The sequence below is a fragment of the Amycolatopsis roodepoortensis genome, from assembly GCF_014873915.1.
GTDB lineage: Bacteria > Actinomycetota > Actinomycetes > Mycobacteriales > Pseudonocardiaceae > Amycolatopsis > Amycolatopsis roodepoortensis.
Genome location: NZ_JADBEJ010000001.1, coordinates 396,150 through 451,663, shown reverse-complemented (window position 1 = coordinate 451,663; position 55,514 = coordinate 396,150). Strand labels below are relative to the sequence as shown.

The window sequence follows — 55,514 nt, the reverse complement described above, 5'->3', positions numbered from 1 at the left end:
TGGACATGGAATGCCCGGTGGAGGCGGTGTCGGAGCTGGCACAGCCGGTGAGCACGGCGAAGGAGGCCAGGGCGGCGAGCGCGGCCCCGGCCAGTTTCCTGCTGGTCATGGTTCTTCCTCGAAAATCGGTTGTGGTCAGGACGGGACGAACCCGCCTGTCACACCCGCAACACGCAGAGAAGCGACAATCTTTCAGGCACCGGTCTCCAGCGCGGCGGATCACGGCCCGACGCCGAACCGCCCCGCGGACGCGACTTCCAGGTCGTCACCGTCCGTCCATTCCGGACGAGCAGCCAGGAGACGATCAGGAGCACGGCCGCGGCGAGCACCGCGAGGCACAGGTGCAGTCCACTGTGTCCACCGTCCTCGTCGTGCGAAGACGTGTCCGCGCAACACGGATCAGCCATCGCGACGGCGGAGTGCCCCGCGTCGTGCCCGGATTCGGCGACGACGTGGTGCATGCCGACCAGACCCAGCGCCACCACGCACAACAACAGCCACCGCAGGGCGGCCGGGTACGCGGACTGGGTCACGGCTCCACCGTAGCCGGATTCAGCGCGCCGCCGGACGGTGGGGTTTCCCCGCCGAATGCAGTGCCGGGATGTCACGATCGATGTGGTCTGCGTGGAACAGGGCCTGCGCGAGCAGGCCGCGGACGTGGTCGTTGGCCGCCGAGTAGTAGACGAACGTCCCCTCGCGACGCCCCTTGACCAGTCCGGCGAGCCGCAGTTTCGCGAGATGCTGGCTGACCGCCGTCGGCGCCGCTCCCGCCAGTTCCGCGAGGCAGGCGACCGAAGACTCACCTTGGAGCAACGCCCAGAGGACCTTGACCCGCGTCGGGTCCGCGAGCAGCCGGAACGTCTCCGCGGCCAGGTGGACCTGCTCCTCGGTGGGCATCTCGAAATCCGGGACCGACTCGTGCATGCCAGGAGGATAGCCGCTATCCTTCTGCCTGCGTACCTGCATGACTGCGCAGGTATTGTGACAGGAAGGTGGAAGATGCCCGGGCATGGACACAGTCACGGCCACAGTCACGGCCACCAGTCCGCGAAGAGCCGTCTCCGGCATCTGCTGACTCCGCACAGCCACGACAGCGCCGACCGCGTCGACTCCGCGCTGGAGACCAGCAAACGCGGCGTCCGGACGCTGATCTGGTCCTTCGCCGCCCTGTTCGTCACCGCCGTCGCCCAGCTCGCGCTCGTGCTGATCACCGGTTCGGTGGCCCTCCTCGGCGACACGATCCACAACTTCGCCGACGCGCTGACCGCCGTGCCGCTCGGCATCGCCTTCCTGCTCGGCCGCCGTGCCGCCACCCGCCGCTACACCTACGGCCTCGGCCGCGCCGAGGACCTGGCCGGGGTGATCGTCGTCCTGCTGATCGCCGCCTCGGCCTTCCTGGCGGGCTACGAGTCCGTCACCCGGCTGCTCGATCCACGACCGGTCCAGCATCTGTGGGTGGTCGCGGCGGCGGGTGTCATCGGCTTCGCGGGCAACGAACTCGTGGCCAGGTACCGGATCACCGTCGGCCGCGAGATCGGGTCGGCCGCGCTGGTCGCCGACGGGCTGCACGCCCGCACGGACGGCTTCACGTCGCTCGCCGTCGTGCTGGGCGCCGTCGGGGTGGGGCTCGGGTTCCCGATGGCCGACCCGATCATCGGCCTCGCCATCACCGTCGCCATCCTGTTCGTCCTGCGCGACGCGGCCAAGGAGGTCTTCCGCCGCCTGATGGACGCCGTCGACCCGGCCGACGTCGATCGCGCCGAACGCGCGGCCGCCGAGGTGCCCGGCGTGCTCGGCACGCGGGACCTGCGGATGCGCTGGATCGGGCACAGCCTGCGCGCGGAACTGGCGGTGTCGGTCGAGGCCGGGCTGAGCGTCACCGAGGCACACCACCTGGCCCATCGTGTCGAGGCGCGGCTGCGCGAGGTCCTCCCGCGGCTCGCGGAGGCGGTCGTGCACACCGAACCGGCGCACGCCCATGAGATCGTCAGCGGGTGACACTGTCCGACGACGACATCCGCGCCGTCCGCGCGCACGCGCAACTGCTGAGCGCGCCGGCCGAGGACGTGCTCGCCGTGGTCGGCTCCGTCGCCGCGGTCCAGGCGCAGTCGACGCCCGCCGCCCGCCTCGCGATCCGGGCCCGTAGCCGGGGTCTGACCGCTTCGGACGTCGACGCTTCCCGCGCCGTGACGCGCACCTGGCTGATGCGCAAGACGCTCCATCTCGTCCCGACGGTGGATCTCCGCTGGCTGAACCGGCTGTTCGGCCCCCGCAACGTCCAGGCGGGACAGGGTCGGCGCAGGCAGTTGGACCTCACCGACGAGCTCTGCGAGCGCGCGCTCGGGAAGTTCCAGGATCTCTTGCAAGGCAAGGCACTCACTCGACAGGAGATCCTGGACGGCTTGGCCGCCGAGGGCATCGCGCTCGACGCGAGGTCTCAGGCACCGGCGCATCTCCTGGCGTACGCGGCCAATCGCGGACTGCTGTGCCGAGGCCAGGACGTCAGCACGGAGCCGACGTACGTGCTCCTCGACGAATGGGTCACCGAGAGCCGAACGCCGGACGAACCGCACACGGAACTCGCCCACCGGTACCTGACCGCCTATGGCGTCGCGACCGCCGACGACTTCAGCGCCTGGTCCGGGCTCCCGATCGGCCTCTGCCGCAAGGCTTTCACCGCGCTGGACCCCGTTCCCGTCGGCGAGGCCTTCGCCCTCTCGGAGACCGATCTGTCCGCTCCCCCGTGTCCTCCGCGCCTGCTCGGCGCCTTCGATACGTACCTGCTGGGCTACCGTGACCGCGATCTGCTCCTGGATCCCGCCGAGACGAAACGCGTCAACTCCGGCGGCGGGATGATCGCGCCGACCGTGCTGATCGACGGACGGATCGCCGGAACCTGGCACACCAAGCGGACCGCGAAGCTGACGAAGGTCGTCGTGGAACCCTTCGCCACGCTGCCGCGGTCCGCCATCGCCGGACTGGAGTCCGAAGTGGACGATTACGGCCGCTTCCTCGGGCAACCGGCCGTCCTCGTCACTTGAGGGGCCGGAAGAACTCCCGCACGTCCTCGACGAGGATCTCGGGCTCTTCCAACGCCGCGAAGTGCCCGCCGCGATCGACGTCGGTCCATCGCACGATCGTGTGGGCGTCCTCCGAATACCGCCGGATCCCGACGTCGTGCGCGAAGACCAGCGCCGCCGTCGGCACGCCGGAGTTCTTCTCGACGGCACCCCAGGTTTCCGCCTGCGCGTAGCCGACGTACGCGGACGAAGCCGCCGTGCCGGTGAGCCAGGTGAACATCACGTTGGTCAGCAACCGGTCCTTGCCGATGATCTCTTCGGGCAACGTCGGGCGCGGATGCGTCCACTCACGGAATTTGTCCATGATCCAGGCCAGCTGCGCGACCGGGGAGTCCACGAGTCCGTAGCCGAGGGTCTGCGGCCGCGTCGACTGGATCGCGATGTAGCCGAACTCCTCCTGCATGAAGGCCTCGATCCGCTTGACGCGATCGCGTTCGACGTCGGTGAGCGACGCGAACTCCTCCTCCGGCATGGACATCGGCGGCATCGGGGTCAGCCCGCCGTTGACGTGCACGCCGATCACCTTGTCCGGTGCGACCCTGGCCACCTCCGGTGACACGGAAGCGCCGAGGTCGCCACCCTGCACGCCGTAGCGCTCGTAGCCGAGACGGCGCATCAGCTCCGCCCATGCCCGGCCGATCCGCGGCATGGTCCAGCCGGAATCCGAGACAGGGCCCGAAAAACCGAAGCCGGGCAGCGACGGGATCACGAGGTGGAACGCGTCCGCCGGGTCGCCGCCGTACGCTTTCGGATCCGTGAGCGGGCCGATGACGTCGAGGAACTCCACCACCGAACCCGGCCAGCCGTGCGTGAGGATCAGCGGCGTCGCGCCGGCTTCGGGCGAGCGGACGTGCAGGAAGTGGATCCGCTGGCCGTCGATGACCGTGGTGAACTGCGGATGGCGGTTGATCTCGCGTTCGGCGGCACGCCAGTCGTAGCCGTCGCGCCAGTATTCGGCGAGTCCGCGGAGCCACGCCACCGGCACGCCGGTGTCCCAGCCGTCGCCGGGGAGCGGAGCGGGCCAGCGCGCGCTGTCGAGCTTCGCGTGCAGTTCGTCCAGCTGCTCCTGCGGGATGTCGAGGCGGAAGGGGCGGATCTCGGTGTTTTCCATGAAGCCCACGTTACGAGTCATTGCGGACAGGTTCGGTCCTTGATTCAGCGGGCATTTTGGGTACGGGAAGATGCGCTCGTGACGGACAAGTACTTGGCCTACGGCAGGCTCATCCGCGATGGGAAGATCCTGTTCATCCGGCGGCGGCCGGGCGCCTTCCTCGGCGGCCGCTGGGAGATGCCGGGCGGCACCGTCGAGCCGGGCGAGCGGCCCGACGAGACCGTGGTCCGCGAGTTCGCCGAGGAGACCGGGCTGATCGTCCGCGTGACCGGCGAACGCGGCACCCACAGCTGGGACGACGTCGCGGGCAAGCCGATGCGGATCCACGCCACGGTGTACGCGCTCTCCGAAGAGACCGCGGACGAAGTGGTGCTCGACCCCGGCGAACACGACGCCTTCACCTGGTACACCCGCGAAGAAGCCGCGGCGCTCGATCTCGCCGATCACTTCCGGCGAGCGCTCGAAGGCTGATCCCGGGCCAGTCCTGCTCGAGGCTTCAGCCGACGGTCTCGACTTCACGGCGACGCTCGGGATGGACAGCACCGTCACCTACAACGGCCTCTCCATCGATCTGCTCGGACTGAGCGACGGCGCCGCCGTCCTTCGGATCATGCCGCTGTGAGCTCCGCTCCGCCCAGCGGACGACCGGACCGGTGAGCGTGCCCGCCACCAGGAACAATCCGCCCAGCACCACCCAGCCCGCCGCGCCGCCGACGAGGATCAGCCCGGTCAGCAAGACCGGGCCGAGCATGCGGGCGATCGCCGCCCCAGCGCCGAAAAGGCCTTGGTACTGGCCCTGTTTGCCCTCGGGAGCGAGACCGAAGCCGATCTCCCACGAGCCCGCCGCCTGCGCCATCTCCCCCACCACCTGCAGCGCGGCCCCCAGAAGCAGGACCAGCGCCGCCGCCCACGCGGATTCACCCATGGCGGAGAACGAGAACACCAGGCAAGAAAAGCAGAGCAGCAGTCCCGCGTACCGGGCGTAGCGGGAGGCGCTGCGCAGACCGGTCACGCCGCGCGCCACGCGGACCTGGAAGACCACCACGCTCGCCGTGTTGAGCACGAGCATCGCGGAGACCAGCCAGCTCGGGGCCGCGGTCCTGGTCGAGATCCACAGCGGCAGGACCAGGCTGAACAGCGGCATGTAGAGCAACATGACCATGTTCAGCAGCGCCAGCAACGCGTACGGGCGATCACGGAGGACGGCTACGGACGGCTCGTCCTCACGCGCCGGTACCGGAGCCACCGAAGGCACCTTGCGGAGCACAAGCGCCGCGGCGACGAAAGCCAGCGCGTCGAGGACGAAGACGGTCAGGAAGGCCTCCCGCGTCCCGAGCGCCAGCGCGATACCGCCGAGCGCCGCGCCGATCGCGATCCCCGCGTTGGAAAGCGCCTGCAACCGGGCGCGGAACGTCGTGCGCTCGGCGGGGTCGATCAGGCCGGCGAGCAACGCCTGCCTCGCCGCGCCGAGACCGCATTGAAAGCAGGCGTAGACACAGGCCGCGATCACGAACGTGACGACGGAGCCGACGAAGAGGAACGCCGTCACCGACGCGGCCGTTCCCAGCGCCAGGAGGACGGCCGTTCCCTTGGGGCCGCGACGGTCCGCCACGTGTCCGAGAGCGATCCCGGCCACCGAGCCGACCGCCCAGCCCGCGGTGAGGCCGAGGCCCACCTGCGCGGGCGAAAGCCCCACGACGAGCGTGAAGTAGAGGGCCGAGCTGACGTAGTAGGCGCCGTCGCCGACGGAGCTGATCAGCTGGGCCGAGGTCAGTCTCTTCATACGACTCAAGCTAGGTGCCGGATTGGCCACTTCCCAGTTCCAATATCAACCGTTCTCGTTGGGCCAATATAGGCTCGCCCCGTGCCGTTCCACATCAGCCTCGACGGACACACCGACCTGGCCGCGCGGATCTACCGCCAGCTCCGCGACGGCATCCTCGACGGGCGCCTGCGCGCCGGGGAGCGCCTGCCGCCGACCAGGGAACTGGCCCGCGAGCTCGACGTCTCGCGCAACACCGTCGCGGTCGCCTACGAACGGCTCACCGCGGAAGGGTTCCTCAGCGGCCACGTCGGACGCGGGACGTTCGTCAGCGCGGAGCCCGTCGCGAGGGCGGAACGCGCCGCGCCCGCGGGCTCCGGAGTGCGGCCGGTCGCCCGCTGGCGTTCGCTTCCGGCCCTCCCCGGCGAAGACCGGTCCGCTCCCGCGTTCGACTTCCGCGTCGGCGCCCCGGATCCGGCCCTGTTCCCCTTGCGGACCTGGCGGCGGCTGGTCGGCCAGGCCTTGCGGCCGTCGCTGCCGCCACCGTCGGGGTATGCCGACCCCGCCGGGCTCGAAGCACTGCGGGTGGCGATCGCCCGTCATATCGGCGCCGCCCGATCGGTACGGGCCGGCGGCGAGGACCTGGTGGTCACCCAGGGAGCGCAGCAGGCTCTCGACCTGATCGGCCGGGTCCTGATCGAGCCCGGCACGCGGGTCGCCGTCGAGGATCCCGGCTATCCCCCGGCCGAACGGCTCTTCGCCGCCCACGGTGCCCGGATCACCAAGGTCCCGGTGGACGCCGAAGGCCTCGACGTCGCCGCGCTCGCCAAGGGCACCCGGCTGATCTACACGACGCCGTCGCACCAGTTCCCGCTCGGCACGCCGATGTCACTCGCCAGGAGGGCGGCGTTGCTGGCGTGGGCGGAGCGGAACGACGCGGTGATCGTCGAGGACGACTACGACAGCGAGTACCGGTTCTCGGACCGGCCGCTCGAACCGCTCCAAAGCCTGGACCGCCACGGCAGGGTGATCTACGTCGGGTCGTTCTCGAAGACACTGCTTCCCATGCTGCGCCTCGGTTTCCTCGTCGCCCCCGCTTCGCTGCGCCCGGCGTTGCGGCAGGCGAAGCAGCTCACGGACTGGCACGGGGATCTCGTGACACAAGCCGCGTTGGCGAGCTTCATCGACGAGGGCCTGCTCGCGCGTCACGTGCGCAAGGCGACCCGCGAGTATTCGGTGCGACGGGAGCGGATCCTGGCGTTCGTCCGCGACGAACCGGGTGATCTGCTGGAAGTCGTGCCTTCCAGTGCCGGGCTCCACCTATGCGCACTGTTGCGTCCACATGCGACGGTCACTGTGGACGGTCTGGTGGCGGAAGCGTCCCGGGCGGGGGTGGCCGTCGAAAGCCTGGCCGCCTATGGGGGAACGCGCGCCGGGCTGGTGATCGGCTACGGACTGGTCGGTTCGGACCGCGTCGACGAGGGGCTCGCGCTGCTCGGGGAAAGTATCTCGGCCGCTCGCGGGGTCACGAAAGGGTAGTTCAGGGCACTTTTCGCCTTGAACCACCCTTTCGTGACATCCGGCCGCCGCGGGACGCCGGAAACTGTCGTACCCCGGTGGTCTCCTCTTCACAGGCGACAGCGGGCCCGGCCGGGTCCGCGCGCGGACCCGAGGAGGAAAGTCCCATGGCCGGAGAAACGGTGCTCACGGTGATCGGCAACCTGACGACCGATCCGGAGCTGAAGTTCACCCCGTCCGGAGCGGCGGTCGCGAACTTCACGGTCGCGTCGACACCACGCGTCCTGGACCGCGCGAGCGGGGAATGGCGCGACGGAGACCCGCTGTTCCTGCGCTGCGCGCTGTGGAAGCAGGCCGCGGAGAACCTGGCCGAATCCCTCACCAGAGGGACGAGGGTCATCGTGCAAGGCAGGCTGAAACAGCGATCCTTCGAAACCAAGGAAGGCGAGAAACGCACGGTGGTGGAGCTCGACGTCGACGAGATCGGCCCGTCGCTGCGGTATGCCACGGCGAAGGTGAACAAAGCGGGCCGGAGCTCGGGCGGCACACCGTCGGACGGGGCCTGGGAGCGAACGCCGGTATCCGCCGGAAGCCCGGAGCCGCCCTTCTGACCGGGCGGTTTCCCTCTCGGGAGGGAGCGATCTCCCTCCCGGGCGCCATGCGGTCGCGAGCCTCCGGCTCGGATGCTGGAGGTCGTGAACACGACCACGACGATCACGGAACTCGGCCTGGACCCGGCCATCGAGCGGCACGCGGAGTTCGCCGCCGGACTCCGCGCCGGGCTCGCCCGGGTCGAAGAGAACCTTCAGGAGGTGTTGCGCAGCCCCGGTCATCCGGAGCTCACCGAAGCCGCCACCCATCTCGTCCGCGCGGGCGGGAAGAGGCTGCGTCCGTTGATGGCGCTGGCCGCGGCGGCGTTCGGCGACGGGCGAGGCGACGCGATCTCGGCGGCCACCCTCGTCGAGCTCGTTCACGTCGCGACGCTGTACCACGACGACGTGATGGACGAGGCGCCGATGCGGCACGGGGTCACCAGCGCGAACTCGTTGTGGGGCAACAAGAAGGCCGTCCTGATCGGAGACTACGTGCTCGCCTGCGCGGCACGGGTCGGCGCCGGGCTCGGCGACTACGCGTTGCGGTCGCAGGCGAAGACGTTCGGCAGGCTCGTGCGCGGCCAGTTCCTCGAGACGACCGGACCGTTCGAGGACTGTGGCCGTCACGCGCCGTACGAGCACCACATCCAGGTGATGGCCGACAAATCCGCGTCGCTGATCGCGATGGCGGGCAGGCTCGGCGCGCAGGTGTCGGGCGCGGATGAGCGGACCATCGAAACGTTGGGCCAGTACGGCGAACTGATCGGGGTGGCGTTTCAGATCTCCGACGACGTCCTCGACATCTCCGCGTCCACCACCGACCTCGGCAAATCCGCGGGCACCGATCTCCGCGAAGGCGTCGTCACCTTGCCGATGCTCCACGCGCTCGACGACGAGGGGCCCGGCGCCGCTCGGCTACGCGAGATCATCGGCCACGGACCGGTCACCGATCCGGTGGTCCGCCAGGAGGCGCTCGGGCTCCTGCGCGAATCCGCCGGTGTCGTGCGCGCGCTCGCCGAAGCCCACGGCTACGCCGCCAAGGCGAGGGACCTCGCGCTCGGCCTCCCCGACCGGCCCGCCAGGGCGCTGCTCGTCGGCCTTTCGGCGTTCGTGGTCGACCGCGGCGAGTAGGCCCACCGCACCCGTGACCAGGGTTAGAGTGGCGGAATGAGCACCGAAACCCTGGGAAACGTCGAAGGCCGTGACATCGGTTCCGGAGTCTCGATCATCCGCGAGCGGACCGACGTCGACGGGTCCGGACCGAGGCTGCACCAGCACCCGTACCGCGAGACGTTCGTCGTCATCCGCGGCCGGGCGAAGTTCACCATCGGGGACACCGAACGCGAAGGAGGAACAGGCGACATCCTGGTCGTGCCCGCGGACACCCCGCACAAGTTCGCCGTGATCGGGCCGGAAGTCTACGAAGCCGTCCACATCCACGAAAGCGACCATTTCATCACCGAATGGCTCGAGTGATTCTGTCGGGCGCAAGAAAACCCTTTCCCGGCTAGAATCCCGACGACGTGCTCGTGGACGGCGGGCACCCGAGGCGACGGGAACCGGGGACTGTGACCGACGTGGCGGACCGCAGCGGTGACGAAACCCGCCAGGAGGACAGGTTCGGCCAACGGCGCGCGCAGCTGGCGATGTCGGCGCTGGTCACCTTGTCCGAGCTGGGCTACGCGCGGACGAGCCTGCGGGAGATCGCGCAGAACTCCGAGTTCTCGCACGGCGTACTGCACTATTACTTCCGGGACAAGGCCGAGCTGATCACCTACTGCGTCAAGCAGTACAAGGCCGAATGCGTCACCCGGTACGACCGGATAGCCGAGGCCGCCCAAACGGCCGAAGAACTGAGAACGGCCTTCGGTGCCGCGACGGCGGCCACGCTGCGCGAAAACGCGCGCCTGCACCGGCTCTGGTACGACCTGCGCAACCAGAGCCTGTTCGAGAAGCTGTTCCAGGCCGACGTCCTCGCCATCGACGAGACACTCGAACTGATGATCTGGCGGGTCGTCTCCCGGTACGCGGAACTACTGGGCAAGCCGACGGACTTCTCCCCGTCGACGACGTATGCGCTCTTCGACGGCCTGTTCCAGCAAGGGTTGCTGAAGCACCTCGCCGGCCGGGAGGACGCGGCGAGGTGCCTTCAGGATTCGGTGGAACAGGTACTGGCCCGGCTCTTCACCACTTGATCGTCGGGTACCAGATGACGCCCGTACGGCCCAGCACGCGCAGGTCCCAGTACAGCAGCGTGAACGTGCCGGCGACCAGCAACGCGGCACCGGTCACCACGGCGATCCTGGTGGGCTTCGCGAGCATCCACCGCTGCAGCCGCCCGCCCGTGCCGTGCGTGAGCAGCAGGAACAACAGCGCCATCACCAGGATGTTGCCGACCGATTGGAGGGCGAACGCGGCGGCGCCGTAGAACACGTTGTGGCTTTCGGCCGCGCTCCGGAACATCATCCGGAACAGCGGGAACGGCCTGCCGATCAGGAAACCGCCGATGAGCGCGCCCATCAGCACGAGCGGCGCGGGCGGGAACCGGCGGGTGAGCCCGGCGATCGGGTTGCGGACGATACCGACGGAAGCCAGGCCCAGCACGATGAACACGATCCCGATCACGCCGTAGACGATCATCGACTGGATGTTCCGCGGGGAGAGCCCACCGGCGGACGAGGCCGTCGAGAACTGCGGCATCCTGGTGCCGACGAGCGCGACGATGACGCCGTACACCACGGAAACCGTCAGCATTCCCGCGGCGATCCAGCCGAGCGGCTTCAGGGTGTCCGTGAACTTCGGCCGCCCGGTGGCTCCCCCGCCGACAAGCGGGGCGACGGCGCCGAAAGCGGCGATGTTGCACGCGGTGAACGTTCCGGCCAGGCCGGAAACGAACGCGAAGAACGTCCCGGCCAGCACACCGCCGATCGGGGTCGCCTTGGCGTCGTGGCCCAGCAGCGTGTTGGCGACGCTGTCCCCGATCACACTGTCCACAAAGGGCGCCGACCAGATCACGGTCAGCGCGAATCCCGCGAGGACGGACCAGAGGACCACTCGCCATCGGTGTTCCGGATACGGTCCGGAACCGAGAAAGCTCGCCTGCGGTGAAACGGGTACGCGTTCGGTCACGGACATTCGGTGCCTCCAGCGGCTGATGACTTCCCCCTGATCACCATCGTTGTTCCGCCACCGGGAGGAAGCCACCTCCAAAGTGCCGATCTGTCGTTGGTCCGACCGGCTCCGGGCAGTCCGGATTCACCGGTCCGGCGGGTGTCGCCGGAGGACCCGTTCCGCTAGGTGGCCGGATAACCCCGAAAAGGTGAAAGCTGGGGAATCCCGTGGGATCATCGGCTGACGCGTACGGCAGCACGGCCACCCCGATCCGGCCTTGACCGGCCACTGACCCTGCGGAGGGCGATGGACTTCGACGAGGTCGCGGACGAGCTCTACGGCGGCGATCCGGCCGAGTTCGTCTCGGTGCGCAACCAGCGGGCGAAAGAGGCCAAAGCCGCGGGGGATCCCGCCTTGGCCGAGCGTATCCGCGCCCTGCGGAAGCCCACGCTGGCGGCCTCGATCCTCAACCGCCGGGCGGATTCTCCCGAGCTGGCGGAGCTGGCAGGCCTCGGTGACGATCTGCGCAAGGCGCATTCGGCGCTGGCCGGCGCCGAACTGCGCAAACTCGCCCGGCGGCGGCAGGAGCTGGTGAACCGGATCCTGCGCGACGAGCCTTCGATGAGCGAGCCGGTCGCCCGCGAAGTCGAAGCCACCCTCGAAGCCGTCGTGGCCGACCCCGAGGTCGCGGCCCTCGCACTGGCTGGGCGGCTGAGCAGCGGGGCGGACAGCACCGGCGACCAGTGGCTGACCAGCGGGTTCGTCCCGCAACCGAAGCGGAAACCCGCACCGGATCGTGAAAAACCCGCCACCGTGTCGCATTTGGACGATCGGCGGAAGGCGAAGCAGAAGGCCGCCGAGAAGGCCGAAGAGGAGCGGATCGCCAAATCCCGCGAAGAGGCCGAACGCGAGCAGAAGCGGGTGGCGGAGTTCAACCGGCTCCGGCGCGAGGCCGCCGAGCTCGCGAAGGCCTGCAAACAGGCCGAGATCGACGTGTCCCGCGCCGAACGCCGGGCGGAGAAGGCGACGGAGAAGGCGAACGAGCTCCGGCGGCGGCTCGCCGACGCCGAACTCGAGGAAGAGACGGCGAACAGTGAAACCACGGCCGCGCAGACCGTCTTGGACGATCTGCGCGCCGAAGCCGAGAGGATCGACGAAGCCCTGAACGAGTTCTAAGCAGGCTGCCGGTCACGGACCCGGGTGGCGGTCACCCGGCGTCCGTACGGTGTCTTGCCGCCCGGTTTGTACACCGACAGCACGGTCATGGTCACGTACATCGTCGTGGACACGATGATCGGATAGAACCCGTCCACGCGACGCCCCGCCTCCACGAAGAGACCGTCCATAGTGGACTCGGCCGCGGCGGCCAGCTCCCGGATGCCCGGCAGCAGCGAGAACAGCGTCAGCCCGGCGGCGATCAGGGTCAGGACCAGTTTGATCGCGACCCACTTGTACCGGACCAGGCCCCATTTCGTGCCGAGACTGAGCACGATCCCGCTGACCAGCGCGGTCATGCTGACCGGCAGCAGGAGATAGCCGCCGATCTGGTCCATCATCAAGATGGCCGCGTGCTGGCGGCGGGGGTCGTCGGTGAACACGGAGGTGAAGGTCAGGACCGCGTTCACCATGGTGATCCCGAGCCAGCCGAGTGAGGAGACGACATGGACGACGAGGACGAGTTTCCGCCACCGCGGGGTGAGCGTCATCGGCGGTCGCCGCACTGTGGAAGTACTCATGCGACCAGTGTTTCCGCGGGCGGCGTCCCCGTCGTCCGTCGTGGAGCGGCACCTCGCCTACGTATCGCGGAGTACGAGCCCTCGGACGTACGCCGCCTGCCCGGCGTGCTGGAGATCGTCGGAAAGCACGCTGACCAGGCGAACTCCGAGGGTGACGGGCGGATCCCAGCCCTCGTCGACGATACGGTCGAGGTCGGCTTCGGCCAGTCCGGCGGCCCACGCCGTCGTCGCCTCGTGCACCGCGTCGTAGTACCCGGTCAGCAGGTCGGCCGAGTCGGGGCGGACCGCCTCGACGTCTTCGGGGCGATGCCCGTACCCGGTGTCCGATGCCGGGAACGGCAGCGAGAAGCGGCCCACCCAGTCCTGCGCGGTCCAGATCTGCTCGGTGCCCATCAGGTCGGCGACGTGATCGTCCTGCACCCTGGTCAGATGCCAGACCAGCCAGGCGATCGTGTTCGCGCCCGGCGCCGGGCTCTCGGTCAGCTGCTCGGCACTCAACCCCTCGACGGCGTCGTGCACGACCTCTTGGACGCGGCCGAACCCGTCGGCCACCACTTCGGCCAGTTTCATCGATTCCCCTTCCGGCGTCTCCCGTCCCACGATGCCACCGCGAGGTGACCCCGGCCTTGCACGCTTGACTTATATAAGTCCAGGCCGTGATAGTTGCCGGATGCACGCGTTCGACGTCCTCGGGGATCCGGTGCGCCGCCGGATCCTGGAACTGTTGGCGGGCGGGGAACAGAGTTCGGGCGACGTGACCGCGGTGGTCCGCGCCGAGTTCGGCATCTCGCAGCCCGCGGTCTCGCAGCATCTGCGCGTCCTGCGCGAGAACGGCTTCACCACCGTCCGCGCCGAGGGCGCGCGACGGCTGTACTCGGTCGATCCTGGCCCGCTCAGGGAGATCGACGGCTGGCTGGACCAGTACCGGCGGTTCTGGACCGGGCCGCTCGACGCGCTGGCCACCGAGATCGCGCGCGGCCGCCGCGAACGCCGGAAGGCCGCCGAGGACTAGTCTCTCCTCATGCGCAAAGGCTGGGGTCGCGCAGTCGTGATCGCCGTCGCGAGTGTCGTCATCGTGCTGGGGCTCGTTTTCGCGGTCACGGTGCGTGGCGGGCGGGACAAGGGAGCGCAGTGGTACCCCGCGGCCACGCCGACGACCCCACGTACACCGTCCTACTCGACCGCCGCGCCCACGACCCGGCCGACGCTGACCGTCGACAGCGGCTGCCGCCTTGGACAGGGGCCTGCCGCGCTCGATCCGGTGCCCGCGGCGACCACCCGCCGGGTGAACGCCGCCTGGGACCGCGTCGAGCGATGGCTCAAGGCCAACGCGCCGACGACGGCGGCGAGCCTCCGCCCGCCCGCGACGCTCGCGAAGATCGCTCAGGCGCAACGCGAGACGGGCGTCGTCTTCCCCGCCGAACTCGTCGCCTTCCTGCTGCGGCACGACGGTGTTTCGGGCATCGGCGACGGCTTCGCGCTGCCCCCGTTCGAACACCTCGCTTCCACGGAAACCATCGCGAGTCAGGCGAAGGTCATGTGCGACGTGCTGATTTCGGGCGGGTGGGACGACAGCGTCGGCTCGTGGTGGCACGGGCGGTTCGTACCCGTCGCCGTCGACGGCGGTGGCGACGGCCTCTTCCTCGACCAGCGCACCGGCACCGGGCGGCTCGGCGACTGGAACCACGAAGGTTCGGTGAGCTTCGATCACCGGCCCGCGACCCTGACCGAGCTGCTGGAGCGGACCGCGTCCGCGCTCGAGACCGGGGAGCCCACCGACGGCGGCTACCGGCCGGTCGTCACCGGAAACCGGGCGCTGGACTGGGAATTCCCGCGCTGAGATGCGCGGGCGCGTCGACTGTCGGACCCCGCCCCTAGAATCGTCCGGGTGGCAGCCCCCGACATCGGTACCTCGGAAGTCTCGGAAGCCCGCGAAACGCTGAACCGCGTCTTCGGCTACGACGACTTCCGCGGCGACCAGCACGCCATCGTCGAACACGTCATCGCAGGCGGTGACGCGCTCGTCCTCATGCCCACCGGCGGCGGCAAGTCGCTGTGTTACCAGATCCCGGCACTGGTGCGGCCGGGTGTCGGCGTGGTGATCTCACCGCTGATCGCGCTGATGCAGGACCAGGTCGACGCGCTGCGCAACCTCGGCGTCCGCGCGGGGTTCCTCAACTCGACGCAGGACTACGCCGAGCGGAACAGGGTCGAGGCCGCGTTCGTCGCCGGCGAGCTGGACCTGCTGTACCTGGCCCCCGAGCGGCTCTCGGTGGAGTCGACGGTGCGGCTGCTCGACCGCGGCAAGATCTCGCTGTTCGCGATCGACGAGGCGCACTGTGTGTCCCAGTGGGGTCACGACTTCCGGCCCGACTACCTGATGCTGTCCGCGGTGCACGAGCGCTGGCCGGACGTGCCGAGGATCGCGCTCACCGCCACCGCCACCAAGGCGACGCACGCCGAGATCGCGTCCCGGCTCAATCTGGAGAACGCTCGGCACTTCGTCGCGAGCTTCGACCGGCCGAACATCCAGTACCGGATCGTCGGCAAGAACTCGCCGCAGCGGCAGCTGCTGGAGCTGCTGCGCACGGAGCACAAGGGCGACGCGGGGATCGTCTACTGCCTGTCGCGGAACTCGGTCGAGAAGACCGCGGATTTCCTGGTGGAGAACGGGATCCCGGCGGTGCCGTATCACGCCGGGCTGGACGCGCGGACCCGCGCGAAGCACCAGTCGAGGTTCCTGCGCGAGGACGGGCTGATCGTCGTCGCGACGATCGCGTTCGGCATGGGCATCGACAAGCCCGACGTACGGTTCGTCGCGCACCTGGACCTGCCGAAATCCGTCGAGGGCTACTACCAGGAGACCGGCCGTGCGGGCCGTGACGGGCTGCCGTCGACGGCCTGGCTGGCGTACGGGCTCCAGGACGTCGTGCAGCAGCGCAAGATGATCGACATGTCGGAAGGGTCCGAAGCGCACAAGCGGCAGCTGAGCGCCCACCTCAACGCGATGCTGGCGCTGTGCGAGACGGTCGAATGCCGTCGTGTGCAGGTGCTGAACTACTTCGGGCAGCGGAGCGAGCCCTGCGGCAACTGCGACACCTGCCTGGCGCCGCCGGAGACCTGGGACGGCACGATCCCGGCGCAGAAGATCCTCTCGACCATCGTCCGGCTGCAGAACGAGCGGCGCCAGAAGTTCGGCGCGGGGCAGATCATCGACATCCTGCTCGGCAAGTCGACGCCGAAGGTGACGCAGCACCGGCACGATTCGCTGAAGGTCTTCGGGATCGGCACGGAGCTGAAAGAGCCCGAGTGGCGGGCCGTGGTTCGGCAGCTGCTCGCGCAGGGGCTCGCGGCGGTCGAGGGCGACTACGGCTCGCTGGTGCTGACCGAGGCCAGTGCCGAGGTGCTGAACGGGGAGCGGAAGGTCCAGCTGCGGCGCGAGCCGGAGCGGGCGGCGAAGGCCGCGGCCCGCTCCAGCGCGAAGAAGGCCGCGGCGGCCGACATGCCCGCCGAGGCGGCGCCGGTGTTCGAGCTGCTGCGGTCGTGGCGGGCCGCGGCGGCGAAAGAGCAGGGGGTGCCCGCGTACGTGATCTTCCACGACGCGACACTGCGCCAGATCGCCACCAAACGGCCCGCCACGCTGCAGGAGCTGGGTACCGTCAGCGGCGTCGGCGAGAACAAGCTCGCGAAGTACGGCGAGCAGATCCTCGAGACGCTAGCCGACGCCTAGTGCTCGTAAGGACGGCGCGGCGGCCGCCCGGTCATCCCGTCGACCTTGCGTACCGCGCCGTCGATCTGGCTGTGGTACTTGCCCTTGGTCTTGTGGTCGACGAAGGTCGCGGCCTTGTTCACGACCTTGGAGACCTTCTCGGGGTTCTTCCGCACGTAGGCGCGCACGGCCCCGGCGGTGCCGGCCAGGGCGGTCAACTTCCGCAGTAGAGGCACTGTGGTCCCTTTCCTCGGGGTCGTCTGGTGTCCTGCTCAACGACCGGTGGTGCCCCCAGGGTTCCCCGCGGCGGGCCGAATCACTCATTTCGGATACCGGGCCGCCGGAAAACCGGGCGCGCGAGGCGGGCCGGGCGCACTAAATTCGAGTTCATGCGGGATCTTTCTCTGCTGCCCAAGGCCCATCTGCACGTCCACCTCGAGAGCACCGTCCGGCCGGACACGCTCCGTGACATCGGCGAGGCGAACGGCATCGCCGTACCCGCGGAACAACCCGTTTTCGATGGCTTCCGCGCGTTCGGTGACTACAACGGGCTGCTGCGGTCCTGCCTGCGGAGGCCGGATGACTTCGAACGGGTGGCACGCGAGTTCTGCGAAGACCAGGTCGCGGACGGCGTCCGCTACGCCGAGGTCACCTTCACGGCGGCTTCGCACGGCGAACGGCTCGGCGAGCCGGACATGCCGCTGGCGTCCGTCCTCAAAGGACTCTCGGCAGGCGCGGCCGAACACGGGCTCCACTGGCGGGTGCTGCTGGACCACTCACGCCGCCGGTCGGTCGAACGTGCCCGGCTCACCCTCGACCTGGCCCGCCGGTACGCCCCGGACGGGGTGTTCGCGATCGGGCTCGCCGGGGAGGAGAAGTATCCGCTCGCGCCGTTCGCCGGGATCTGCGACGAGGCCGAGGAGGCGGGGCTCCACCTGATCCACCACGCGGGCGAGGACGCCGGCCCGGCCAGCATCCGCGAGGCGCTGGAGGTCGGGCACAGCGAGCGGATCGGCCACGGCATCCGGATCCTGGAGGACGTCGCACTGGTCGCCGAGGTGCGGGAACGCGGTATCGCGCTGGAGGTCTGCCCGTCGTCGAACGTGACGCTCGGGCTCGTGCCCTCGTTCGAGGAACATCCGCTCCCCCGTCTGGTCGACGCCGGGCTCGTGGTCACACTCAGTACCGACGTCCCGTCGGTCACCGGGACGACGCTGACCGACGAGTTCCTGCGCACTCGTGAGGCGTTCGCCTACGACGACCTCGCGCTCGCGGGCCTCGCCCGGGCGTCCGTCGACGCGTCGTTCGCCCCCGCCGAACTCAAGCGTTCGATCCACCAAGAGATCGACGCCTGGCTGGCCTGACGCCGCGCACCTGGACACCCGCGGCGTCGATGAAGGCGTCGAGCGCCCGCTGGCACCGCTCCTCGTGATCGGCCAGTTCGGCGTGGTCGGCCGCCTCCCGGATCGCACCACAGTGTTCGAACGCGGCATCGGCGAGCGCCACCAGCTCCGGATCGCCGGTGAGCAGCGCCACCCGGAAGCGGGCGTGGTCCGCCGCGGCGCCGAGAACGTCGGATTCGGTGAACGCGGCGCGCAGATCCTCGTCGCCGGCGGCGGCACGCCGTCGCAGAAGCCAGAGACTGACGGCACCACGGCGGAGCCCGGTGATCGCGCCCGCGAAGTCGACACAGGCTTCCGTCCGGTCCTGGCGGAGTCGTTCCTCACGGGTGAACCGCTCGGTGCGAGCGGTGCTGAGCCGCTGGAACAGGAAGGTCGACGTCGAGCCGAGCAGCGTCCCGGCGACGGCGATGAGGCTGGTGAGCCACGCGTTCATCCGGCGGAGTCTGCCACGCCGGGGAACGCCTCGTGCCCGGACAGCGGGCACGAGGCGTCCGAGGGTCAGCCGGTCGGGAAGTCGTCCGGCGTGCGGATGCGGTCCCGCACCCAGACACCGGCGGGCTTCAGCATCGAAGTACCGGTGAAGGAGCTCCCGGCGCAGGTCCCGGTCTTGAACACGGCACCGGAGCGGAAGTCGTCGGAGAAGTTCCAGTTCGTCCAGCCGATCTTCTTGGCGGCCAGCAGATCCAGGTACTTCTGCGAGTAGGCGAAGTCGTTCCCGCCGTCACCCGTGTAGGTCTGGGTGCCGAATTCCGTGACGAACACCGGGAGCTTGTCGGCCGTCCGCGCCAGGGCGTCGTAGTGCTCGTCCTGGTGTGACGCCGCGTAGAAGTGGAACGTGTACATGATGTTGGTGGCGTTGACCGGGTTGTTCAGGATGTCGGTCTCGTCACGCTGGTCGGAGACGCCGAAGGTCGACCAGCCGTGCGTCCCGAGGAAGACGACGCTGTCCGGGTCCTGGGCGCGGATCACCGGGATGACCTCTTCGGCGTACCGCTTCACGTCCGCCCAGCTGACGCCGTTCGGTTCGTTCGCGACGTCGTAGATGATGTTGACCTTGTCCTTGTGCCGCTGGGCGATCTCGGTGAAGAAGGTCTTCGCGAGATGGGTGTTCGCGTTCGGGTCGCCCGGGTCGAGCTGGTGCCAGTCGACGAGGACGTACATCCCGCGTTTCGTCGCCTCTTCGATGTAGTTGTGCATCATGTCGGTGAACTTGCGCGGATTGCTCTCGTAGCCGTCGTCCTGGATGTACATCGCGACGCGCAGGATGTCGGCCTTCCAGTCGTTGGCCAGCGCGTCCAGCGAGGCGGTCTTCACGCATTGGCTGTACCACTGGATCCCGTGCGTGCTCATCCCCCGCAGCTGGATGGGCTTGCCGTACTGGTTGCACAGTTTGACGCCGCAGACGTGGAGCTTTCCGTTGATGGACACCGGTGTCCCGGTACCGCACGCCGGTGTGGTGGCGGAGACGGTGGCGCTCGGCGCGGACGTGTTCCCCGCCGCGTCGTGGGCGACCACCGTGAACGAGTAGGCCGTCGACGCGGCGAGGCCGGTCACCGTCGCGGGCGGATTCGCCGTCGTGGCAACGGTTTGCCCGTTCCGGAGCACGCGGTACCCGGTGACGCCGACGTTGTCGGCCGATGCCTGCCAGGTCAGGGTCACGCTGCCGCAGGTCACGTTCGACGTGGTGGGCGTGCCCGGCGCCGTCGGCGCTTCGGTGTCGCTGGAACCGCCGCTGCCTTCGACCGACAGCGAGTCGGCGTTGGGGCCGCCGTTCGACGTGACGGCGGTGGTGCGGATCTTGTTGGCGCCCGCGGCGAGATTCACCGTGGTGGTGACCGTGCGCCAGGTCGTCCACGCGCCGGTGCCGGCGAACCCGAGGTCGTCGACGGCGATGGAACCGTTGCCGGTGATGTCGAGCGGACGGTTGGCGGTCGTGCCGTTGGCGTAGCGGAAGGTCAGCGTGTGCTGCCCGGCCTGCGCCGCGTTGACGGTGTACTCGACGTAGCTGCCGGTGACGTTGTCGTAGTTCACGAAGCCGGATCCGGTGAAGCCGGTGTGATTCGATTCGACCACGCCGCGTGAGATCGTCGCGTTCTCGGACTCGTAGCGGACGGGAGCCGCGGAAGCGGCCTGGGCGGAGATCGGGACCGAGGCGGCCGCGAGCACCGTGACCAGCGCCGCCCGCCATCTTGGGCGTACCACTTTGTGCCTCCTTCAGAAGCGTCGTTGCGTTCCGTGAAGCAGGGGCGCGGCGAGCCCTCGTTAAGAAACCTTCCTAACGCGGACCAGTCTCACCATCCGGCCGAAGCGCTGTCAACCGGGCAAAGGGGGCGATCGCACCCCGCGTTCAGTCCTCTACTTGCGGTAGTTGCACGCGCAAGGACCGCTTTCAGAGGACGAAACGCGGGGGTGGGCCGGGTCACCCGGACGGCGGGCCACACAAGTTCTCCACATTCGTCACGTACCGTGGAACCGGTGACCGCTTCGTCCCCTTCGACACTGGACCTCATGGACCAGTGGGAACAGCCGCCCAGGAAACGTGGCCCGCGTGGCTGCGTGATGCTCGCGCTCCTGGTCGTGGGCGCCTTGGTCGCCGGTGCCGTCTGGGTCGTGATCAGCCTCAACGACCGCGAGCCGGTGCCGGTCAAGCCGGCGTTCGAGGTCCCCGCGCTCAAGCCCGCCCCGCGTTCGGCGATCCCCGGCGACGCCGGACCGCTGCCCGCGGAGCCCGCGAAGGACGCCTGGATCGCGAAGGTGTCGGAGAACACGGACATCCCCTCGCGCGCGCTGCGGGCCTACGTGAACGCCGCCGAGAAGACCGCGAAGACCACTCCACGCTGCGAAATCACCTGGGCGACGATCGCCGGGATCGGCCGGACCGAGTCCCAGCACGCCCGGCACGACGGCTCCCGTGCCGGTGAGGACGGCGTCGTGACGCCGCCGATCATCGGTATCCCGCTCGACGGTTCCCCCGGTGTGCTGGCGGTCGTCGACACCGACAAGGGCGCCCTCGACGGCGACGCGAAGTGGGATCGCGCGGTCGGGCCCATGCAGTTCCTGCCCGCCACCTGGAAGCGGTACGGCGTCCGCGCGAGCGGCGACGGCGCCGCGCCGGACCCGCAGAACATCGACGACGCGGCGATGACGACCGCGCGGTACATGTGCGCCCGGGGCGGTGACCTCGGAGACCCCGCCGGCTGGTGGACCGCGGTGCTGACCTACAACAACTCCACCGCGTACGGGCAGGAAGTGTTCAGCAACGCCGACGCGTACGGGAAGGCAGCACTGAAGCCCTAAGCGGGCAGAAGCCGGGTCACCAGCCGCGTCAACTGGTGCACGTTCCGGCACTCGTGCATCTCGACGACCTGGGCGTACGCGTGCGCCTCGGAGTCCCCGGTGGACCACAGCGCGGTCCGCTCGGGATTGAGCCAGTACGTATGCCTCGCCGCGGCGGCGAGCCCGCGCACCGCCTCCAGGTTCGGGTCGCCACCGTTAGTCCTGGCGTCCCCGAGGATGAGCAGGGACGTCTTGGGCCCCACGGCGTCCGAGTAGCGTTCGGCGAACTCGCCGAGCGCGTGCCCGTAGTCGCTGTGCCCGTCCCAGCGGGTCAGTTCCGCGTCGGCGAGGATGCGCGCGCCGAGATCCTCCGGATCGGCGGCGCCGGTGTCGACGAGATGGGTGATCTCGTCGCACGCGTCGATGAACGCGAACACCCGCACCTTGCTGAACTGGTCGCGCAACGCCTGCACCAGCAGCATGGTGAAGTTCGCGAAACCGGCCACCGAGCCCGACATGTCGCACAGCAGCACGATTTCCGGCCGCCCCGGCCGGTGCCGCCGGTACGACGGCCGCATCGGGACGCCGCCGGTGGACAGCGAGCGCCGCAGCGTCCGGCGCAGGTCGATCTGCCCGCGCGCGTGCCGCCGTCGCCGGACGGCCAGCCTGGTGGCAAGTTTGCGTGACAGCGGCTGGACGACGCGGCGGAGTTCGGCGAGTTGCGCGCGGCTGGCGAGCAGGAAGTCGACGCGGTCGGCCGCCGGCGGCACCGCGTGCCGCGAAACCCGTTCCCTGCCACGGACTTCCGCCACCCTGCGGCGTGCTTCGGTCCGCACCAGCCCACGGAAGCCTTCGACCCGCCGCCGGACGTCGTCGCGGTCCAGCCGGTCGGTGAAGTCCTCCTGGCCACCCGCGCGGATCGCTTCGAGGACGCGGACCACTAGTGTCTGCGGCTGAAGCCGTTCCAGCGTCTGGTGTGCCGACCAGCCGCCGCTTCCCGCCGTACCGCCGTACTCCCCCAGCATGTCGACGGCGAGCCCGGCCAGTTGCGTCAGTTCCGTCTGGTCGTCGGCGGCGAGCGCCGCGGCGAGCCGATCCCGCAACGCGGCCAGGTCTTCGACGGGATCCTGCGACGGGGCGCCGACGCCGAGCGGGAAGTAGATGTCGAACGTCGCGTCGAACACCGCGCGCTGGCCGCCGCGCCGGACCAGCGCCGCCGCGAGCCCTTCGCGCATCTGCTCGCGGGAGGCCAGGCCCAGCACTTCGAGTGCCGCGGCGGCGTCGACCGTCTCACTGGGACCCGCCGGGATCCCGTGCTCCCGCAACGCTTCCACGAATTCGACGAGCCTGCCCGGCACGCCGCTCACGAGCCGAGGACCTTGCCGAGTTCCAGCCGCGCGTCCGCCTTCACGACGTCGTCCTGGTGTTTGAGGATGACGCCGAGACTCGCGCGGACGACGTCCTCGCCGAGGCTGTCCGCGCCGAGCGCGAGCAGGGTGCGGGCCCAGTCGATGGTTTCGGCGACCGACGGCGCCTTCCGCAGTTCCATCGCCCGCAACGCGGTGATCACCTTGACCACGGACGCGGCGAGCGCGTCGTCGACGCCCGGCACCTTGAGCCGCACGATGCGCTGCTCCAGTGCGGCGTCGGGGAAATCGATGTGCAGGAACAGGCAACGCCGTCGCAGCGCCTCGGAAAGCTCACGCGTCGCGTTGGAGGTCAGCACCACGAACGGCTTGCGCCCGGCGGTGATCGTGCCGAGTTCCGGGACGGTGATCTGGAAGTCGCCGAGCACCTCCAGCAGCAGACCCTCGATCTCGACGTCGGCCTTGTCGGTCTCGTCGATGAGCAGGACCGTCGGCTCGTCACCCTTGATCGCCGTCAGCAGCGGCCTGGCCAGCAGGAACTCTTCACCGAAGATGTCGTTGCGGGCTTCGTCCCAGGTCTCGTCCTTGCCGGCGGTGATCCGGAGAAGCTGCTTCGCGTGGTTCCACTCGTACAGCGCACGCGACTCGTCGACGCCTTCGTAGCACTGCAACCGCACGAGCCGGGAGCCGCTGGCCTGCGCGACCGCCTTCGCCAGCTCGGTCTTGCCGACCCCGGCGGGGCCCTCGATCAGCAACGGCTTGCCGAGGGCGTCCGCGAGGAACACCGTGGTGGCGACGGCCGCGGAGGCCAGGTAGCCGGTGTCGGCGAGCTTCGCCGTCACGTCTTCGACGGATGTGAAGTACCCGGTCCCAGCCACGCGGCCTCCCAGCTCGATCGCCTACCCGGCCGACTCTACGTCGCGGATCCGCTTCGGCAGCAGGAACCCGACCGCGAAGGTGAGCATCACCATCACCGCGACCACCCAGAACGTCCGCTGGGCGGCGTCGGTCGGGTCGGCGGTTCCGGCGTCGAAGAACACCGTGCCCAGCAGCGCCAGCCCCAGCGCACCGCCGACCTGCTGGAGCGACGTCAGCGCCCCCGACGCCGATCCGGCCTCCGCCGGTTCCACTCCGGACAGCGCGATCTCGAAGTACGGCCCCATGATCAGGCCCGAGCCGATCCCGACCACCAGCAACGCGGGCGCGATCTGCCACGGACCCGTCTCCGGGCCGAGGACCAGCAGCAACGCGACCACGCCGGCGGTCATGATCAGCGCGCCGGTGTGCAGCACCTTGCGGCCGTGCTTGCGCACCGCCTGCACCAGGCCCATCCCGACGATCATCCCCAGCGACATCGGCACGCCGCTCAGCCCCGCCTTCAGCGGCGAGAAACCGAGTCCGAGCTGCAGGTACAGCGTGAAGACCAGACCGAAGCCGGAGAACGCCGCGAAGTAGATCGTCCCGGTCGCCATCCCGGCGAGGAAGCTGCGTTTACGGAACAGGCTCGGCTCGACCAGCGGGTCGCCACCACGACGGCTCTTGCGCTTCTCGAACCACGCGAACACCCCGAACACCACGACCGCGGCGGCCATCATCGCGAACGTCCACAGCGGCCAGCCGTACTCGCGGCCCTGCACCAGCGGGAAGACGATCAGCAGCGCACCGGTCGTGGCGAGCAGCGCGCCGGGGATGTCGAGTTTGAGCGAGGCACCCGGCCGGTTGGCAGGCAGGAACTTGAGCGCGGCGAGCACGGCAAGCGCACCGATCGGCAGGTTGATCAGGAAGATCATCCGCCAGCCGGTGCCGAAGAAATCGGCGTCGACCAGCCAGCCCGCGAGGATCGGGCCGCCGACCGCGGCGAGCCCCATCACCGGGCCGAACATGCCGAACGCGGACTGAAGCTCCTTGCCGGAGAACATCTCCTTCATCATTCCGAGGCCCTGCGGGACCATCGCGGCGCCGAACAGGCCCTGCACCACCCGCGCGGTGATGATCATCTCCGGGTTCACCGCGATCGCGCAGAACAGCGAGCCGACGACGAAACCGATCGCGCCGATCAGGAACATGCGCTTGCGGCCGAAGATGTCGCCGAGCCGCCCGCCGGTGAGCAGGCCGGACACCATCGCGAGGGTGTAGGCGACGCCGAGCCACTGGATCATCGCGGTGCCACCGCCCAGCGACTCCCGCATGACCGGACCGGCGATGCTCGTGACCGTCATGTCGAGCAGTTCCATCACCGAGCCGGTCAGGATCACGAACAGCGCGGGCCAGCGCCAGCGGTAGGACTTCTCCACGTTTTCCGTGGTCACACCGCTCGGGGTGTCCAGTGTCATCGTCATGGGAACAACGCTAAAGTCAATTCCGGCCACTTTCTGACCGGAATGCGAGCGAACCTGGATTCATGGCGAATACGAGTGCGCGGATGCTGCGGCTGCTGTCCCTGCTGCAGACACACCGCTTCTGGTCGGGAATCGAACTGAGCGACAAGCTCGAGGTGAGCGAGCGGACGCTGCGGCGCGACGTCGAGCGGCTGCGCGAGCTGGGTTATCCGGTCAACGCGAGCCGCGGCGTCGCGGGCGGGTACCAGCTGCGGTCGGGCACGGTCATGCCGCCGTTGCTGCTGGACGACGAAGAGGCCGTGGCGATCGCGGTCGGCCTGCGGACGGCGGCGAGCGGTTCGGTGGAGGGCATCGAGGAGACCTCGGTCCGGGCGCTGACGAAGGTCGTCCAGGTGATGCCGCCACGCCTACGCAGACGAGTCGACGCACTCCAGGCGTACACGACGCCGGCGGCCGTCACGGGTCCCCGCGTCAACGCGGCCAGCCTGACGGTGATCGCGCAGGCGTGCCGGGACGACGAGCGGCTGAAGTTCGACTACGCGGCACGCGGCGGCGAGGAGTCCGCGCGGCTGGTCGAGCCGCACCGGCTCGTCTCACTCGGCCGGCGCTGGTACCTGGTGGCCTGGGACCTCGATCGGGTGGATTGGCGCACCTTCCGCGTCGACCGGCTCAGCGAACCGCGCACCACGGGCGCGCGTTACCGGCCGCGCGAGATCCCCGGCGGCGACGCGGTCAAGTTCGTCGAAGCCCAGATCAAGGCGAGGCCGACCACGCATTCGCTGGTCGTCCGGGTCGAGGCGCCGAAGGACCGGGTCGAATCGGCGGTGCGGTACCTCGGCGGCGCGCTCGAAGCGATCGACGAGACCTCCTGCCGCCTGACGATGAACGTCGACACCTTCGACTGGCCGGTCCTGATCCTCGCCGCCATCGGCGCGCCCTTCGAGGTCGAGAGCCCTTCGGCGTTCAAAGATCACCTCGCGTCCGTCGCCGCCCTCTTCTCGGCGGCTAGCATCGGGCCGTGAGCACCTATGTCGCGGCCGAGGGCCGATACGAGAGCATCCCCTACCGCCGCACCGGGCGGAGCGGCCTGAAGCTGCCCGCGATCTCGCTGGGCCTGTGGCACAACTTCGGGAACGACAAGCCGCTCGGCACCCAGCGGGACATCGCGCGGCGCGCGTTCGACCTGGGCATCACCCATTTCGACCTCGCCAACAACTACGGCCCGCCCTACGGCTCGGCCGAGGAGAACTTCGGCAGGCTGCTGGCTTCGGACTTCAAGCCGTACCGGGACGAACTGGTCATCTCGACCAAGGCCGGTTACGACATGTGGCCCGGCCCGTACGGCGAATGGGGCTCGCGCAAGTACCTGCTGTCCTCTTTGGACCAGTCGCTCGGCCGGATGGGCCTGGACTACGTCGACATCTTCTACTCGCACCGTTTCGACCCCGAGACGCCGCTCGAAGAGACCGTCGGCGCGCTCGACACCGCCGTCCGCTCCGGACGCGCGCTGTACGTCGGCATCTCGTCGTACTCGTCGGAGAAGACCGCCGAGGCCGCTCGGCTCCTGCGCGAACTGGGCACCCCGCTGCTCATTCACCAGCCGTCGTACTCGATGTTCAACCGCTGGCTGGAAGGCGACAAGCTGCTCGACACGCTCGAAGCCGAAGGCGCGGGCTGCATCGCCTTCTCGCCGCTCGCACAGGGGCTGCTGACCAGCCGCTACCTCGACGGCGTTCCCGAGGATTCCCGTGCGGCGCAAGGGAAGTCGCTCAACCCGGACACGATCACCGAGAGCACCCTCGGCAAGATCCGGGCGCTGAACGAGATCGCGCAGAGGCGTGGGCAGACGCTGGCACAGCTCGCGCTCGCGTGGGGCCTGCGCGACCCGCGGATGACGTCGGTGCTGATCGGCGCGAGCAGCGTCGCCCAGCTGGAGGACAACGTCGGCGCGCTGAAGAACCTGCACTTCACCCACGAGGAGCTGGCCGAGATCGACCGCTACGCCACGGAGGCCGACATCAACCTCTGGAAGCGCTCGACCGACGCCGGATGACACCCGAAATCGCGTTGCCCTGCCGGGCCGGGGCGCCGAGACTGCGGGTATGACGTTCGAAGAACTGCTCGCCGAAGGAGAGGCCGTCCCGGTCGAAGGCTGGGATTTCTCGTGGTTCGAGGGCCGGGCCACGGAGGAACGGCCGCCGTGGGGTTACTCGCGGCTCCTGGGCGAGCGGATGGCGAAGGCCGCCGCCGGGCTGGACCTGCAGACCGGCGGCGGCGAGGTGCTCGCGGGCATCCCGGAACCGCCGCCGGTCCTCGCCGCCACCGAGGGCTGGCCGCCGAACGTCGAGGTCGCCAGGAGGAACCTCGCGCCGCTGGGCGGTGAGGTGGTCGAGGCCGAACACGACGCGCCTTTGCCCTTCCCCGACGAGTCCTTCGATCTGGTGACCAGCCGTCATCCGATCGCGAACCCGTGGCGGGAGATCGCCCGCGTGCTGCGTCCGGGCGGAACCTTTCTGTCGCAACAGATCGGCGCCGGCACCGTGCGGGAGCTGAAGGAGTTCTTCCTCGGCCCGCAGGACTACGGCGGCTGGACGCCCGACGTCCTCCGCGTCGAGGCGGAGGCCGTCGGGCTGCGCGTCGAGCGCCTCGAACCGGCGAAACTGCGGATGGAGTTCTTCGACCTCGCCGCGGTCGTCCACTTCCTCCGGAAGGTGATCTGGATCGTGCCGGGGTTCGAGGTCGAGACGTACCGCGACAAGCTCGCGGAACTCCATCGGATCATCGAGACCGACGGGAAGTTCGTCGCGCACTCGCGGCGGGTGCTCGTGGAGGCCGTCAAGCCTTAGCGAGCCGCTTCAGGTGCTCAGCCGTCAGCTTCACGTCCCCCGCGGCGAAGTTCTCCTCCAGGTGCGCGATGTTCGCCGTCCCGGGGATCGGCAGGATCACCGGCGACCGCGCCAGCAGCCACGCGAGCCCGACCTGCGCCGTGGTCACTCCCAGTTCGGCGGCGACCGCGACGAGCTCGGAGCCGGCCTCGGAAGCGGCGCCGAGCACCGGACGCCAAGGCAGGAAAGCGATCCCGGCAGCTTCGCACGCGTCCAGCACCGACTCGTACGAACGGTCCAAGAGGCTGTAGCGGTTCTGCACGCTCGCGATGTCCACGATCTGCCGTGCCCGGCCGAGTTCGTCCGCGGTGACCTCGGAGAGCCCGATCCGGCCGATCTTGCCTTCGTCGCGCAGCTCCCGCAGCGCGCCGAGCTGGTCGGCCAGCGGCGTTTCCGGGTCGAGACGGTGCAGCTGCAGCAGCTCGATCCGCTCGACACGCAACCGCCGCAGGCCCTCCTCGACCTGCACCCGCAGCGATTCCGGCCGTGCGTCGTACTTCCAGTCGTCGCCGGTCCGCACGACGCCGACCTTGGTGGTGATCACCAGGTCGTCCGGGTACGGATACAGCGCTTCGGCGAGCAGCTCCTCGTTCGCTCCCCCGCCGTAGAGATGCGCGGTGTCGATCAGCGTGATGCCGAGTTCGACCGCGCGCCGCGCGACGGCGATCGAATGCTCACGTCCGGGTCCTGCTTCGGTCGGCAGGCGCATGGCACCGAAACCGATCCGGCGTACGGGCAGGTCTCCGCCGATGGCGAACTGTTCCATGGGAGGAACCTAGCGCAGCGGATCCCTCGGCGAGGGCAGATGCGAAGTGTCCGGGAACATGTGGAGCGCGCGCAGGGCGGCGCCGAGTTCGGCGATGTCGGCCGGGTCGGTCAGCGAACGGCCCAATTCCTCGGAGATCCGCTTCAGCCGGTGCCGGATCGTGTTGGGGTGACAGAACATCCGCTCGGACGTCAGTTTCGTGGAGCCCTGGCATTCGAACCACGCCCGCAACGTCAGCAGGAGCACGTTCCGGTCGTCGCCGGGCAGGTCCAGGATCGGCCGCAGCACGTGGTGCGCGAGCTGGACCGACGCCTCCGGCGCGCTGGCGACGAGGCCGGCCAGCGGGGATTCGTTGAACTGCACCATTCCCGTCGACCCCGGCATCAGGCTGGAGAGCGCGACCCGGGCGAGGTGCAGTGCGCGGGAGGTGTTCCCGAGGCCGGTGAACACCGGGCTGACCCCGATCCGGCCGGTCTGGTTCTCCCGCAACAGCTCGATGATCACCTGCGACGCCGCCGGATCCCGCATCGAGACCACGCCGACCTGCAGGTCCGGAGTGAGCCGCCAGGCGGACGCGTGATGCCGTTCGCGGAGCCGGTTTTCGATCTGTGGCAACGGTTCGTGCCCGACGCGGGGGGTCTCGGCGGCGACGACCACATAGGTCCCGTCGAGCGAGAGCTCCAGCACGCGCGCGATATCCCACAGCGTGCCCTCGGTGGCCGCGCCGCCGGCGAACAGCGCCTCGACCAACGCGGAGCGTCTGCTTTGGTGCGCCAGCATGACTTCGGCGGTGGTGTCGCGGTACGTCGTCGTCAGCGCCTCGGCGTAGTCGTCGATCAGCGCCCAGATCGCCGACGTCGCGGCGACGAGGCCGCGGAGGTCCTGGTGCTCTCCCGAAGCGGTCAGCTCGACGAACCGGTTCCACACCTCGGTGAGCCCGATCCGGTAGGCCCGGAGGAGTTCCGGCAGCGGCGCGCCCTGCAGCGCGCGGGCACGCCCGGTCGCCCTGGCCTGCGAGAGGTCCGGTTCTTCCGTGCCGCGGAGGGTCCGCATGACGAACTCGAGGTTGTTCCGCACCGACGTCCGCAGTTCGGCGAGGCTGACGAACCGCGCGTCGCGGTACACCGGCATCTCGGCGCGGATCCGCCCGACGGTGCCGTCGATGAGCGCCGGCAGCTGCTTCTCGACCTCCACGGCCAGTTCGGCGACGACGGCGGCCGAACCTTCGCGGAGCACAGTTCGGTAGTGCATGGACGTCCTCCGGGGCAGGGACTCCTCGTCGAGCCCCTGGGGACGCCATCTAACACGACTTGCCCGCGAGCGGCCTGTCGAAGCCGGAGGGTACCGCCGGTGCGGCGGAAAATCGGGATTCCCGCCGCACCGGCGGTATTTCACAGCTTCGCGGCCGCGCTCTTGATGGCTTCGCGGATCCGGAAGTAGGTGCCGCACCGGCAGACGTTCTCGATCGCGTCGATCTCGGCGTCGGTCGGGTTCTTCGTCTTCTTCAGCAGCGCCACCGCGGCCATGATCTGCCCCGGCTGGCAGTAGCCGCACTGCGCGACGTCCTGCTCCAGCCAAGCCTCCTGCACCGGGTGCAGGTCGTCACCGTCGGCGAGTCCTTCGATCGTGGTGACCTCCTTGCCCGAGCACTCGGACACCGGCGTCACGCACGGGTTGAACGCCTCGCCGTCGAGGTGGCTGGTGCAGGCCTTGCAGACGTTGATCCCGCAGCCGTACTTCGGGCCGCGGACGCCGAGCTTGTCCCGCAGCGCCCACAGCATGGGCAGATCCGCGGGCGCGTCGACGGTGACGGTCTTCCCGTTCACCGTGAAGGTGTAGTTGGGCATCGGAACTCCTTGGCGGGAAAGGAAGATCAGCGGGGGAAGGGGTCGAAGTCGATCGGGAAGTTGATCGGGAAACTGCGCGGTTTGATCCCGGTCGCCCTCGCGTAGGCGTTCCCGATCGCGCCGACCGGCGCGGGCACGCCGAGTTCTCCGGCACCACCGATCTCACCCGTCTCCGGCATGACGAACACCTTGACGTCCGTCGGCGAGTTCTTCTGCCGCGCGTAGTGGAACTGCGAGTAGCTGCCTTCCAGCGGCAGGCCTTTGTCGATGTGCAGACCCGCGGTCAACGTCGTGGCGATGCCGTCGGTCAGGCCGCCCAGCATCTGCGCCTCGATCCCGCGCGGGTTGATCGGCTTGCCGACGTCGACCGCGATGGTCGCCTTGGTGACGCGCGGTTTCTTCGGGTCGCGGGCGTCCATTTCGACGAGGCAGGCGGTGTACGACTTGTACTCGCCGTGCACGGCGACCCCCTGCGCGAAACCCTTGGGCATCTTCTTGCCCCACTCGCCGAGTTCGGCGACCTTGTCCAGCACCGCGCGCTGCCGGTCGTTCTTGATGAACTCGCGCCGGAACTCGACCGGGTCCTTGCCGAGTTTCGCGGCGATCTCGTCGACCATGATCTCTTCCGCGCCGCGCGTGCTCGCGGAGTACACCGACCGCCAGGCACCGGTGTGGAAGTCCACCGGGACCTCGTTGAGCAGCTGCGTGGTGACGCCGAAGTTGTACGGCGACTTCACCGTCAGGAGGAACACCGTCTGCGCGAAGCTCAGGTTGCCGCCGACGGGCAGTTCGGCGGCGAACGCCGTGAGGACCTCGCCGAGCCCGTGACTCCAGTCGGTCTCCACGCTGGCGACGCGGTGCTCGAAGGTGAGCACCTGGCCGAGCGCGAAGGTGGCACGGATCTTGTGGTGGCTCGCGGCCCGCGCGCGGCCGTGGCGCATGTCGTCGATGCGGCTCCACATCAGCCGCACCGGCCGCTTGAACGCCTTCGAGGCACGCGCGGCCTCGATGGCACCGTCGGAGAACAGCCGACGGCCGAAGGAACCACCCGCCTGCTGGACGTGCACGGTGACCTTGTTCTCCGGCAGCCCGAGCTCCTGCGCGATGTTCTGCTTCGCGAGGATCGGGACCTTCATCCCGGACCAGATGGTCGCGCTGTCCTCCCTGACGTCGGCGACGGCCGAGTTGGTCTCCAGCGGCGCGTGACTGGCGAAGGCGAAGTCGAACTCGCCGTCGACGTACTGGGTGAGCAGCGGCGGCACCACGAACGGGAGCGCCGCGGCCCGCAGCTTCTTCTTGATCGTCGCGTTGTTCTCACCGTCGACGGTGCCGCCGTTCCAGGTGACGTCGAGCGCGTTCTTGCCGTCCAGTGCCTGGCCGAAGGTCTCGGCCAGCACCGCGACCCCGGTCTTGATCACGGCGATGTCGATGATGCCCGGCATCGCGCGGACGGCGGCCTCGTTGTTGACCTTCTTGACCGTGCCGTTGATCGTCGGCGGACGGCGGACCATGACCGGCTTCGCGCCGGGGATGTCCAGGTCCAGCGTGTACTGCAGCTGCCCGGTGACCATCGCGCGGGCGTCCTTGCGCGACTGCGGCGTGCCGACCAGCTTGTGCGCGGACTCCGCCTTCGGGGTGGCGGTGAGCTTGCCGAGGTCGGCACGGGCGGCGGGCCTGGCCAGCGCGCCGTAGCCCGCCCGCCGGCCGTCGGGCGCGATCACCGCACCGTCCCTTGTGGACAGCCGGGCGGCGTCGGCGCCCCACTGCCGGGCGGCGGCCGCGACCAGGCGGGCACGGGCGGCGGCGGCCGCGGTCCGCACCGGGGTGTAGAGCGAGCGCATCGTGTTGGACCCGCCGGTCAGCTGGTTGAACAGCAGCTCGGAGCGGGCGTCGGAGAGGACGACGTCGACGCGGTCGAGCGGCAGGTCCATCTCCTCGGCGACCAGCATCGCGTTCGCCGTGGTGATGCCCTGGCCGACCTCGGTCCGCGGCAGCTCGAGCCGCACACGGCCGTCTTCGCGGACTTCGAGGACGAGGAGCCCGGCGGTGGGGGCGTTCGACAGGATCAGCACGTCGCCGAGGTCGAGGATCTCGGCGGGGCCGGGCGGGGTCGGGATGACGGCTTCGGCCTCTTCGGGCGCGACGGTGTCGATACCGATCTTCGTGGCGATCGTGAGCGTGGGCGCGGCGACGAGGAAGCTCAGGAACCGGCGGCGGCCGAGGCCGCCGGGGTCCGGAGCCTCGTCTTGGGTTCCAGTGGTGGGACTGGCCATCGGGAAGATCCCTTCGAGAGCGCGCGGAGAAGGCGGGGACCCTCGCGCGGCCTGGGGTCGGATGGCGACACGCTAGGCATCGGCATTCGGCCTAGTCAACGCGGAGTAGTCGGGTCGCCCCATCTGTGTGACGAGGTGACAGCGAAGGGGCCCGAATGTGTGGCGCGCCACAGCCGGGCGTCAGATGGAGTCGCGCTCCCGGCCCGCTTCGAGCAGGTCCTCGCGGGCACGGGCGACACGCGAGCGCACGGTGCCGACCGGGCAGCCGCAGATCTCGGCGGCCTCGGCGTACGACAGCCCCAGCACCTGGGTGAGGACGAGGACCTCGCGCCGCTCCGGGTCGAGCCCGTCGAGCAGCATCCGCAGCTCCACGAGGTCTTCGAACCCGGCGACACCCTCCGCCTGACGGGCGCCACGCCGCTCGGCGGTGGACTCCCAGTCGACGTCGGCGAGCTTCGGGCGCGCCGAAGCCGCCCGGATACGGTCGACGACGACCCGGCGCGCGATCGACAGGAGCCAGGTGCGCGAGGAGGACCGGCCGGCGAACCGCCGCAGGCTGCCGAACGCCCGCAGGTACGTCTCCTGGGTGAGATCGTCCGCGGCGCCGACGTCGGCCAGGTGCGCGACGAAACGCCAGACGTCGGCCTGGGTGGCACGCACCCAGTCCTCGAGCGCCCGCCGGTCGCCGCGGGCGGCGGCGAGAGCGAGCCCGGTCACCCGCTCGTCGTCGTGGTTGCGCGGCCTGGCCATACGAGAAACGTAGCAGCGTCCCGGGAACCGGGGCAGGCCCGCGCCCGACAAGTGAGACGTGAAGTGCGAGACCTGCCGCGAGGCCCTGTCGGCCCGGCTCGACGGCGAAACCGAACCCGCCCCGCCCGAGGTGGTCGACCGGCACGTGGCCGGCTGCCCGGCGTGCCGCTCGTGGCTTTCGCGCGCCGAGCGGATGCACCGGGGGATGCTGCTGCGGCCCGCTCCCGAAGTCCCGGACCTCACCGCCGTCATCCTCGAACGCACCCCCGCCCCGCCGGGCGAGGGCTGGCCGGCCAGGATCGCGCTCGCGCTGGTCGCGATCGCGCAGCTCGGCCTCGCCTTCGCCCAGCTGCTGGGCGTCGAAGACCACACCGCGGGACACGGCACGGAATCCCTGATCGGGCACCTTTCGCATGAAAGCAGCGCGTGGAACCTCGCCGTCGGTGTCGGCCTCGGCTGGGCGGCCGTCCGCACGAAGGCGGCGGCAGGGCAGCTGCCCGCGCTGACCGGTTTCGTCGCACTCCTGCTGGCGTTGTCGGCGGGCGACCTCGTCACCGGACAGGTGACCGCCGGACGTGTGCTCACGCACGGGTTGGTCGTCGCCGGAGTGCTGTTGCTGTTCGTGGTGAACCGCCAGCACCGCCTGCGCAACCGCCCCAGCCCGGCGACGACGGCCGGTTACCCGGATTCCCGCACCGCCGAACCGGACCACGAGACCGGCGAAGTCCCCGAACGACCCCGTCAGCACAGGGGTTTCCGGCGCCCGGCGAGCCGCCACGTCGCTTGACCCTTCTGGTCTAGACCATCACCGGTCACTGGGAGCACCCGCCCGGATACCGGGTGAATCACGGTTTTTCGCGCGCGGCGTGCGCGATTCGCGGCGCGAGCACGTTTATCGTCGCCTTGGACCACCGAATGTAAACCTTCTTGCCCATTTCGGGCCGGAGGCGGATAACTTTGGTGGAACACCTTGGTTCGACAGGAGGCGAAGCTCGTGGTTGGCGCAGAAAACCCACCCGTCGGCACCCCCGCCGGGATGCGGAAGATCAATCAACGCGCCGTGCTGGACCTCCTGCGCCGCAGCGGCCCGGCGACGCGGCCCCAGGTCGCCAAGGACACCGGACTTTCGAAACCCACGGTGAGCCAAGCGTTACTGGCGCTCGAAGCGGCCGGTCTCGCCAGGGCGACCGGGCACACCTCGACCGGCACCGGCCGGTCCGCCGTGCTCTACGAAGCGGATCCCACGGCGGGCTACGTCCTGGGTGTCGACATCGGACGCGAGCATCTCCGCGTCGCCGTCTCGGACCTCGGCCACACCGTGGTCGCCCGCCGTGACGAACGGAACACCTCGCGTTCGGGCACCGCGCTCGTCAGCGCGGTGGGTGCCCTCGCGGCGGCGACCGTGCGCGAAGCGGGACTGTCGCAAGCGGACATCGTCGTGCGGGTCCTCGGCTCCCCCGGCGTCGCCGACCCGGACAAACGCTGCTTCCGGCACGCGCCGAACCTTCCCGGCTGGGGCAAGGCGGGCCTGCTCGACGAACTCGAAGCCGTCCTCGGCCCGGATCTGATGGTCGAGAACGACGCGAACCTCACCGCCGTCGGCGAATGGGAACGCGGTGCCGCGCGCGGCGCGTCCGTGTTCGGCTGCATCACCATCGGCACCGGCGTCGGTATGGGCGTGATGGTCGACGGTCAGGTCTTCCGCGGCGCGACGGGCGCGGCGGGTGAAATCGGCTACCTGCCATACGGGCAGTCCCACGCGCCGGGTGACGGCGAGGACGCCCCGCCGGTCCGCGGCCACCTCGAAGAGGCGACAGCGGCGCAGTCCGTCGTGCGCGGCGCGCGCGAACTCGGCCTCGGCACGGCGAAATCGGCCCGCGAGGTCTTCCGGCTCGCCCGGGACGGCGACGAACTCGCGATGCGAGCCGTCGAGGCGGAGGCCGACAGGCTCGCGTACACCGTGGCGTCGGTGGCGGCGGTGATCGACCCCGAACTGATCGTGCTCGGCGGCGGCATCGGCACCGCGGCCGATCTGCTGCTCGACCCGATCGACCGCGCCCTGCGCTCGTTCACCCCCCTGGTCCCGGCGGTCGTCCAGGGCGAACTGGGCGACGACGGGGTGCTGACCGGCGCGATCAGCGTCGGCCTGCGCGCCGCCGAAGGCCTGGTGTTCGAACGCAAGGTGGGCGCGGCCTAGGCCGAGCGGGTCGTGAGTGGCGTTTCGGGTTGTCGAGTGGCAAGTCGAATGTGGCGCGGTACTCGCGATCGGTCGCCGAGGGACCGAGTCTTCACCGCCATGCGATCACTCAACGTGGTTGATGGGCCGTGAGTGTTACCGCGGGTGAGAGGTGTGTGGATTTCTGGTCATCCAACGCACCGAAATCCACACAGTGCGTCCTGGGGCCGGACATTCCGCGGGCCCGCCGACCGGAACCACAAACACGCCACATCTGCCTAGCCCTCAATAGACAAGCCTTTACCTCCGCGGTAATCGACAGCGGGTGCACGATATTCCTATGACCACAGCAAAGAAGATCGTCCTCGACTGCTTCGAGAACATGTTCGTACACAAGGACTTCGCCGCCGCGGGCACGAACGTGCACCCGGATTTCGTCACCCACAGCCCGGGATTCCCCTCCGGCCGTGACGCTTTCGTGGAAGCGATGCGGAATTCACCGATGGCGGGCGCCGACGTCTCCGTGAAACGCGTGATCGCCGACGACGAGCACGTCGTCGTGCACCTGCACGTCGTCCGGCCGGGCGACGAACTCGGCGCTGCCGTCGTCGACATCGTCCGTGTGGAAGACGGGCTCATCGTGGAGCACTGGGACGTCAAGCAGCCGGTGCCGCCCGGCGCGGAAATGTTCTAGGGCTTGATGATCAGGCAGGTGCTCGACGCCGTCGCGAGCACCTTGCCCTGCCCGTCGCGGATGTCGCCCTCGGCGAACGCGACGCGCGAACCGGCCTTCACGACCCAGCCGTGCGCGCGGATCTCCCCCACCGAGCCGGAAATGGCGCGCAGGTAGTTCACCTTCAGTTCCACCGAGGTGTACCCGACACCGGCGGGCAGGGTCGAGTGCACCGCGCACGCCACCGCCGAATCCAGCAGCGTCGCCGCGACGCCGCCGTGCACGGTCCCGATGGGGTTGTACAGGGACTCGTCCGGCGTCGCGGCGATCACGACGTCGCCTTCGGCCACGCTCACCCAGCGCATGCCGAAATGTGCCGAGATGGGCGCCGGCGGGATCCGGCCCTCGGCGATACCGGTCAGGTACTCGAGCCCGGACATTTCCCGGCCGAGCCGCGCGGTGGGCAGCGGATCCTGCCAGGTCACGGTCTTCTGCCTGGTCTGCCCGGTGACGTCGGTGGTCATGGCTGCCTCCTAAGACGATCGTCCTAGGCTTTCCTAAGACGGTCGTCCTAGTCAAGGACTATGCTGGGCCACGTGTCCGAAACCACCACTCGCGAGCGGATGATCTCGACGGCGATGACGCTCTTCCGCCGCGAGGGCTACCAGGCGACCTCGTGGCGGCGGCTGGTCGAGGAGGCCGGGACGCCGTGGGGATCGGCGTACCACCACTTCCCCGGCGGCAAGGAACAGCTCGCGGTCGCCGCCATCGAACTCGGCACCGCTGTCGTGGCGAAGACGATCCGCCGCGCCTTCGAGCGCACCGAGACGGTCGAGGACGCGGTGGCCTGGTGGTATCGCAAGGCGGGCGAAGCACTGGCGGCCGACGACTACCGCGGCGGCTGTCCGCTCGCCACGATCACCTTGGAGATGGCGAACGCCTCGCCCGCGATCACCAAGGCGTGCCAGGACGCGTTCGCCGCCTGGCACACGCTGCTCGTCGGACTGCTCAGTGAGGTCAAGGATCCCGGAGACGTCGCGACGGCCATCATGAACAACCTCGAAGGAGCCCTGCTGGTCAGCCGGGTCCACCGGTCTTCCGACGCGCTGGACCGGGCCGCGCGGCATGTCGCGCTCGTGATCCGCGCCTCCTGACGAAGCCGAGCGGGCACCGGCGAGCCCGGGTAGCGTGGCCAGACATGATCGGTCTGCCCGACACCATCACGGCCTGTCTCTTCGACCTCGACGGCGTGCTGACCGGAACCGCGGCCCAGCATCGCGAAGCGTGGAAACGCACGTTCGACGAATTCCTGCGCGCCCGCGACGGTGACGCGTTCTCGCCGTTCACCGACACCGACTACGCGGCCTACGTCGACGGAAGGCCGAGGGCCGACGGCGTCCGCACGTTCCTCACCTCGCGCGGGATCGAGCTGCCCGAGGGAAGCCCGGACGACGGGATCGACGCCGCCACCGTCAACGGGGTCGGGAACCGGAAGAACCAGCTGGTGCTGAAGATCATCGAAGACGAGGGCGTGACCCCGTACCCGGGTTCCGTGCGATATCTGGAAGCCGCGAAGGCGGCGGGGTTGCGCATCGGCGTCGTCACCTCGTCGGCCAACGGCGCGAAGGTGCTCGACGCCGCCGACCTCACCAAGTTCGTCGAAACCCGGATCGACGGGATCGTGATCGCCGAAAAGAACCTGCGTGGCAAACCCGCCCCCGATTCGTTCCTCGCCGGCGCCGAGGCGTTCGGTGTCGCACCGGTGAACGCGGCCGTCTTCGAAGACGCCCTCGCGGGGGTGCAGGCGGGCAAGGACGGCGGTTTCGGTTACGTGGTCGGGGTCAACCGCGCGCACCAGGCGGGCGAACTGCTCGCGCACGGCGCCGACGTCGTGGTGGACGACCTCGCCGAACTCCTGGAGGACCGCAAGTGAGCGAAGCGCTTTTCCGCGGCTACGAGGTCGCGCCCTGGGAGCTGCGCTGGCACGGGATGGACGTCGACGCGTTGCAGCGCACCGAATCGGCGTTCGCGGTGTCCAACGGGCACATCGGCCTGCGCGGCACGCTGGAGGAGGCCGAGCCGCGCGGTCTTCCCGGCACCTACCTCAACGGTTTCTACGAACAGCACGATCTTCCCTACGCGGAAAGCGGATACGGCTACCCCGAAGAGGGGCAGACCGTCGTCAACGTGACCGACGGCAAGGTCATCCGGCTGCTGGTCGAGGACGAACCGCTCGACATGCGGTACGGCCAGGCGACCGAACACGACCGCGTCCTCGACTTCCGGAAGGGCACCCTCGCGCGCGACACCGTCTGGTCGTCGCCGACCGGCCGCCGGGTCCGGGTGAAGACCGAACGCCTGGTCTCCTTCACCCAGCGGGCCGTCGCGGCGATCAGGTACGAGGTCGAACCGCTCGACGACGAGCTCCAGCTGGTGGTGCAGTCGGATCTCCTGGCGAACGAACCGATCGAGTCCGACACGCGTGACCCGCGGGTCGCGGCGGCGCTGGAGTCGCCGCTGATCGGGGAATATCACCACGCGGAGGCGTATCACGCCGTGCTGGTGCACCAGACCCGGCGCTCCGGGTTGCGGATGGCCGCCGCGATGGACCACAAGATCGACGTCACCGACGGCGTACGCACGCATATCGAGGCCGAGGACGATCTGGCGCGGCTCACCATCGCCGTCGACGTGCCCAAGGGCGGGCGGCTGCGGATCACCAAGTTCCTCGCCTATGGCTGGTCCGCGCAGCGTTCGGTACCCGCCGTGCGCGCGCAGGTCGAGGCCGCGCTGGCCGGGGCCCGGCAGACCGGCTGGAAGGGGCTGCTCGCCGAGCAGAAGGCGTTCCTCGACGACTTCTGGGAGACCTCGGACATCGAGATCGACGGCGACCCGGAACTGCAGCAGGCCGTGCGGTTCGCGCTCTTCCATCTCCTGCAGGCCGGGGCCCGCGGCGAGACGAGGGCGTTGGCGGGCAAGGGTTTGACCGGCCCCGGCTACGACGGGCACGCGTTCTGGGACACCGAGACCTTCGTCCTTCCCGTGCTCACCTACAGCATCCCGGACGCCGCCCGCGACGCGCTGCGCTGGCGTCACTCCACTTTGGACAAAGCGCGGGAAAGGGCGGCACAGCTGGGGTTACGCGGCGCCGCGTTCCCCTGGCGGTCCATCAACGGCGCGGAGTGTTCGGCGTACTGGCCGGCGGGCACGGCGGCGTTCCACGTCAGCGCGGACATCTCCGACGCCGTCGTGCGCTATCTCAACGCCACCGGCGACGACGAGTTCATGCGGACCTGCGGCGCGGAGCTGCTCCTCGAAACCGCGCGGTTGTGGTTGTCGCTCGGGCATTTCGACCGGCGGGGCCGGTTCCGGATCGACGGCGTCACCGGACCGGACGAGTACTCCGCGGTGGCGGACAACAACGTCTACACGAACCTGATGGCCCGCCGGAACCTGTTCTACGCCGCCGAAATCGTCGGCCAGCACGACGACGTGGCCAAGCGGTTCGAGGTCGACGCGGACGAGGTCGCGCTGTGGCGCAAGGCGGCTGACGCGATGCTGGTGCCCTACGACGAGGATCTCGGCGTACACCCGCAGTCCGAAGGGTTCCTGGAGCACGACGAGTGGGATTTCGAGGCGACGGACCCGGATTTCTACCCGCTGCTGCTGAACTACCCGTACTTCGACCTGTACCGCAAACAGGTGGTCAAGCAGGCGGACCTCGTACTCGCGCTGCATCTGTGCGGGGATTCCTTCACCCCCGAGGAAAAGGCGCGCGACTTCGCCTACTACGAGGCGATCACCGTGCGGGATTCCTCGCTGTCGGCGGGAACGCAGGCGGTGGTGGCGGCCGAGGTCGGGCATCTCGAACTGGCCTACGACTACCTCGCCGAGGCGGCGCTCACCGACCTGCACGACGTGCACAACAACGTCCGCAACGGCCTGCACCTGGCCTCGCTGGCGGGCGCGTGGCAGGGCACCGTCGCCGGTTTCGGCGGGCTGCGCGACTACGGCGGCCGGCTGACCTTCGCACCGAGGCTGCCGCCGCAACTCCGGCGGATCGCGTTCCGGCTGACCTTCCGCGGCACCCGGTTCCAGGTCGAGATCGACGGCGAGGGCGCGACGTACCACGTGATCACCGGGGAGCCGCTGGAACTGGCGCACCACGGCGAGACGTTCACGGTGACCGCCGAGCCGGTGCGGCTGCCGATCCCGGCGATCGACCCGGGTCCGGCGCCGGTGCAGCCCGCGGGCCGCGCACCGGCACGGAGGCAGCCGAAGGACGGGTGAGTGCTCAGTCCGGCGGCTCGACCGGTACCTCGCCGCTGCCCGGCACGCCGTCGACCTCCTTGGTGCCGTGCGGCCCGACGTCACGGTTCGGCGCGCTGGGCACGTCGGTCTTCGGCTGGATCCCGCGAAGGTCGTCGAGGTCTTCTTCCTCGTCCTGCCCGAAGTTCTTCTTGCTTTCCCTCATGTGTCCGGGGTACCCGCTCGCGGCCGGATGCGCCAGTCCTCAGGCGGCTTTCGCCGGTTCGCCTTCCGGCGTGACGAGCCCGTCGAGCATGCCGAGCAGCAGGCCGTCCCTGGTGGACCACGGGCAGATGGCGACCTGGCCGCCGGCCAGGGTCAGCAGCGCCTCGGCGACGATCGCGCCCGCGAGTGCCTGGTGGGAGCGTTGCCGCGAGATACCCGGCAGCTCGGCGCGGCGTTTCGCGGGCAGCTTCGCCAGCCGCGGGATCCACGCGCGGAGGTCGTCGAGGTGCAGTTCCCTGGCGCGGGACGGCCGGTCCCCGGCGAGCCGGGCGAGCTGCCGCAGCACCTTGGAGCAGCCCACGGCGCGATGGTCGCGAATATGCGGCAGCACGTCCTGCATCGCGTCGCGGACCTCGTCGAGCACGTGTTCCCGCATCGCCCGCACGACCTTGGGCGACGGGCATTCGGTGGCGAACCAGTCGCGGGTCAGGGATCGCGCGCCGAGCGGCAGGGAGTGCGCGAACCCGGCCTCCTCGGCGTCCCCCGCGGCGAGCTCGACGGTCCCGCCGCCGATGTCGAGCACCAGCAGCCCGCCGGCGGAAGCGCCGTACCACCGTCGCGCGCCGACGTAGGCCAGTTCGGCTTCGCGGCGGCCGGTGAGGAACCGCAGCTTGACCCCGCTGGCCTTGTGGACGTCGCGGACGACCTCCTTGACGTTGCCCGCGTCGCGGATCGACGAGGTGGCGAGCGGATACACGTTTCGGACGCCGTGCTTGGCGGCCATCGTCATCCCCGCCTCGACCGCGGAGGCGACCGCGTCGATACCGCGCCGGGTCAGATTCCCGTCATCGTCGAGTTCCCGGTCCAGCCGCAGCCGCGTCTGGTGGCTCAGCGCGGGATCGAGCGGCGTACCGCCCTTGGCCAGAACCACCAGCCGTGCGCTGAACGACCCGACGTCCAGGACCGCGGCGGACGGCTCGCCGATCTGCTTGCGCACGCGAGGCACCTCACCTTCGTCGCGAACGGATTCCCCCGAGGTCTCGCTTTCACTCCTGATAATGGCGGATTTTCCGGCCGTTCAGGCGTGGTTTACGTTCTCTTTCCACCGGGAGGCCGCTTTTTGACCACGAAGGGGTTACACCGGCGCAGGTCAAGTATACCGGATCGATACAGGTGAGAGGTTCGTCGCCCCGTCGCGTGCCTAGGCCGCGCTAGTCGACGAGTTCGCGAAGCTTCGAAACCTGAGCGACGCGAGCCTCACGACCGGGCAGCAGCGGGTTCACGACCAGCGTGGTCGCACCGGCCTCGCGGAACGCGGCGAGGCGCTCCTTGACGTAGCCCTCGGGCCCGATCAGCGAGATCGCCCGGATCAGCTCCTTCGGCACCGCCGCGGCGGCCTCGTCCTTCTTGCCGTCCAGGTAGAGGTCCTGGATGAGTTTCGCTTCGGCCTCGTAGCCGTACCGCTGGGCGAGACTGTTGTAGAAGTTCTTGCCGCGCGCGCCCATGCCGCCGATGTACAGCGCCAGCATGCCGCGCAGGTGGTCCAGCAGCCCTTCGACGTCGTCGCCGATCGCCAGCGCGGTGCCGACGAAGGTGTCCAGCTCGCCCAGTGACGGGTCGCGCTTCGCCTTGCCCTCGGCCAGCGACGCGCCCCAGACCTCGGCGGCCTTCTCGGGGTGGAAGAAGATCGGCTCCCAGCCCTCCGCCAGTTCGGCGGTGAGCGCGACGTTCTTCGGGCCGATCGAGGCCAGCAGGATCGGGATCCGCTCGCGCACCGGGTGGTTGATCAGCTTCAGCGGCTTGCCGAGGCCCGTGCCCTGCTCGGGTGGCAGCGGGATCGAGTAGTGCGTTCCGGAGTGCACCACCTTCTCCCGCCGCCACACCTGACGGCAGATGTCGATGATCTCGCGGGTCCTGCCCAGCGGCGCGTCGTACTTCACGCCGTGGAAACCCTCGATGACCTGCGGACCCGACGCGCCGATGCCGAGCGTGAACCGGCCGTCGGACACGAAGTCGAGCCCGGCGGCGGTCATCGCGGTCAGCGTCGGCGTCCGCGTGTAGATCTGGAAGATGCCCGACGCGATCTGGACCCGTTCGGTCTTCGCCGCGACGTAGCCGAGCTGGCTGACCGCGTCGAACGAATAGGCCTCGGGGACGAAGACGATGTCCAGCCCGGCCTTCTCCAGCTCGACGATGTCCGCCACGCTGTCGGCGAAACCACCGGCGTAGCTGATCGCGGTCCCGATCCTCATCGGCATCTCCTCGTGAAGTTACTGAGCGCTCGCTTAGCGACAGTATGCGCCGGGACCGCGCGGTTCGCCTGTGTTCCGGCTCACTGCGCGGCCACCCACTCCTTCACCACGTCGTCCAGCACGCGCAGCGGCAGGATCCCGTTGCTCAGGACGACCTCGTGGAAGCCCTTGATGTCGAACCGGTCGCCGAGCGCGGCCTCGGCCTCCGCGCGGATCCGCTCGATCTCCAGCCGTCCCACCATGTACGACAGCGCCTGCCCCGGAACGGCGGCGTAGCGGTCGATCTCGGCCTCGATCTCGACCCTGGCCATCGGCGTGTTCTCGGCCAGGTAGTCGACTGCCTGCTGACGGCTCCAGCCCAGCGCGTGCATCCCGGTGTCGACGACGAGCCGCCCGGCGCGCATCGAATCCTGGGTGAGCATGCCGAACCTGGTGAGGTCGCTGGAGTACAGGCCCATCTCGTCGGCGAGACGCTCCGAGTAGAGACCCCAGCCTTCGACGTAGGCGTTGACGTCGGCGTGCCCGCGCAACATCGGCAGACCCTTGAGCTTGTGCGCGATGCAGATCTGGAAGTGGTGCCCCGGCACGGCTTCGTGGAAGGCGATCGCCTCGCTCGTGTGCTTCGGGCGCTGCTCGGCCTCGTGGGTGTTCGCGTAGTAGGTGCCCGGCCGCGAGCCGTCGAGCGACGCCTCGATGTAGTACGCCAGCGTGCCACCGGGAGCCTCCGCGGGCGGGACGGGCTCGACCTGGCACCGCTCCTCGGGGATAGTCGAGAACCACTGCGGGGCGACGGCTTCGGCGCGGGTGATGGCGTCACGCGCGGCGTCGAGCAGTTCGTCGCCGTCCCGCCAGCGCAGGGCCGGGTCGGTGCGCAGCCGCTCGAAGATCTCCTCGAGATCCTTGGTACCGAAGATCTTCTCGCCCAGCTCGCGGTACTGGTCCGCCAGTTTCGCGATCATGTCGAGACCGGTGTCGTGCAGGTCCTGCGCGGTGCGCTCGGTGGAGGTGTGCGCGCGGATCAGCGCGGCGTACTTCTCCTGCCCGCCGGGTAGCGCGCAGAGACCCGGCTCGGTTTCGGGCTTCGCCACGGGCCGCAGCTCGTCGGCGAGGAAGTCGCGATACCGCGCGTAGGCGGGCCGGACGACCTCGGCCAGCAGCCGGTCCCGTTCGGTTTCGTAGCCCTCCACGGAAACGGACGCGGTGAGCGCCAGCGGATCCCCCGCCTCGTCACCGAGATAGCGCTCCACGTAAGCGATCCCGCCTTCGACCAGGAAGCCCGGCGGGACCAGACCGTCGGCCGCCGCCGCGCGCTGGCGCACGATCAGGGCGTCGAGGTAGGCGCCCATGCCTTCCAGCCGCTTCAGGTAGCCGCGGACCTTTTCCTCGTCGTTCAGCGACAGGACGGCGAGTTCGTTGAGCATGAACAGCGCGGGCGACGCCAGCCCGTCGCTGACCGAGAACTCGGCGGCGCGCGAGTCGATGACGTCGACCATCGCCTTCGCCTGCTGGATCACGACCTCGCGGGTGACCATCTCGGCCGGGGAAAGGCCTTCGGTGTCCAGGGCTTCAGCGCGCTCGGCGATGACGACCGCCGACGCGCGCTGCGCGGCCGCGGCCTCCGCGCTCGGGTCGGGCAACGCGCCTTCGTCGCCGGGAAGCCCGAGAAGCGAGCGCCACAGCGGAAGTTCCTCGAACTTGAGCTCCATCAGCTCGTCGGCCAGGCCGTTCGGGGTGTCGCCGTGGCCGGCGATCCAGTCGCGGACCACGCCGTCCAGCACCGACAGCGGCAGCGAACCGCCGCCGAGCACGACGTCGTGGAAGGCCTTGATGTCGAACCGGCTCCCCAGCTTCAGTTCGGCCTCGGCACGGATGCGCTGGATCTCCAGCCGTCCCACCATGTACGAGAGCGCCTGCCCGGGGAAGGCGATGTACCGGTCCACTTCGGACTCGATCTCCACCGGCGCCATCGGCGTGTTCTCGGCGAGGAAGTCGATGGCCTGGCGGCGGCTCCAGCCCAGCGAGTGCAACCCGGTGTCGACGACCAGCCGTCCGGCGCGCATCGAATCCATGGTCAGCATGCCGAGCTTCGCGACGTCGTCGGAGTACAGGCCCATCTCGTCGGCGAGGCGCTCGGTGTACAGGCCCCAGCCCTCGGCGTACGCGGTGAAGTCGCCGATGCGGCGCAGCAGCGGGAGTTCGGTGAGTCCCTGAGCGAGGCTCAGCTGGAAGTGGTGGCCGGGAATGGCCTCGTGGAACGCAGTCGCCTCGGCCGCATGCCGGAACCGCTCCTCCGCCTTGTGGGTGTTGGCGAAATAGATGCCGGGCCGGGAGCCGTCGACCGCGGGCCACATGTAGTAGGCGGCGGGTGCGCCGGGCGCGGATTCGGCGGGAACCGGCTCGACCGTCCACGGCTGCGGCGGGATCCGGCCGAACCACTTCGGCGCCTCGGCCTCGGCCCTGGTGATGGCCGCGCGGGCGGAGTCGAGCATCTCGTCGGCGCCGGACCAGCGCAGGGCCGGGTCGGAGCGGAGCTTGGTGAAGATCTCCTGGAGGTCGCTGGTGCCGAAGACCCGCGAACCGTACTCGCGGTACTCGGCGGCGAGGCCCGCGATCACGTCGAGCCCGGTCTGGTGCAGCTCGCGCGGGGTGCGGTCGGTCGTCGTGTGCATCTCTGCGAGCAGGGCGTAGATACGCTCGCCGTCGGGCAGCCAGCAGACGCCGGGCTTGTCCTCGGGGCGGCCGTGCGGCGCGATCTCCTTCGCGAGCACCTCGCGGTACTCCGCGATTGCGGGCCGGACGACGTCACGCAGCAGCTCGGCGCGGCGGGTCTCGAAGTCCTCGTCGGGCGCGGGCTGGCGCAGCAGCGGATCGGCCGACGGCTCGGCGAGGTGCCGGTCGAGGTAGGCGACGGCGGCGTCGACGAGGTACGCGACCGGGACCAGCCCGCGGGCGACGCCGTCCCGGTGCCGCTGCGCGGCCTGCCGCAGGTACTCCGGGATCGCGGCGATCCGCCCGAGGTGCGCCTCGGCCTGCGCGCCCGTCCCGACCGACATCATCGGCAGCACGGTGAGCACCTCGGCGGCGGGCGAGATGAACAGGTCACTGACGGTGAACTCGACGAACCGCGAGTCCAGCAGGGCGATCCTCGCCCGGGCCATCGCGATCAGGACGTCACGGGTGGTCTTCTCCTCCGCGCTCAAGCCGTCGGTGGCGAGTGCCTCGGCCCGCTCGGCGAATCCGGCCAGCCGCGCGCGGAAGGCGTCCCCGGCGGCCTCGCTGAGATCGCTGAGCCCGGTCGATTCCGGACGGAAGCCCTGCAAGGCGGGCATGACCGGCTCGGCGTCGAAGAGGGCTTCGACGAACTCGTCGGCGAGGGCGGAGACTTCGCTCATGTTTTCTTTCCCCAGAGGTCGATGGAGGCGGTGTCCCCGACCCTAATGGAGACCGCGTACTACCGAAGCCGGGTTTTGCCGCGCTCCGATGGCCTCTCCCCGCGGCGCCGAGGGCGAGACGGTAGCGTTCCCGGACGTGGCCGTGACCGATCCCGTGGACATCCGCCTGCTCGCCGCCCTCGCGGACCTGGGCAAGGCGGCCGTACACGAACTCGCGGCCAAGGTCGGGATGGACCCGCGCGAGGTCGCGTACCGCCTGGTCGCCCTGTCCGGCAGCGGGTTGCCGCTGCTCGTGGGCGTGGAGAGCGACCCGAACGGGCTTCGGGCCGCCATCGCGAGCGCGCCGCCGTCGTGGGCCCAGCAGCCCCCGCAACAACCCCAGCGTCCGCCGGGCCACTCCGGACCGCACAACGTCCAGGGCACCCCCTCCGGGCCGTACAACGTCCAGGGAACGCCGTCGGGCGCGTACAACGTGCACGGCACGCCGTCGGGCCGCTATCCCGGCCCGCCGTCGGCCCCGGTGCGCCAGCCGATGGCGCCGCCTCCACGGCCGCCCGCCCCGCCGCAGCAGCAGTTCGCGCCGCCCCCGATGGCGCCCGCCGACCCGGTGATGAGCACCTGGGGCGTCCCGCAGACCGCGTCCTGGGCGCGCGGCGACGAACAGCAGGTCACGCCCCAGGCCGCCCCGGAGGGCAAGAAGGGCCGGACCGGCGACGTGATGGAGACCCAGGGCCTGGAGGGCGAGCAGCTCACCGTCCAGCTGCTCGAGGTCCAGGACCCGGCGGACTACCTGTTCAGCGCCGCGGGCTACTCGCTGGAAGCCGGGGAACGGTCGGTCGTCGTGCACACCGAGATCACCAACCGCGGGAACATCCCGTTCGTGTCGCTCCCGGACAACTACCTCGAATTGCTCACCGCGGACGGCAAGCCGATCGCGAAGGCGCCGGTCTCGCTGACGTCGCGTCCGCCGCACAAGATCGGCGTCCGGCCCGGGGAGACCCTGGGCGGGCACACCGTCTACGTGCTGCCGGACGCGACCCGCGTGGTCGCCGTGCGCTGGTCGCCGAGGCCCGAGCCGGACGAGCGCACGCTGACTTGGTCGATCGAGGACTGACGCGCCTAGTTCTCGTCCTGCAGGATCCGCAGCGCGTTGGCCAGGTCGTCGGGGTACTCCGATTCGAACTCGACCCAGCGCCCGTCGGACGGGTGGGCGAAGCCGAGCGTCTTCGCGTGCAGCCACTGCCGGGAGAGCCCGAGCTTGCGCGCCAGCACCGGGTCGGCGCCGTAGGTCAGGTCACCGACGCAGGGATGCTTGAGCGCCGAGAAGTGCACGCGGATCTGGTGCGTGCGCCCGGTCTCGAGTTTGATCTTGGCCAGCGACGCCGCGCGGAAGGCCTCGACGACCTCGTAGTGCGTGACGCTGGGCCGCCCGCCCTGGACGACGGCGAACTTGTAGTCGTGCCGGGGATGCCGGTCGATCGGCGCGTCGATGGTGCCGCGCGTCGGATCCGGGTGGCCCTGGACGATGGCGTGGTAGCCCTTGTCGACGGTGCGTTCCTTGAACGCCCGCTTCAGCACGGTGTACGCGTGCTCGCTCTTCGCCACGACCATCACGCCGGTGGTGCCCGCGTCCAGCCGGTGCACGACGCCCTGACGCTCGGCGGCGCCCGAGGTCGCGATGCGCAGCCCGGCGGCGGCGAGGCCGCCGACGACGGTCGGCCCGGTCCAGCCGGGGCTCGGGTGCACGGCGACGCCCACCGGCTTCGAGATCACCACGATGTCGTCGTCGTCATGCAGGATCTTCATGCCTTCGACGGGTTCCGCGACGACCTCTATGGCCGACGCGGGATCAGGCAGCGTCACTTCGAGGAGTCCGCCGGCGGTCAGCCGGTCCGATTTCCCGGCGGGCCTGCCGTCGAGGAAGATCTCGCCGGATTCGGCCAGCTCCGCCACGACGGTGCGGGAAAGCCCCAGCAGTTTCGCCAGCCCCGCGTCGACGCGCATACCGTCGAGCCCGTCGGGAACGGGCAACATCCGCGCGCTCATTCGCTCGCCGCTTTCTTCTTGTCCTTGGTGGATGTTCCGTCGTAGTCCTTGCCCAGCAAGGAAAGGATCACGATGAGGACGCCGCCGACGCAGATCGCGGAGTCGGCGACGTTGAAGATCGCCCAGCCCTGCCCGTTCGGCGCGAACGCGGAGATCATGTCGACCACGTGCCCCTGCAGCGGCCCGGGCGCACGGAAGATCCGGTCGGTCAGATTGCCGAGCGCGCCCGCCAGCACCAGGCCGAGGCCGATCGCCCAGCCGGTCGAGCGCAGCCGCCGGGCCAGCCAGACGATGGCGATCACGACGGCGATCGCGACCAGCGCGAGCACCCAGGTCAGCCCGGTCGCCATCGAGAAGGCGGCGCCGGGGTTGCGCACCAGCTGGAAGTACACGAGCCCGCCGAGGAACTCGACCGGCTGCTTGCCCTCCAGCGTGGACACGGCGATCTGCTTCGTGAGGAGGTCGATCCCCCACAGCACCGCGGCGACGGCGAACACCACGGCGACGCGCTTCTTGGGCAGCGGGGGCGACGGTGGCGCCGTTTCGGGCTCAGTACTCACCGCCCTATTGTCCACTGAGCGTGTTCAGGACTCCTCGGCGGCCGCCTTCGGCCTGCTCAGCAGGGCGGCGAACGCCCCGGCGAGCACGACCAGCGACGAAAGCACGAGCGCGAGCTGTCCTTGGGCGAGCACGACCGCGCAGAGCACGAACGCCGCGGCCACGACGAGCACCAGCACACTGCGCTCCAGCCACGCGAGCCCCGCCAGGCCGAGTGTCAGCAGGATCGCGCTCCGGGTGTCGCCGTCGAGATCGAATTCCCAGTAGCCGACCAGATCCGCCAGCATGATGGCGACCAGCCCGCCGAACGCGATCGCGGCGACCTTCCACCAGCGCATGGTCTTCGTCCGGATGGCATAGAACAGCACCGTGCCGAGGTAGACCGCGAGGACGGCGAACAGCCAGGCGTCGGTCCGGCCGGCGATGTCGAACGACCTGTCCAGCGCGGTCGCGGTCTCGCGGCTCATCTCGACGCCGTGCAAGCTCACGTACCCGAACGAATGTCGTTCTCCGGCGGGCGCGTAGGCGAACCATCCCCCGGACCACATCCCGCCGAAAGCCACCACCAGCAGCTGGGCGAAACCCAGCAACGCCAGCGGAAACCAGTAACGCGGTCGCTCGTTCCCCATACGGGTCGAGGGTAGTGGGTCAGGCGCAGAACGGGGGAAGCTCCCGCGGATCGTTCTCCGGCACCCAGCGGCCCTCCGGCTTCTCGTACTGCCAGCGCGCGCCGCGGGCGACGATCTGGCGCAGCGCCAGGACGATCCGGTCCACGTGTTCGGTGGTGCTGCCGAGGCCGACGCTGACCCGCACGGCCTGCTGCCCCGTCGAACCGGCCACGGCGATCAGCCGCTTCGTCGCCACGTGCGCGCAGAACGCGCCGTCCCGCACGCCGATTCCGTACTCCGCGGACAACACCGCGGCGAGCCAGCCCGGGTCGAAGCCGTCGACGACGAAGCTGAGCGTGCCGACCCGGCCGACCGGCGCGTCGAACAGCCGCAGTTCGGCGAATCCGGGGATGGCGGCGAGACCGCGGCGCAGGCGCGCCAGCAGTTCCTCCTCGTGGGCGACGATCCCGTCCCAGTTCGCGGCCAGGGTCTCGCAGGCGACACCGAGCGCGTAGACGCCGACGGTGTTGGGCGAACCGGCTTCGTGCCGCTCGGGACCGGAGTTCCAGACGACGTCGAGGTTTTCGGAGTCACGGTTGACGAGCTTCGTCGCGCCACCGCCGGCGAGGTACGGCTGGGCCGCGCGCAGCCAGTCGGCGCGGCCGATCAGCGCGCCGGCACCGAAAGGCGCGTACAGCTTGTGCCCCGACAGCGCGACGTAGTCGACGTCCAGTTCGCGCACCGAGATCTTCCGGTGCGGCGCGAGCTGTGCCGCGTCGAGCGCGATCCGGGCGCCGTGTCGCCGCGCGACGGCCGCGATCTCCTTGACCGGCAACAGTTCCCCGGTCACGTTGGACGCGCCGGTGAGCACCACCAGCCGCGGTCCCTGCGGGCAGCCCGCGAGCGCTTCGTCCACAGCGGACACCGCGGCGAGCCGGGTCCGCGGGGTTTCGATCCGGCGGACGTTCGGTCCCTTCCACGGCAGCAGCGCGGCGTGGTGCTCGGTGTCGAACACGACGACCGACGTGTGCTTCGGCAGGCTGCGGGCGAGAAGGTTGAAGGAATCGGTGGTGTTGCGGGTGAACACGACGGTGTCGGTCGACCGCGCGTCGACGAAGTCACGCAGGATTCCGCGCGTGCGCTCGTAAAGCCTGGTCGAAACCTGCGAAGCGAATCCGGCGCCGCGGTGCACGCTGGCGTACCAGGGCAGGAATTCGTCGACCGCGGAACGCACCTTGTCCAGACAGGGGGCGCTCGCCGCGTGATCGAGATTGGCGTAGGCGATGTCGCCGCCGGTGACCAGCGGAACCCGCAGATCGGCGCATGCAACCGCCGGGATCTGGTGCGCGGCAACGACTTCAGCGGGGGCGTTCGTGCGTTCGAGAGCGAGGGTCATCGTCATCCTCCGGGCCAGGGGACCCGGCGAGGATCCCGCGCTTGCCCGCCGCACCACGCGACGAGCCAGGTCCTCACCCGGGGCACCCCACCGCGGAAGGAGGGTTGCCGGTCAGCTAGCCGGGGCTTGACGCTGACACTCGTGACCTACGGACGAAGTTAGCGGATGGGCGGGCGATCGAGCCAGCCCTCGTCCGCATCTTGAGACGCCGCTCACGTGTTCCGCAAGCGGGAAGAACCGCTGCCCGGCGCCGCGCCGCGCCGGGCAACGGCAGGTCAGGCCCGGAATCGGCCGGGCAGCGGGACGGTCGAGCGGGAGGAGACCTCGGTCGCGGTGCCGGAGTACTGATCGGTGCCCGCGGTGAACTGCCAGCCGCCGAAGGTCTTGCCGTCGACGGCTTCGCCGTAGGCCTCGGCGACCTTGGTCGAGACCTCGTCGTAGGACAGGCCGTTCCAGTTGCCCGCGCCGACCCCGAAGTCGCGCGAGTCGCCGCCCTGCGCGGCGGCCGCCGGCAGGGTCCACAGGGTGAAGTGCACGTGCGCGCCGGTGCTGCTGCCACCGCAGGGCAGCGCGTTGCCGGTCCGGCCGAGCGCGTCGCCCGGGGCGACCTTCTGGCCGTCGGTGACCGAAATGCCCTCCAGGTGGTAGTACCCGGTCCGCCAGCCGCCGTCGTGGTCGACGGTCACCCAGTCGCCGCCGGAGCAGTGCTGGATCCGGACCGTGCCGGCCAGCGGGGCGCGAACGGTCTTGTCGCCCGGGCTGAAGTCGATGGCGTTCTTCACTCCGGACGTGCCGTTGTCCGAGTGGATCCCCGCCGAGTAGACCGACTGGCCAGTGTCGAAGGGCAGCCCGAAGGCGGGAAAAGCGCCGGCCGCGGTAGCCGTCGGGGCGGCGAGAACCACTCCGACGAGTGCCACGGTGACCCCCATACCAGCGAACCGCACAGGAAGCTTCGTCACCTTGCGTACTCCTTACCCCGTGACACTCACCCATTCGATGGAGTCGATTGCGGGGAAAGTAATCCAAAAGGAGTACAAATGGGAAGAAGTTTCTGAGATCAACCGACGAACAGCTGGTGCCGGTTCGTGACCTACTGGCCGGATTCGCCCTTCCACCTGGCGAGGCGGCCCGCGCGGTCGACGGCCCGCAGGCGTCGTTCGGCCGCGTCACGGGCTTCGGCGGTGGTCACGACGAGTAACTGGTCGCGCTCCTGGAGCCGGGTGTTCTTGTTCGGCGTGAAGCCGGAGCCGTCGCGGACGAGGAGGCTGATCGTCGCCCCCACCGGCAGGCGCAGCTCGGCCAGGTACACGCCGTGCATCTTCGATCCCGGGTGGATCCGGACCTGCAGGAGTTCCGCGCCCATCTCGTCGAGCGGCGCGGAGTCGACGTCGATCTCGTGCGCCTCGGCGTGCTGGGCGAGCCCGAGGATTCTCGCGAGCGGGGTCAGCGTCGCCCCTTGGAGCAGCGTCAGCACGATGACCAGCACGAACACCGCGTCGACCAGTTCCTGCGCGCCCGGCACGCCGGACGACAGCGGGATCAGCGCGAGCACGATCGGGACCGCCCCGCGCAGTCCGGCCCAGGACAGGAACACCTGTTCTCGCCAGGGGATCTTGAACGGCAGCGCCGACAGCAGCACCGACAGCGGGCGGGCGAGCAGCAGCACGACCGCGCCCGCGACCAGGCCCTGGACCAGGCTTTCGAAGATCCTGCTCGGCGAGGCGAACAGGCCGAGCAACACGAACAAGCCGATCTGCGCGAGCCAGCCGAGCCCTTCGGCGAAGGACAGTGTGTCCGACCGGTGCGGCAGCTTCGAGTTCCCCAGCACCAGGGCCGCGACGTAAGTGGCGAGCAGGCCCGACGCGTGGGCGAGCTGCCCGCTCGAATACGCCACGACGCAGACCGCGACCGTGGCCAGCGGGTACAGACCGGTGGCGGGAAGCGCCGCCCGGCGCAGCGCGAACGCCCCGCCCCAGCCGAAGGCCAGGCCGATCACCAGCCCGGCGGCGAGTTCGTAGACCACCAGCAGCGGCAGGGACCAGTCGATGGTCGTTCCCTCGGCGAGGACCACGACGGCGATGTAGGCCGGGGCGTCGTTGATACCCGACTCGATCTCCAGCGCGCCGACGAGCCGCTTGCCGATCCCCGCGGATCTCAGCACGGAGAAGACGGCCGCGGCGTCGGTCGAGGCCAGTACCGCGCCCCACAGCAACGCCATCCGCCAGTCCAGGCCCAGTAACCAGTGCAGGGTGGCACCGGTGACCGCGATGCTCACCACCACGGCCACTGTGGACAGTGCGATTCCGATGCCCAGCGAGGGTTTCACGGCCGACCAGCGGGTGGTGAGGCCGCCTTCGGACAGGATCATCACCAGCGCGGCGAGGCCGAGCGACTGGGTGAGCCCGGGGTTGTCGTACTGGATGCCGAACCCGGCTTCGCCGAGCAGGACCCCCATCCCCAGGTACAGCAGCAGCGAGGGAAGGCCGACCCGGATCGACACCCGGACGGCGATCACGGCGACGAGCAGCACCGCGCCGCCGGTGCCGAGAATGAGCGGGAGTTGCTCCATGTCGCCTCCCGTTCCGGTCGCCGTGAGGGCTCCAGAATAGTGAGGCGGTGATCGTCACACGTTCGTGTACCGGCCGGAAAGTGCCCGGACAACCTGTGTTACAGACTGTCCACTAGGGACTGCGCAGGGCGACCAGGTCGACACCGAGTTCCGCGAACGGCTTTTCCGCCGCGGGCAGGACCTTCACCGCGCGGTTGCCCTCACGGGACAACCAGCCGGCGCTCACACCGTGAGACAGTAACGCCGCGGGCACCCGGCCCGCCAAATGATCACGCCGGACCGTCCAATCCAGACAGTCGCGCAGCATCGGGCGGCGGCCGCCGTCGATCTCCACCCCGAGCGCGCCGAGCACCTCCCGGCCACGATCGGTCAGCGTCAGGCCGCCGGCGTCGTCGATCAGCCCGGTGGCGAGCATCCCGTCCCGCAACGCGACGCCGACCGTCCCGGCGAGGTGGTCGTAGCAGGTCCTGGCGAACTCGAGCCGCTTTACCCGCACCGACGACCGAAGCCCCTTCACCGGCCGGTGTTCGGCATGCTGCGCCAGATGCTCGATGAGCTCCGCCACCCGCGGGTCGGCTATCCGGACGTAACTGTGCCTCCCCTGCTTGACCCGCACGACGAAGCCGGCCTCGGTCAGCTTCGTCACGTGCTCGCTCGCCGTCGACGCGGCCACGTCGGCCGCGCCCGCCAGCTCGGTCACCGTCCAGGCACGCCCGTCGAGCAGCGCGAGGCACATCGACGCGCGGCTCGGATCGGCGAGCACGGCCGCGACCTCGGCCAGGGCGATCGTCTCCATGCGTCCACCGTAGAAGACCCACGGTTCGGCGACCGCCGAAGCGTCAGCCCGCCAGGAACTTCGCCGCCAGCTGCACCGCGGGTTTGGAGTCGTTGGAACCTTCGAGCATGACGGCGAAAGCCACGTCTCCGCGATAGCCGACGAACCAGCCGTTGGCGTCCGCACCCGAGCCGAACTGCGCCGTCCCGGTCTTGCCGAAGACCGCTCCGCTGCCCCTCAACGCCTTCGCGGTCCCTGTCGTGCAGACCTCGCGCATCATCGCGCGGACCTGGTTCAGCACCCCGGCGGGCGGGGCCTGGTACCCGGCGTTGACCTTGGTCTCCAGCCCCTGCCACAGCTTCGGGACCACCGGCTTCCCCGTGGCGACCGTCGCGGCCATGAGTGCCGCGCCCAGCGGGCTGACCTGCACCCTGCCCTGTCCGATCCCGGCTTCGACCTGCTCGTCACCGCCGGTGGACGGCTCCACCTTGCCGGTCTCCGTCGACAGTCCCGGGATCTCGAAGTCGGCGTTGAGACCGAACTGGCTCGCGGCCTTGGCAAGACCGTCCGCGGGCAGCTGCTTGGCGAGCCGCCCGAAGGTCGTGTTGCACGACGCGGCGAACGCCGTCTTCAGCGAGACGGTCCCCAGGTCGAACCCGTTGTCGTTCTTGAGCGTGCGGGTCCCGATCTGCTCGCTGCCCGGGCAGGCCAGCGGGGAGTCGGCGGTGACGCCGCCCTGCTGCAACGCCGCGGTCGCCGTGGCGATCTTGAAGGCCGAACCCGGCGAGTACAGGCCGTTGAGGGCCTTCGGCTGGTTCCCGGCGGCGCCGTTCTGCGCGACCGCCAGGAGCTCGCCCGAGGTCTTCATCGCGATGATGATCGCCGGGCCTTGAAGGCCGTCGACGGCCTTCTGGGCGGCGGTCTGGGAGGCCACGCTCAAGGTCGAAACCAACGGCTTGTCCGTCTCGGCCGCCTGGCCGAAGAGCGTCTCGACCGGCTTGCCGGAGGCGTCCACGCGAGACACGGTGACGGTCGCTCCGGTGCCGCTGTTCTCCCCGGAAGCGACCTTG

Annotated in this window: 56 protein-coding genes and 1 riboswitch (2 of these 57 cut by a window edge); of the genes, 24 read left to right on the top strand and 32 right to left on the bottom strand. The window is 69.7% G+C overall.

All coding sequences use genetic code 11. The features are described from left to right. The 3 genes in view from H4W30_RS02215 to H4W30_RS02205 are tightly spaced (at most 49 nt apart) and all read right to left on the bottom strand, a layout consistent with a single transcriptional unit that may run on beyond the window. Positions 1 to 109, bottom strand: partial view of a DUF305 domain-containing protein gene (locus tag H4W30_RS02215; RefSeq protein WP_192741237.1) — the 5' portion only. The gene continues 479 nt to the left of window position 1, outside the view; the window shows 109 of its 588 coding nt (coding positions 1–109); the start codon lies at positions 107 to 109; its stop codon lies beyond the left edge, outside the window. A 49-nt stretch (positions 110 to 158) separates the two neighbouring features. Further along, the gene (locus H4W30_RS02210; RefSeq protein WP_192741236.1) at positions 159 to 533 is read right to left on the bottom strand and encodes a DUF6153 family protein; all 375 of its coding nucleotides are present in this window, start codon (positions 531 to 533) and stop codon (positions 159 to 161) included. A gap of 19 nt (positions 534 to 552) precedes the next feature. Continuing rightward, positions 553 to 924, bottom strand: coding sequence for an ArsR/SmtB family transcription factor (locus tag H4W30_RS02205; RefSeq protein ID WP_192741235.1), 372 nt, complete (start codon positions 922 to 924; stop codon positions 553 to 555). A 75-nt stretch (positions 925 to 999) separates the two neighbouring features. Between H4W30_RS02205 and H4W30_RS02200 the strand changes: the two genes are divergently transcribed. Together H4W30_RS02200 and H4W30_RS02195 are read left to right on the top strand one after the other, a co-directional pair. Next, positions 1,000 to 1,998 carry a cation diffusion facilitator family transporter gene (locus H4W30_RS02200; RefSeq protein WP_192741234.1) on the top strand — a complete coding sequence of 333 codons (999 nt, stop codon included), beginning with the start codon at positions 1,000 to 1,002 and terminating at the stop codon, positions 1,996 to 1,998. Continuing rightward, a complete protein-coding gene (locus H4W30_RS02195; protein WP_192741233.1) occupies positions 1,995 to 3,041 on the top strand; it encodes a winged helix DNA-binding domain-containing protein in 1,047 nt (348 codons plus the stop codon). The genes H4W30_RS02200 and H4W30_RS02195 overlap by 4 nt, the downstream gene beginning before the upstream one ends. Here the strand turns inward: H4W30_RS02195 and H4W30_RS02190 are convergent. Further along, positions 3,034 to 4,191, bottom strand: a complete 1,158-nt coding sequence (locus H4W30_RS02190; protein ID WP_192741232.1) for an epoxide hydrolase family protein — start codon at positions 4,189 to 4,191, stop codon at positions 3,034 to 3,036. The two genes, H4W30_RS02195 and H4W30_RS02190, sit on opposite strands and share 8 nt — an antisense overlap. Positions 4,192 to 4,269: 78 nt before the next feature. On the opposite strand from H4W30_RS02190, the gene H4W30_RS02185 reads away from it, so the two are divergent. Beyond that, entirely contained in the window at positions 4,270 to 4,662 is a 393-nt protein-coding gene (locus H4W30_RS02185) for an NUDIX hydrolase (protein ID WP_192741231.1), read from the top strand. A gap of 25 nt (positions 4,663 to 4,687) precedes the next feature. Here the strand turns inward: H4W30_RS02185 and H4W30_RS02180 are convergent, their stop codons facing one another. Continuing rightward, positions 4,688 to 5,974: an MFS transporter gene (locus H4W30_RS02180; protein WP_225948724.1), complete on the bottom strand. Its 1,287-nt coding sequence runs from the start codon at positions 5,972 to 5,974 to the stop codon at positions 4,688 to 4,690. 81 nt (positions 5,975 to 6,055) lie between these two features. On the opposite strand from H4W30_RS02180, the gene pdxR reads away from it, so the two are divergent. From pdxR to H4W30_RS02155, 5 genes are all read left to right on the top strand, one after another. Then, on the top strand, positions 6,056 to 7,492 hold the full coding sequence (pdxR, locus tag H4W30_RS02175; protein ID WP_192741229.1) for a MocR-like pyridoxine biosynthesis transcription factor PdxR: 1,437 nt from the start codon (positions 6,056 to 6,058) through the stop codon (positions 7,490 to 7,492). A gap of 146 nt (positions 7,493 to 7,638) precedes the next feature. After that, positions 7,639 to 8,082, top strand: a complete 444-nt coding sequence (locus H4W30_RS02170) for a single-stranded DNA-binding protein (RefSeq protein WP_126733641.1) — start codon at positions 7,639 to 7,641, stop codon at positions 8,080 to 8,082. An 84-nt stretch (positions 8,083 to 8,166) separates the two neighbouring features. Further along, positions 8,167 to 9,195, top strand: coding sequence for a polyprenyl synthetase family protein (locus H4W30_RS02165; RefSeq protein ID WP_318780509.1), 1,029 nt, complete (start codon positions 8,167 to 8,169; stop codon positions 9,193 to 9,195). Positions 9,196 to 9,231: 36 nt separating this feature from the next. Continuing rightward, positions 9,232 to 9,540 carry a cupin domain-containing protein gene (locus H4W30_RS02160; RefSeq protein ID WP_192741227.1) on the top strand — a complete coding sequence of 103 codons (309 nt, stop codon included), beginning with the start codon at positions 9,232 to 9,234 and terminating at the stop codon, positions 9,538 to 9,540. Between the two features lie 92 nt (positions 9,541 to 9,632). Continuing rightward, complete coding sequence (locus H4W30_RS02155; protein ID WP_192741226.1) at positions 9,633 to 10,259, top strand: TetR/AcrR family transcriptional regulator; 627 nt, start codon at positions 9,633 to 9,635, stop codon at positions 10,257 to 10,259. On the opposite strand, the gene H4W30_RS02150 is transcribed toward H4W30_RS02155, so the two are convergent. Further along, on the bottom strand, positions 10,249 to 11,199 hold the full coding sequence (locus H4W30_RS02150; protein WP_192741225.1) for a hypothetical protein: 951 nt from the start codon (positions 11,197 to 11,199) through the stop codon (positions 10,249 to 10,251). The two genes, H4W30_RS02155 and H4W30_RS02150, sit on opposite strands and share 11 nt — an antisense overlap. A 282-nt stretch (positions 11,200 to 11,481) precedes the next feature. Between H4W30_RS02150 and H4W30_RS02145 the strand changes: the two genes are divergently transcribed. Beyond that, a complete protein-coding gene (locus tag H4W30_RS02145; RefSeq protein ID WP_192741224.1) occupies positions 11,482 to 12,351 on the top strand; it encodes a hypothetical protein in 870 nt (289 codons plus the stop codon). On the opposite strand, the gene H4W30_RS02140 is transcribed toward H4W30_RS02145, so the two are convergent. Further along, positions 12,348 to 12,911 (bottom strand): hypothetical protein, encoded by a 564-nt coding sequence (locus H4W30_RS02140; RefSeq protein ID WP_225948723.1) that lies wholly within the window; start codon positions 12,909 to 12,911, stop codon positions 12,348 to 12,350. The genes H4W30_RS02145 and H4W30_RS02140 overlap by 4 nt on opposite strands. Positions 12,912 to 12,968: 57 nt before the next feature. Next, positions 12,969 to 13,481 (bottom strand): mycothiol transferase, encoded by a 513-nt coding sequence (locus H4W30_RS02135; protein ID WP_126733647.1) that lies wholly within the window; start codon positions 13,479 to 13,481, stop codon positions 12,969 to 12,971. Positions 13,482 to 13,581: 100 nt separating this feature from the next. Here H4W30_RS02135 and H4W30_RS02130 point away from each other — a divergent pair, with 100 nt between their 5' ends. From H4W30_RS02130 to recQ, 3 genes are read left to right on the top strand one after another with little or no spacing between them, the layout of a single operon-like run. Next, complete coding sequence (locus H4W30_RS02130) at positions 13,582 to 13,923, top strand: ArsR/SmtB family transcription factor (RefSeq protein WP_192741223.1); 342 nt, start codon at positions 13,582 to 13,584, stop codon at positions 13,921 to 13,923. A gap of 9 nt (positions 13,924 to 13,932) precedes the next feature. Next, positions 13,933 to 14,751 carry an SMI1/KNR4 family protein gene (locus tag H4W30_RS02125; protein WP_192741222.1) on the top strand — a complete coding sequence of 273 codons (819 nt, stop codon included), beginning with the start codon at positions 13,933 to 13,935 and terminating at the stop codon, positions 14,749 to 14,751. Positions 14,752 to 14,799: 48 nt separating this feature from the next. Further along, positions 14,800 to 16,641 (top strand): DNA helicase RecQ, encoded by a 1,842-nt coding sequence (gene recQ / locus H4W30_RS02120; protein ID WP_192741221.1) that lies wholly within the window; start codon positions 14,800 to 14,802, stop codon positions 16,639 to 16,641. On the opposite strand, the gene H4W30_RS02115 is transcribed toward recQ, so the two are convergent. Beyond that, complete coding sequence (locus H4W30_RS02115; RefSeq protein ID WP_016335889.1) at positions 16,638 to 16,856, bottom strand: antitoxin; 219 nt, start codon at positions 16,854 to 16,856, stop codon at positions 16,638 to 16,640. The genes recQ and H4W30_RS02115 overlap by 4 nt on opposite strands. A gap of 153 nt (positions 16,857 to 17,009) precedes the next feature. On the opposite strand from H4W30_RS02115, the gene add reads away from it, so the two are divergent. Then, positions 17,010 to 17,984 (top strand): adenosine deaminase, encoded by a 975-nt coding sequence (gene add / locus H4W30_RS02110; RefSeq protein ID WP_192741220.1) that lies wholly within the window; start codon positions 17,010 to 17,012, stop codon positions 17,982 to 17,984. On the opposite strand, the gene H4W30_RS02105 is transcribed toward add, so the two are convergent. Next, the gene (locus H4W30_RS02105; RefSeq protein ID WP_192741219.1) at positions 17,941 to 18,456 is read right to left on the bottom strand and encodes a hypothetical protein; all 516 of its coding nucleotides are present in this window, start codon (positions 18,454 to 18,456) and stop codon (positions 17,941 to 17,943) included. The genes add and H4W30_RS02105 overlap by 44 nt on opposite strands. Before the next feature lie 65 nt (positions 18,457 to 18,521). Beyond that, the gene (locus H4W30_RS02100; protein ID WP_318780508.1) at positions 18,522 to 20,225 is read right to left on the bottom strand and encodes a cellulase family glycosylhydrolase; all 1,704 of its coding nucleotides are present in this window, start codon (positions 20,223 to 20,225) and stop codon (positions 18,522 to 18,524) included. A gap of 273 nt (positions 20,226 to 20,498) precedes the next feature. Here H4W30_RS02100 and H4W30_RS02095 point away from each other — a divergent pair, with 273 nt between their 5' ends. Then, positions 20,499 to 21,320, top strand: coding sequence for a lytic murein transglycosylase (locus tag H4W30_RS02095; protein WP_192741218.1), 822 nt, complete (start codon positions 20,499 to 20,501; stop codon positions 21,318 to 21,320). On the opposite strand, the gene H4W30_RS02090 is transcribed toward H4W30_RS02095, so the two are convergent. Genes H4W30_RS02090 through H4W30_RS02080 form a run of 3 tightly spaced genes read right to left on the bottom strand, consistent with a single transcriptional unit; the run spans position 21,317 to position 25,005 of the window. Beyond that, positions 21,317 to 22,666, bottom strand: coding sequence for a vWA domain-containing protein (locus tag H4W30_RS02090; protein ID WP_192741217.1), 1,350 nt, complete (start codon positions 22,664 to 22,666; stop codon positions 21,317 to 21,319). The two genes, H4W30_RS02095 and H4W30_RS02090, sit on opposite strands and share 4 nt — an antisense overlap. Further along, on the bottom strand, positions 22,663 to 23,544 hold the full coding sequence (locus H4W30_RS02085) for an AAA family ATPase (protein ID WP_192741216.1): 882 nt from the start codon (positions 23,542 to 23,544) through the stop codon (positions 22,663 to 22,665). Before H4W30_RS02085 ends, H4W30_RS02090 begins: the two co-directional genes overlap by 4 nt. 21 nt (positions 23,545 to 23,565) lie before the next feature. Further along, complete coding sequence (locus H4W30_RS02080) at positions 23,566 to 25,005, bottom strand: MFS transporter (protein WP_192741215.1); 1,440 nt, start codon at positions 25,003 to 25,005, stop codon at positions 23,566 to 23,568. Between the two features lie 62 nt (positions 25,006 to 25,067). Between H4W30_RS02080 and H4W30_RS02075 the strand changes: the two genes are divergently transcribed. Genes H4W30_RS02075 through H4W30_RS02065 form a run of 3 tightly spaced genes read left to right on the top strand, consistent with a single transcriptional unit; the run spans position 25,068 to position 27,851 of the window. Next, complete coding sequence (locus tag H4W30_RS02075) at positions 25,068 to 26,027, top strand: helix-turn-helix transcriptional regulator (protein ID WP_225948722.1); 960 nt, start codon at positions 25,068 to 25,070, stop codon at positions 26,025 to 26,027. Continuing rightward, positions 26,024 to 27,058, top strand: a complete 1,035-nt coding sequence (mgrA, locus tag H4W30_RS02070; RefSeq protein ID WP_192741214.1) for an L-glyceraldehyde 3-phosphate reductase — start codon at positions 26,024 to 26,026, stop codon at positions 27,056 to 27,058. Before H4W30_RS02075 ends, mgrA begins: the two co-directional genes overlap by 4 nt. Positions 27,059 to 27,107: 49 nt before the next feature. Then, entirely contained in the window at positions 27,108 to 27,851 is a 744-nt protein-coding gene (locus H4W30_RS02065; RefSeq protein ID WP_192741213.1) for a class I SAM-dependent methyltransferase, read from the top strand. On the opposite strand, the gene H4W30_RS02060 is transcribed toward H4W30_RS02065, so the two are convergent. From H4W30_RS02060 to sigC, 5 genes are all read right to left on the bottom strand, one after another. Further along, entirely contained in the window at positions 27,841 to 28,656 is an 816-nt protein-coding gene (locus H4W30_RS02060) for an aldo/keto reductase (RefSeq protein ID WP_192741212.1), read from the bottom strand. The genes H4W30_RS02065 and H4W30_RS02060 overlap by 11 nt on opposite strands. Positions 28,657 to 28,665: 9 nt before the next feature. Continuing rightward, positions 28,666 to 29,907: a PucR family transcriptional regulator gene (locus H4W30_RS02055; protein ID WP_192741211.1), complete on the bottom strand. Its 1,242-nt coding sequence runs from the start codon at positions 29,905 to 29,907 to the stop codon at positions 28,666 to 28,668. A 140-nt stretch (positions 29,908 to 30,047) separates the two neighbouring features. Then, the gene (locus H4W30_RS02050; protein ID WP_192741210.1) at positions 30,048 to 30,503 is read right to left on the bottom strand and encodes a (2Fe-2S)-binding protein; all 456 of its coding nucleotides are present in this window, start codon (positions 30,501 to 30,503) and stop codon (positions 30,048 to 30,050) included. Between the two features lie 26 nt (positions 30,504 to 30,529). Beyond that, positions 30,530 to 32,776 carry a xanthine dehydrogenase family protein molybdopterin-binding subunit gene (locus H4W30_RS02045; protein ID WP_192741209.1) on the bottom strand — a complete coding sequence of 749 codons (2,247 nt, stop codon included), beginning with the start codon at positions 32,774 to 32,776 and terminating at the stop codon, positions 30,530 to 30,532. Between the two features lie 180 nt (positions 32,777 to 32,956). Then, the gene (sigC, locus tag H4W30_RS02040) at positions 32,957 to 33,526 is read right to left on the bottom strand and encodes an RNA polymerase sigma factor SigC (RefSeq protein ID WP_192741208.1); all 570 of its coding nucleotides are present in this window, start codon (positions 33,524 to 33,526) and stop codon (positions 32,957 to 32,959) included. Positions 33,527 to 33,584: 58 nt separating this feature from the next. Between sigC and H4W30_RS02035 the strand changes: the two genes are divergently transcribed. From H4W30_RS02035 to H4W30_RS02025, 3 genes are all read left to right on the top strand, one after another. After that, the gene (locus H4W30_RS02035; RefSeq protein WP_192741207.1) at positions 33,585 to 34,313 is read left to right on the top strand and encodes a zf-HC2 domain-containing protein; all 729 of its coding nucleotides are present in this window, start codon (positions 33,585 to 33,587) and stop codon (positions 34,311 to 34,313) included. A 207-nt stretch (positions 34,314 to 34,520) separates the two neighbouring features. Further along, the gene (locus H4W30_RS02030) at positions 34,521 to 35,723 is read left to right on the top strand and encodes an ROK family transcriptional regulator (RefSeq protein ID WP_192741206.1); all 1,203 of its coding nucleotides are present in this window, start codon (positions 34,521 to 34,523) and stop codon (positions 35,721 to 35,723) included. 319 nt (positions 35,724 to 36,042) lie between these two features. After that, a complete protein-coding gene (locus H4W30_RS02025; protein ID WP_192741205.1) occupies positions 36,043 to 36,396 on the top strand; it encodes a nuclear transport factor 2 family protein in 354 nt (117 codons plus the stop codon). On the opposite strand, the gene H4W30_RS02020 is transcribed toward H4W30_RS02025, so the two are convergent. Further along, the gene (locus H4W30_RS02020) at positions 36,393 to 36,899 is read right to left on the bottom strand and encodes a PaaI family thioesterase (protein ID WP_034319130.1); all 507 of its coding nucleotides are present in this window, start codon (positions 36,897 to 36,899) and stop codon (positions 36,393 to 36,395) included. The two genes, H4W30_RS02025 and H4W30_RS02020, sit on opposite strands and share 4 nt — an antisense overlap. A gap of 72 nt (positions 36,900 to 36,971) precedes the next feature. Here H4W30_RS02020 and H4W30_RS02015 point away from each other — a divergent pair, with 72 nt between their 5' ends. From H4W30_RS02015 to H4W30_RS02005, 3 genes are read left to right on the top strand one after another with little or no spacing between them, the layout of a single operon-like run. Next, the gene (locus H4W30_RS02015; protein WP_318780507.1) at positions 36,972 to 37,529 is read left to right on the top strand and encodes a TetR/AcrR family transcriptional regulator; all 558 of its coding nucleotides are present in this window, start codon (positions 36,972 to 36,974) and stop codon (positions 37,527 to 37,529) included. A gap of 44 nt (positions 37,530 to 37,573) precedes the next feature. After that, complete coding sequence (locus H4W30_RS02010; protein ID WP_192741203.1) at positions 37,574 to 38,308, top strand: HAD family hydrolase; 735 nt, start codon at positions 37,574 to 37,576, stop codon at positions 38,306 to 38,308. A 56-nt stretch (positions 38,309 to 38,364) separates the two neighbouring features. Continuing rightward, positions 38,365 to 40,665: a glycoside hydrolase family 65 protein gene (locus H4W30_RS02005; protein WP_225948937.1), complete on the top strand. Its 2,301-nt coding sequence runs from the start codon at positions 38,365 to 38,367 to the stop codon at positions 40,663 to 40,665. A 4-nt stretch (positions 40,666 to 40,669) separates the two neighbouring features. Here H4W30_RS02005 and H4W30_RS02000 read toward each other — a convergent pair whose 3' ends face one another. The 4 genes from H4W30_RS02000 to H4W30_RS01985 all read right to left on the bottom strand — a co-directional run bounded on the left by H4W30_RS02000 (position 40,670) and on the right by H4W30_RS01985 (position 46,492). Further along, positions 40,670 to 40,849, bottom strand: a complete 180-nt coding sequence (locus H4W30_RS02000; RefSeq protein ID WP_192741201.1) for a hypothetical protein — start codon at positions 40,847 to 40,849, stop codon at positions 40,670 to 40,672. Positions 40,850 to 40,888: 39 nt separating this feature from the next. After that, positions 40,889 to 41,845, bottom strand: coding sequence for a Ppx/GppA phosphatase family protein (locus H4W30_RS01995; protein WP_192741200.1), 957 nt, complete (start codon positions 41,843 to 41,845; stop codon positions 40,889 to 40,891). Positions 41,846 to 42,059: 214 nt separating this feature from the next. Continuing rightward, positions 42,060 to 43,100, bottom strand: a complete 1,041-nt coding sequence (locus H4W30_RS01990; RefSeq protein WP_125684226.1) for an LLM class F420-dependent oxidoreductase — start codon at positions 43,098 to 43,100, stop codon at positions 42,060 to 42,062. An 80-nt stretch (positions 43,101 to 43,180) separates the two neighbouring features. Continuing rightward, complete coding sequence (locus tag H4W30_RS01985; RefSeq protein WP_192741199.1) at positions 43,181 to 46,492, bottom strand: DUF885 domain-containing protein; 3,312 nt, start codon at positions 46,490 to 46,492, stop codon at positions 43,181 to 43,183. A 136-nt stretch (positions 46,493 to 46,628) separates the two neighbouring features. On the opposite strand from H4W30_RS01985, the gene H4W30_RS01980 reads away from it, so the two are divergent. Next, positions 46,629 to 47,606 (top strand): AsnC family protein, encoded by a 978-nt coding sequence (locus H4W30_RS01980; protein WP_192741198.1) that lies wholly within the window; start codon positions 46,629 to 46,631, stop codon positions 47,604 to 47,606. A gap of 5 nt (positions 47,607 to 47,611) precedes the next feature. Here the strand turns inward: H4W30_RS01980 and H4W30_RS01975 are convergent, their stop codons facing one another. The 8 genes from H4W30_RS01975 to H4W30_RS01940 all read right to left on the bottom strand — a co-directional run. Beyond that, the gene (locus tag H4W30_RS01975) at positions 47,612 to 48,538 is read right to left on the bottom strand and encodes an RluA family pseudouridine synthase (RefSeq protein ID WP_192741197.1); all 927 of its coding nucleotides are present in this window, start codon (positions 48,536 to 48,538) and stop codon (positions 47,612 to 47,614) included. Then, on the bottom strand, positions 48,535 to 49,098 hold the full coding sequence (gene lspA, locus H4W30_RS01970) for a signal peptidase II (RefSeq protein WP_192741196.1): 564 nt from the start codon (positions 49,096 to 49,098) through the stop codon (positions 48,535 to 48,537). The genes H4W30_RS01975 and lspA overlap by 4 nt, the downstream gene beginning before the upstream one ends. A gap of 24 nt (positions 49,099 to 49,122) precedes the next feature. Beyond that, the gene (locus H4W30_RS01965) at positions 49,123 to 49,725 is read right to left on the bottom strand and encodes a hypothetical protein (RefSeq protein ID WP_192741195.1); all 603 of its coding nucleotides are present in this window, start codon (positions 49,723 to 49,725) and stop codon (positions 49,123 to 49,125) included. 19 nt (positions 49,726 to 49,744) lie between these two features. Next, positions 49,745 to 51,100, bottom strand: a complete 1,356-nt coding sequence (locus H4W30_RS01960) for an aminotransferase class V-fold PLP-dependent enzyme (protein WP_192741194.1) — start codon at positions 51,098 to 51,100, stop codon at positions 49,745 to 49,747. Between the two features lie 32 nt (positions 51,101 to 51,132). After that, positions 51,133 to 51,247, bottom strand: a riboswitch (SAM riboswitch). 128 nt (positions 51,248 to 51,375) lie between these two features. Beyond that, entirely contained in the window at positions 51,376 to 52,059 is a 684-nt protein-coding gene (locus H4W30_RS01955) for a M23 family metallopeptidase (protein ID WP_192741193.1), read from the bottom strand. 131 nt (positions 52,060 to 52,190) lie between these two features. After that, on the bottom strand, positions 52,191 to 53,669 hold the full coding sequence (locus H4W30_RS01950) for a potassium/proton antiporter (RefSeq protein ID WP_192741192.1): 1,479 nt from the start codon (positions 53,667 to 53,669) through the stop codon (positions 52,191 to 52,193). Positions 53,670 to 53,781: 112 nt separating this feature from the next. Continuing rightward, entirely contained in the window at positions 53,782 to 54,465 is a 684-nt protein-coding gene (locus H4W30_RS01945; protein WP_192741191.1) for an ArsR/SmtB family transcription factor, read from the bottom strand. Positions 54,466 to 54,508: 43 nt separating this feature from the next. Further along, on the bottom strand, positions 54,509 to 55,514 hold the 3' portion of the coding sequence (locus H4W30_RS01940) for a penicillin-binding transpeptidase domain-containing protein (RefSeq protein ID WP_192741190.1). 596 nt of this gene lie beyond the right edge of the window; the window shows 1,006 of its 1,602 coding nt (coding positions 597–1,602); the start codon falls outside the window, past its right edge; its stop codon occupies positions 54,509 to 54,511.

Excerpts from the sequence above, each read along its gene's own strand:
- H4W30_RS01950 (WP_192741192.1), bottom strand. The coding sequence starts at position 53,669 with ATGGAGCAACTCCCGCTCATTCTCGGCACCGGCGGCGCGGTGCTGCTC.
- H4W30_RS02025 (WP_192741205.1), top strand. The coding sequence starts at position 36,043 with ATGACCACAGCAAAGAAGATCGTCCTCGACTGCTTCGAGAACATGTTC.
- H4W30_RS02205 (WP_192741235.1), bottom strand. The coding sequence starts at position 924 with ATGCACGAGTCGGTCCCGGATTTCGAGATGCCCACCGAGGAGCAGGTC.
- H4W30_RS02055 (WP_192741211.1), bottom strand. The coding sequence starts at position 29,907 with ATGCACTACCGAACTGTGCTCCGCGAAGGTTCGGCCGCCGTCGTCGCC.
- H4W30_RS02000 (WP_192741201.1), bottom strand. The coding sequence starts at position 40,849 with ATGAGGGAAAGCAAGAAGAACTTCGGGCAGGACGAGGAAGAAGACCTC.
- H4W30_RS02050 (WP_192741210.1), bottom strand. The coding sequence starts at position 30,503 with ATGCCCAACTACACCTTCACGGTGAACGGGAAGACCGTCACCGTCGAC.
- H4W30_RS02020 (WP_034319130.1), bottom strand. The coding sequence starts at position 36,899 with ATGACCACCGACGTCACCGGGCAGACCAGGCAGAAGACCGTGACCTGG.
- H4W30_RS01975 (WP_192741197.1), bottom strand. The coding sequence starts at position 48,538 with ATGAGCGCGCGGATGTTGCCCGTTCCCGACGGGCTCGACGGTATGCGC.
- H4W30_RS02140 (WP_225948723.1), bottom strand. The coding sequence starts at position 12,911 with ATGAGTACTTCCACAGTGCGGCGACCGCCGATGACGCTCACCCCGCGG.
- H4W30_RS02045 (WP_192741209.1), bottom strand. The coding sequence starts at position 32,776 with ATGGCCAGTCCCACCACTGGAACCCAAGACGAGGCTCCGGACCCCGGC.
- H4W30_RS01990 (WP_125684226.1), bottom strand. The coding sequence starts at position 43,100 with ATGAGGATCGGGACCGCGATCAGCTACGCCGGTGGTTTCGCCGACAGC.
- H4W30_RS02135 (WP_126733647.1), bottom strand. The coding sequence starts at position 13,481 with ATGAAACTGGCCGAAGTGGTGGCCGACGGGTTCGGCCGCGTCCAAGAG.
- H4W30_RS01960 (WP_192741194.1), bottom strand. The coding sequence starts at position 51,100 with ATGACCCTCGCTCTCGAACGCACGAACGCCCCCGCTGAAGTCGTTGCC.
- H4W30_RS01965 (WP_192741195.1), bottom strand. The coding sequence starts at position 49,725 with ATGGGGAACGAGCGACCGCGTTACTGGTTTCCGCTGGCGTTGCTGGGT.
- H4W30_RS02180 (WP_225948724.1), bottom strand. The coding sequence starts at position 5,974 with ATGAAGAGACTGACCTCGGCCCAGCTGATCAGCTCCGTCGGCGACGGC.
- H4W30_RS02060 (WP_192741212.1), bottom strand. The coding sequence starts at position 28,656 with ATGGAACAGTTCGCCATCGGCGGAGACCTGCCCGTACGCCGGATCGGT.
- H4W30_RS02010 (WP_192741203.1), top strand. The coding sequence starts at position 37,574 with ATGATCGGTCTGCCCGACACCATCACGGCCTGTCTCTTCGACCTCGAC.
- H4W30_RS02065 (WP_192741213.1), top strand. The coding sequence starts at position 27,108 with ATGACGTTCGAAGAACTGCTCGCCGAAGGAGAGGCCGTCCCGGTCGAA.
- H4W30_RS02160 (WP_192741227.1), top strand. The coding sequence starts at position 9,232 with ATGAGCACCGAAACCCTGGGAAACGTCGAAGGCCGTGACATCGGTTCC.
- H4W30_RS02080 (WP_192741215.1), bottom strand. The coding sequence starts at position 25,005 with ATGACGATGACACTGGACACCCCGAGCGGTGTGACCACGGAAAACGTG.
- H4W30_RS02150 (WP_192741225.1), bottom strand. The coding sequence starts at position 11,199 with ATGTCCGTGACCGAACGCGTACCCGTTTCACCGCAGGCGAGCTTTCTC.
- H4W30_RS02125 (WP_192741222.1), top strand. The coding sequence starts at position 13,933 with ATGCGCAAAGGCTGGGGTCGCGCAGTCGTGATCGCCGTCGCGAGTGTC.
- H4W30_RS02200 (WP_192741234.1), top strand. The coding sequence starts at position 1,000 with ATGCCCGGGCATGGACACAGTCACGGCCACAGTCACGGCCACCAGTCC.
- add (WP_192741220.1), top strand. The coding sequence starts at position 17,010 with ATGCGGGATCTTTCTCTGCTGCCCAAGGCCCATCTGCACGTCCACCTC.
- H4W30_RS02075 (WP_225948722.1), top strand. The coding sequence starts at position 25,068 with ATGGCGAATACGAGTGCGCGGATGCTGCGGCTGCTGTCCCTGCTGCAG.
- H4W30_RS02145 (WP_192741224.1), top strand. The coding sequence starts at position 11,482 with ATGGACTTCGACGAGGTCGCGGACGAGCTCTACGGCGGCGATCCGGCC.
- H4W30_RS02190 (WP_192741232.1), bottom strand. The coding sequence starts at position 4,191 with ATGGAAAACACCGAGATCCGCCCCTTCCGCCTCGACATCCCGCAGGAG.
- H4W30_RS02005 (WP_225948937.1), top strand. The coding sequence starts at position 38,365 with ATGGACGTCGACGCGTTGCAGCGCACCGAATCGGCGTTCGCGGTGTCC.
- H4W30_RS02170 (WP_126733641.1), top strand. The coding sequence starts at position 7,639 with ATGGCCGGAGAAACGGTGCTCACGGTGATCGGCAACCTGACGACCGAT.
- H4W30_RS02105 (WP_192741219.1), bottom strand. The coding sequence starts at position 18,456 with ATGAACGCGTGGCTCACCAGCCTCATCGCCGTCGCCGGGACGCTGCTC.
- H4W30_RS01985 (WP_192741199.1), bottom strand. The coding sequence starts at position 46,492 with ATGAGCGAAGTCTCCGCCCTCGCCGACGAGTTCGTCGAAGCCCTCTTC.
- H4W30_RS01945 (WP_192741191.1), bottom strand. The coding sequence starts at position 54,465 with ATGGAGACGATCGCCCTGGCCGAGGTCGCGGCCGTGCTCGCCGATCCG.
- H4W30_RS02130 (WP_192741223.1), top strand. The coding sequence starts at position 13,582 with ATGCACGCGTTCGACGTCCTCGGGGATCCGGTGCGCCGCCGGATCCTG.
- sigC (WP_192741208.1), bottom strand. The coding sequence starts at position 33,526 with ATGGCCAGGCCGCGCAACCACGACGACGAGCGGGTGACCGGGCTCGCT.